This is a genomic window from Streptomyces sp. NPDC085596 (assembly GCF_044541565.1).
Taxonomy (GTDB): domain Bacteria; phylum Actinomycetota; class Actinomycetes; order Streptomycetales; family Streptomycetaceae; genus Streptomyces.
This window is the reverse complement of the sequence record NZ_JBITTC010000012.1, coordinates 1-53,365: the sequence shown is the minus strand read 5'-3', so window position 1 is coordinate 53,365 and position 53,365 is coordinate 1. Positions and strand designations below refer to the sequence as shown.

61 protein-coding genes and 1 pseudogene (1 of these 62 cut by a window edge) are annotated in these 53,365 nt (G+C 71.2%); 34 read left to right on the top strand and 28 right to left on the bottom strand.

Annotated features, from left to right (window positions below; translation table 11 throughout):
* From ACIGA3_RS28310 to ACIGA3_RS28265, 10 genes are all read right to left on the bottom strand, one after another.
* Positions 1 to 212: the 5' portion of a hypothetical protein gene (locus ACIGA3_RS28310; RefSeq protein ID WP_399721051.1), read on the bottom strand. The gene continues 724 nt to the left of window position 1, outside the view; the window shows 212 of its 936 coding nt (coding positions 1–212); it begins with the start codon at positions 210 to 212; its stop codon lies beyond the left edge, outside the window.
* Between the two features lie 3 nt (positions 213 to 215).
* Positions 216 to 1,061, bottom strand: coding sequence for a hypothetical protein (locus ACIGA3_RS28305; protein WP_399721049.1), 846 nt, complete (start codon positions 1,059 to 1,061; stop codon positions 216 to 218).
* Positions 1,058 to 1,411 carry a hypothetical protein gene (locus tag ACIGA3_RS28300; RefSeq protein ID WP_399721048.1) on the bottom strand — a complete coding sequence of 118 codons (354 nt, stop codon included), beginning with the start codon at positions 1,409 to 1,411 and terminating at the stop codon, positions 1,058 to 1,060. The genes ACIGA3_RS28305 and ACIGA3_RS28300 overlap by 4 nt, the downstream gene beginning before the upstream one ends.
* A gap of 205 nt (positions 1,412 to 1,616) precedes the next feature.
* Complete coding sequence (locus tag ACIGA3_RS28295) at positions 1,617 to 1,814, bottom strand: hypothetical protein (RefSeq protein WP_399721047.1); 198 nt, start codon at positions 1,812 to 1,814, stop codon at positions 1,617 to 1,619.
* Complete coding sequence (locus ACIGA3_RS28290; RefSeq protein ID WP_399721046.1) at positions 1,811 to 2,326, bottom strand: hypothetical protein; 516 nt, start codon at positions 2,324 to 2,326, stop codon at positions 1,811 to 1,813. The genes ACIGA3_RS28295 and ACIGA3_RS28290 overlap by 4 nt, the downstream gene beginning before the upstream one ends.
* Positions 2,323 to 2,697, bottom strand: coding sequence for a hypothetical protein (locus tag ACIGA3_RS28285; RefSeq protein ID WP_399721045.1), 375 nt, complete (start codon positions 2,695 to 2,697; stop codon positions 2,323 to 2,325). The genes ACIGA3_RS28290 and ACIGA3_RS28285 overlap by 4 nt, the downstream gene beginning before the upstream one ends.
* On the bottom strand, positions 2,694 to 2,882 hold the full coding sequence (locus tag ACIGA3_RS28280) for a hypothetical protein (RefSeq protein ID WP_399721043.1): 189 nt from the start codon (positions 2,880 to 2,882) through the stop codon (positions 2,694 to 2,696). Before ACIGA3_RS28280 ends, ACIGA3_RS28285 begins: the two co-directional genes overlap by 4 nt.
* Positions 2,879 to 3,295 (bottom strand): hypothetical protein, encoded by a 417-nt coding sequence (locus tag ACIGA3_RS28275; RefSeq protein WP_399721041.1) that lies wholly within the window; start codon positions 3,293 to 3,295, stop codon positions 2,879 to 2,881. Before ACIGA3_RS28275 ends, ACIGA3_RS28280 begins: the two co-directional genes overlap by 4 nt.
* Positions 3,296 to 3,380: 85 nt before the next feature.
* Positions 3,381 to 3,560 carry a hypothetical protein gene (locus ACIGA3_RS28270; protein WP_399721040.1) on the bottom strand — a complete coding sequence of 60 codons (180 nt, stop codon included), beginning with the start codon at positions 3,558 to 3,560 and terminating at the stop codon, positions 3,381 to 3,383.
* Entirely contained in the window at positions 3,557 to 3,847 is a 291-nt protein-coding gene (locus tag ACIGA3_RS28265) for a helix-turn-helix transcriptional regulator (RefSeq protein WP_346267339.1), read from the bottom strand. The genes ACIGA3_RS28270 and ACIGA3_RS28265 overlap by 4 nt, the downstream gene beginning before the upstream one ends.
* A 192-nt stretch (positions 3,848 to 4,039) precedes the next feature.
* On the opposite strand from ACIGA3_RS28265, the gene ACIGA3_RS28260 reads away from it, so the two are divergent.
* Positions 4,040 to 4,486: a hypothetical protein gene (locus ACIGA3_RS28260; protein WP_399721038.1), complete on the top strand. Its 447-nt coding sequence runs from the start codon at positions 4,040 to 4,042 to the stop codon at positions 4,484 to 4,486.
* Between the two features lie 15 nt (positions 4,487 to 4,501).
* Positions 4,502 to 5,038: a hypothetical protein gene (locus ACIGA3_RS28255; RefSeq protein WP_399721036.1), complete on the top strand. Its 537-nt coding sequence runs from the start codon at positions 4,502 to 4,504 to the stop codon at positions 5,036 to 5,038.
* Here ACIGA3_RS28255 and ACIGA3_RS28250 read toward each other — a convergent pair.
* A complete protein-coding gene (locus tag ACIGA3_RS28250; RefSeq protein WP_399721035.1) occupies positions 4,971 to 6,602 on the bottom strand; it encodes a recombinase family protein in 1,632 nt (543 codons plus the stop codon). The genes ACIGA3_RS28255 and ACIGA3_RS28250 overlap by 68 nt on opposite strands.
* A gap of 36 nt (positions 6,603 to 6,638) precedes the next feature.
* On the opposite strand from ACIGA3_RS28250, the pseudogene ACIGA3_RS28245 reads away from it, so the two are divergent.
* The 6 genes and pseudogenes from ACIGA3_RS28245 to ACIGA3_RS28220 form a co-directional block, all read left to right on the top strand.
* A pseudogene (locus ACIGA3_RS28245) lies at positions 6,639 to 7,292 on the top strand (aldo/keto reductase); the annotation flags it as partial.
* 188 nt (positions 7,293 to 7,480) lie between these two features.
* Entirely contained in the window at positions 7,481 to 7,966 is a 486-nt protein-coding gene (locus ACIGA3_RS28240) for a cation:proton antiporter regulatory subunit (RefSeq protein WP_399721033.1), read from the top strand.
* A gap of 5 nt (positions 7,967 to 7,971) precedes the next feature.
* Positions 7,972 to 9,216 (top strand): cation:proton antiporter, encoded by a 1,245-nt coding sequence (locus ACIGA3_RS28235; protein ID WP_399721031.1) that lies wholly within the window; start codon positions 7,972 to 7,974, stop codon positions 9,214 to 9,216.
* A gap of 60 nt (positions 9,217 to 9,276) precedes the next feature.
* Entirely contained in the window at positions 9,277 to 9,915 is a 639-nt protein-coding gene (locus tag ACIGA3_RS28230) for a DedA family protein (RefSeq protein ID WP_399721030.1), read from the top strand.
* 85 nt (positions 9,916 to 10,000) lie between these two features.
* Entirely contained in the window at positions 10,001 to 10,174 is a 174-nt protein-coding gene (locus ACIGA3_RS28225) for a CsbD family protein (protein WP_399721028.1), read from the top strand.
* A 272-nt stretch (positions 10,175 to 10,446) separates the two neighbouring features.
* The gene (locus tag ACIGA3_RS28220; protein ID WP_399721027.1) at positions 10,447 to 10,866 is read left to right on the top strand and encodes an ATP-binding protein; all 420 of its coding nucleotides are present in this window, start codon (positions 10,447 to 10,449) and stop codon (positions 10,864 to 10,866) included.
* Between the two features lie 11 nt (positions 10,867 to 10,877).
* Here the strand turns inward: ACIGA3_RS28220 and ACIGA3_RS28215 are convergent, their stop codons facing one another.
* From ACIGA3_RS28215 to ACIGA3_RS28200, 4 genes are all read right to left on the bottom strand, one after another.
* Positions 10,878 to 11,903 (bottom strand): MASE1 domain-containing protein, encoded by a 1,026-nt coding sequence (locus tag ACIGA3_RS28215; protein ID WP_399721025.1) that lies wholly within the window; start codon positions 11,901 to 11,903, stop codon positions 10,878 to 10,880.
* 48 nt (positions 11,904 to 11,951) lie between these two features.
* Positions 11,952 to 12,809 (bottom strand): PP2C family protein-serine/threonine phosphatase, encoded by an 858-nt coding sequence (locus ACIGA3_RS28210; protein WP_399721023.1) that lies wholly within the window; start codon positions 12,807 to 12,809, stop codon positions 11,952 to 11,954.
* 121 nt (positions 12,810 to 12,930) lie between these two features.
* Positions 12,931 to 13,251, bottom strand: a complete 321-nt coding sequence (locus tag ACIGA3_RS28205) for a hypothetical protein (protein WP_399721021.1) — start codon at positions 13,249 to 13,251, stop codon at positions 12,931 to 12,933.
* Positions 13,252 to 13,311: 60 nt separating this feature from the next.
* Complete coding sequence (locus ACIGA3_RS28200) at positions 13,312 to 14,520, bottom strand: hypothetical protein (protein WP_399721019.1); 1,209 nt, start codon at positions 14,518 to 14,520, stop codon at positions 13,312 to 13,314.
* Between the two features lie 173 nt (positions 14,521 to 14,693).
* On the opposite strand from ACIGA3_RS28200, the gene ACIGA3_RS28195 reads away from it, so the two are divergent.
* The 3 genes from ACIGA3_RS28195 (at position 14,694) to ACIGA3_RS28185 (ending at position 17,661) form a co-directional block, all read left to right on the top strand.
* Positions 14,694 to 16,148: a glyceraldehyde-3-phosphate dehydrogenase gene (locus ACIGA3_RS28195; RefSeq protein ID WP_399721018.1), complete on the top strand. Its 1,455-nt coding sequence runs from the start codon at positions 14,694 to 14,696 to the stop codon at positions 16,146 to 16,148.
* Positions 16,149 to 16,563: 415 nt separating this feature from the next.
* Positions 16,564 to 16,917, top strand: coding sequence for a phage antirepressor KilAC domain-containing protein (locus ACIGA3_RS28190; RefSeq protein WP_399721016.1), 354 nt, complete (start codon positions 16,564 to 16,566; stop codon positions 16,915 to 16,917).
* Positions 16,918 to 16,998: 81 nt separating this feature from the next.
* Positions 16,999 to 17,661: an HAD family hydrolase gene (locus ACIGA3_RS28185; RefSeq protein WP_399721014.1), complete on the top strand. Its 663-nt coding sequence runs from the start codon at positions 16,999 to 17,001 to the stop codon at positions 17,659 to 17,661.
* Here the strand turns inward: ACIGA3_RS28185 and ACIGA3_RS28180 are convergent.
* Positions 17,642 to 18,856: a helix-turn-helix domain-containing protein gene (locus ACIGA3_RS28180; RefSeq protein WP_399721012.1), complete on the bottom strand. Its 1,215-nt coding sequence runs from the start codon at positions 18,854 to 18,856 to the stop codon at positions 17,642 to 17,644. The genes ACIGA3_RS28185 and ACIGA3_RS28180 overlap by 20 nt on opposite strands.
* Before the next feature lie 266 nt (positions 18,857 to 19,122).
* Here ACIGA3_RS28180 and ACIGA3_RS28175 point away from each other — a divergent pair, with 266 nt between their 5' ends.
* From ACIGA3_RS28175 to ACIGA3_RS28160, 4 genes are all read left to right on the top strand, one after another.
* Complete coding sequence (locus ACIGA3_RS28175; RefSeq protein ID WP_399721010.1) at positions 19,123 to 19,443, top strand: hypothetical protein; 321 nt, start codon at positions 19,123 to 19,125, stop codon at positions 19,441 to 19,443.
* A complete protein-coding gene (locus tag ACIGA3_RS28170) occupies positions 19,440 to 19,670 on the top strand; it encodes a hypothetical protein (RefSeq protein WP_399721008.1) in 231 nt (76 codons plus the stop codon). The genes ACIGA3_RS28175 and ACIGA3_RS28170 overlap by 4 nt, the downstream gene beginning before the upstream one ends.
* A 441-nt stretch (positions 19,671 to 20,111) precedes the next feature.
* Positions 20,112 to 20,714, top strand: coding sequence for a TetR/AcrR family transcriptional regulator (locus ACIGA3_RS28165; RefSeq protein ID WP_399721006.1), 603 nt, complete (start codon positions 20,112 to 20,114; stop codon positions 20,712 to 20,714).
* Positions 20,711 to 21,889, top strand: coding sequence for a GDSL-type esterase/lipase family protein (locus tag ACIGA3_RS28160; protein ID WP_399721005.1), 1,179 nt, complete (start codon positions 20,711 to 20,713; stop codon positions 21,887 to 21,889). Before ACIGA3_RS28165 ends, ACIGA3_RS28160 begins: the two co-directional genes overlap by 4 nt.
* A gap of 10 nt (positions 21,890 to 21,899) precedes the next feature.
* On the opposite strand, the gene ACIGA3_RS28155 is transcribed toward ACIGA3_RS28160, so the two are convergent.
* Both ACIGA3_RS28155 and ACIGA3_RS28150 read right to left on the bottom strand, forming a co-directional pair.
* The gene (locus tag ACIGA3_RS28155) at positions 21,900 to 22,529 is read right to left on the bottom strand and encodes a class F sortase (protein ID WP_399721004.1); all 630 of its coding nucleotides are present in this window, start codon (positions 22,527 to 22,529) and stop codon (positions 21,900 to 21,902) included.
* A 111-nt stretch (positions 22,530 to 22,640) separates the two neighbouring features.
* Positions 22,641 to 23,192 (bottom strand): hypothetical protein, encoded by a 552-nt coding sequence (locus ACIGA3_RS28150; protein ID WP_399721002.1) that lies wholly within the window; start codon positions 23,190 to 23,192, stop codon positions 22,641 to 22,643.
* Positions 23,193 to 23,540: 348 nt separating this feature from the next.
* Here ACIGA3_RS28150 and ACIGA3_RS28145 point away from each other — a divergent pair, with 348 nt between their 5' ends.
* The 4 genes from ACIGA3_RS28145 (at position 23,541) to ACIGA3_RS28130 (ending at position 26,716) form a co-directional block, all read left to right on the top strand.
* Positions 23,541 to 24,407 carry a fructosamine kinase family protein gene (locus tag ACIGA3_RS28145; protein ID WP_399721000.1) on the top strand — a complete coding sequence of 289 codons (867 nt, stop codon included), beginning with the start codon at positions 23,541 to 23,543 and terminating at the stop codon, positions 24,405 to 24,407.
* 194 nt (positions 24,408 to 24,601) lie between these two features.
* On the top strand, positions 24,602 to 24,793 hold the full coding sequence (gene tgmA, locus ACIGA3_RS28140; protein WP_399720999.1) for a putative ATP-grasp-modified RiPP: 192 nt from the start codon (positions 24,602 to 24,604) through the stop codon (positions 24,791 to 24,793).
* 16 nt (positions 24,794 to 24,809) lie between these two features.
* On the top strand, positions 24,810 to 25,793 hold the full coding sequence (gene tgmB, locus ACIGA3_RS28135) for an ATP-grasp ribosomal peptide maturase (RefSeq protein WP_399720997.1): 984 nt from the start codon (positions 24,810 to 24,812) through the stop codon (positions 25,791 to 25,793).
* Positions 25,794 to 25,828: 35 nt separating this feature from the next.
* Positions 25,829 to 26,716: a Gfo/Idh/MocA family protein gene (locus ACIGA3_RS28130; protein WP_399720995.1), complete on the top strand. Its 888-nt coding sequence runs from the start codon at positions 25,829 to 25,831 to the stop codon at positions 26,714 to 26,716.
* Here the strand turns inward: ACIGA3_RS28130 and ACIGA3_RS28125 are convergent.
* Complete coding sequence (locus ACIGA3_RS28125) at positions 26,713 to 27,348, bottom strand: YitT family protein (protein WP_399720993.1); 636 nt, start codon at positions 27,346 to 27,348, stop codon at positions 26,713 to 26,715. The two genes, ACIGA3_RS28130 and ACIGA3_RS28125, sit on opposite strands and share 4 nt — an antisense overlap.
* Positions 27,349 to 27,478: 130 nt before the next feature.
* On the opposite strand from ACIGA3_RS28125, the gene ACIGA3_RS28120 reads away from it, so the two are divergent.
* On the top strand, positions 27,479 to 28,870 hold the full coding sequence (locus ACIGA3_RS28120; RefSeq protein ID WP_399720992.1) for a PLP-dependent aminotransferase family protein: 1,392 nt from the start codon (positions 27,479 to 27,481) through the stop codon (positions 28,868 to 28,870).
* 28 nt (positions 28,871 to 28,898) lie between these two features.
* On the opposite strand, the gene ACIGA3_RS28115 is transcribed toward ACIGA3_RS28120, so the two are convergent.
* The gene (locus ACIGA3_RS28115; protein WP_399720990.1) at positions 28,899 to 29,807 is read right to left on the bottom strand and encodes a GNAT family N-acetyltransferase; all 909 of its coding nucleotides are present in this window, start codon (positions 29,805 to 29,807) and stop codon (positions 28,899 to 28,901) included.
* Between the two features lie 228 nt (positions 29,808 to 30,035).
* Here ACIGA3_RS28115 and ACIGA3_RS28110 point away from each other — a divergent pair, with 228 nt between their 5' ends.
* Positions 30,036 to 31,142, top strand: a complete 1,107-nt coding sequence (locus ACIGA3_RS28110; RefSeq protein WP_399720989.1) for a PP2C family protein-serine/threonine phosphatase — start codon at positions 30,036 to 30,038, stop codon at positions 31,140 to 31,142.
* Positions 31,143 to 31,255: 113 nt separating this feature from the next.
* A complete protein-coding gene (locus ACIGA3_RS28105) occupies positions 31,256 to 32,488 on the top strand; it encodes a serine hydrolase domain-containing protein (RefSeq protein WP_399720988.1) in 1,233 nt (410 codons plus the stop codon).
* Between the two features lie 113 nt (positions 32,489 to 32,601).
* Here ACIGA3_RS28105 and ACIGA3_RS28100 read toward each other — a convergent pair whose 3' ends face one another.
* Complete coding sequence (locus tag ACIGA3_RS28100) at positions 32,602 to 34,131, bottom strand: helix-turn-helix domain-containing protein (protein ID WP_399720987.1); 1,530 nt, start codon at positions 34,129 to 34,131, stop codon at positions 32,602 to 32,604.
* A 260-nt stretch (positions 34,132 to 34,391) separates the two neighbouring features.
* Between ACIGA3_RS28100 and ACIGA3_RS28095 the strand changes: the two genes are divergently transcribed.
* From ACIGA3_RS28095 to ACIGA3_RS28085, 3 genes are all read left to right on the top strand, one after another.
* On the top strand, positions 34,392 to 35,012 hold the full coding sequence (locus tag ACIGA3_RS28095; RefSeq protein ID WP_399720985.1) for an L-threonylcarbamoyladenylate synthase: 621 nt from the start codon (positions 34,392 to 34,394) through the stop codon (positions 35,010 to 35,012).
* Positions 35,013 to 35,034: 22 nt separating this feature from the next.
* The gene (locus tag ACIGA3_RS28090; protein ID WP_399720984.1) at positions 35,035 to 35,790 is read left to right on the top strand and encodes a dienelactone hydrolase family protein; all 756 of its coding nucleotides are present in this window, start codon (positions 35,035 to 35,037) and stop codon (positions 35,788 to 35,790) included.
* 135 nt (positions 35,791 to 35,925) lie between these two features.
* The gene (locus ACIGA3_RS28085) at positions 35,926 to 37,122 is read left to right on the top strand and encodes a glycoside hydrolase family 64 protein (protein ID WP_399720982.1); all 1,197 of its coding nucleotides are present in this window, start codon (positions 35,926 to 35,928) and stop codon (positions 37,120 to 37,122) included.
* Between the two features lie 69 nt (positions 37,123 to 37,191).
* Here the strand turns inward: ACIGA3_RS28085 and ACIGA3_RS28080 are convergent, their stop codons facing one another.
* Positions 37,192 to 39,555 carry a M4 family metallopeptidase gene (locus ACIGA3_RS28080; protein ID WP_399720980.1) on the bottom strand — a complete coding sequence of 788 codons (2,364 nt, stop codon included), beginning with the start codon at positions 39,553 to 39,555 and terminating at the stop codon, positions 37,192 to 37,194.
* Between the two features lie 406 nt (positions 39,556 to 39,961).
* On the opposite strand from ACIGA3_RS28080, the gene ACIGA3_RS28075 reads away from it, so the two are divergent.
* The 3 genes from ACIGA3_RS28075 to ACIGA3_RS28065 all read left to right on the top strand — a co-directional run bounded on the left by ACIGA3_RS28075 (position 39,962) and on the right by ACIGA3_RS28065 (position 42,480).
* Positions 39,962 to 40,375 carry a cupin domain-containing protein gene (locus ACIGA3_RS28075; RefSeq protein ID WP_399720978.1) on the top strand — a complete coding sequence of 138 codons (414 nt, stop codon included), beginning with the start codon at positions 39,962 to 39,964 and terminating at the stop codon, positions 40,373 to 40,375.
* A gap of 84 nt (positions 40,376 to 40,459) precedes the next feature.
* Positions 40,460 to 41,818: a sensor histidine kinase gene (locus ACIGA3_RS28070; protein WP_399720977.1), complete on the top strand. Its 1,359-nt coding sequence runs from the start codon at positions 40,460 to 40,462 to the stop codon at positions 41,816 to 41,818.
* Entirely contained in the window at positions 41,815 to 42,480 is a 666-nt protein-coding gene (locus tag ACIGA3_RS28065) for a response regulator (RefSeq protein ID WP_399720975.1), read from the top strand. The genes ACIGA3_RS28070 and ACIGA3_RS28065 overlap by 4 nt, the downstream gene beginning before the upstream one ends.
* A gap of 21 nt (positions 42,481 to 42,501) precedes the next feature.
* On the opposite strand, the gene ACIGA3_RS28060 is transcribed toward ACIGA3_RS28065, so the two are convergent.
* The 3 genes from ACIGA3_RS28060 to ACIGA3_RS28050 form a co-directional block, all read right to left on the bottom strand.
* Positions 42,502 to 43,476 (bottom strand): TauD/TfdA dioxygenase family protein, encoded by a 975-nt coding sequence (locus ACIGA3_RS28060; RefSeq protein ID WP_399720973.1) that lies wholly within the window; start codon positions 43,474 to 43,476, stop codon positions 42,502 to 42,504.
* A 105-nt stretch (positions 43,477 to 43,581) separates the two neighbouring features.
* The gene (locus ACIGA3_RS28055; RefSeq protein ID WP_399720972.1) at positions 43,582 to 44,049 is read right to left on the bottom strand and encodes a peroxiredoxin; all 468 of its coding nucleotides are present in this window, start codon (positions 44,047 to 44,049) and stop codon (positions 43,582 to 43,584) included.
* A complete protein-coding gene (locus ACIGA3_RS28050; protein WP_399720970.1) occupies positions 44,046 to 44,420 on the bottom strand; it encodes a hypothetical protein in 375 nt (124 codons plus the stop codon). The genes ACIGA3_RS28055 and ACIGA3_RS28050 overlap by 4 nt, the downstream gene beginning before the upstream one ends.
* A 180-nt stretch (positions 44,421 to 44,600) precedes the next feature.
* On the opposite strand from ACIGA3_RS28050, the gene ACIGA3_RS28045 reads away from it, so the two are divergent.
* On the top strand, positions 44,601 to 45,551 hold the full coding sequence (locus tag ACIGA3_RS28045) for an ATP-dependent DNA ligase (RefSeq protein ID WP_399721367.1): 951 nt from the start codon (positions 44,601 to 44,603) through the stop codon (positions 45,549 to 45,551).
* Between the two features lie 119 nt (positions 45,552 to 45,670).
* Complete coding sequence (locus ACIGA3_RS28040) at positions 45,671 to 46,447, top strand: NPP1 family protein (RefSeq protein WP_399720968.1); 777 nt, start codon at positions 45,671 to 45,673, stop codon at positions 46,445 to 46,447.
* A 28-nt stretch (positions 46,448 to 46,475) separates the two neighbouring features.
* Here the strand turns inward: ACIGA3_RS28040 and ACIGA3_RS28035 are convergent, their stop codons facing one another.
* Positions 46,476 to 47,000, bottom strand: a complete 525-nt coding sequence (locus ACIGA3_RS28035) for a hypothetical protein (protein WP_399720966.1) — start codon at positions 46,998 to 47,000, stop codon at positions 46,476 to 46,478.
* A gap of 360 nt (positions 47,001 to 47,360) precedes the next feature.
* On the opposite strand from ACIGA3_RS28035, the gene ACIGA3_RS28030 reads away from it, so the two are divergent.
* Together ACIGA3_RS28030 and ACIGA3_RS28025 are read left to right on the top strand one after the other, a co-directional pair.
* Positions 47,361 to 48,152, top strand: coding sequence for an RNA polymerase sigma factor SigF (locus tag ACIGA3_RS28030; protein ID WP_399720965.1), 792 nt, complete (start codon positions 47,361 to 47,363; stop codon positions 48,150 to 48,152).
* A 233-nt stretch (positions 48,153 to 48,385) separates the two neighbouring features.
* A complete protein-coding gene (locus tag ACIGA3_RS28025; protein WP_399720964.1) occupies positions 48,386 to 49,198 on the top strand; it encodes a VOC family protein in 813 nt (270 codons plus the stop codon).
* A 64-nt stretch (positions 49,199 to 49,262) separates the two neighbouring features.
* Here ACIGA3_RS28025 and glgX read toward each other — a convergent pair whose 3' ends face one another.
* Together glgX and ACIGA3_RS28015 are read right to left on the bottom strand one after the other, a co-directional pair.
* Positions 49,263 to 51,377, bottom strand: a complete 2,115-nt coding sequence (gene glgX / locus ACIGA3_RS28020; protein ID WP_399720963.1) for a glycogen debranching protein GlgX — start codon at positions 51,375 to 51,377, stop codon at positions 49,263 to 49,265.
* A 23-nt stretch (positions 51,378 to 51,400) separates the two neighbouring features.
* Complete coding sequence (locus ACIGA3_RS28015; protein WP_399720961.1) at positions 51,401 to 51,907, bottom strand: pep a2; 507 nt, start codon at positions 51,905 to 51,907, stop codon at positions 51,401 to 51,403.
* 303 nt (positions 51,908 to 52,210) lie between these two features.
* On the opposite strand from ACIGA3_RS28015, the gene ACIGA3_RS28010 reads away from it, so the two are divergent.
* Together ACIGA3_RS28010 and ACIGA3_RS28005 are read left to right on the top strand one after the other, a co-directional pair.
* Positions 52,211 to 52,510, top strand: coding sequence for a DUF5133 domain-containing protein (locus tag ACIGA3_RS28010; protein ID WP_399720959.1), 300 nt, complete (start codon positions 52,211 to 52,213; stop codon positions 52,508 to 52,510).
* A 112-nt stretch (positions 52,511 to 52,622) separates the two neighbouring features.
* A partial coding sequence (locus tag ACIGA3_RS28005) for a maltotransferase domain-containing protein (protein WP_399720958.1) occupies positions 52,623 to 53,365 on the top strand: 743 nt, incomplete at its 3' end.

The window sequence follows — 53,365 nt, the reverse complement described above, 5'->3', positions numbered from 1 at the left end:
ATGACCCGCCACTGCGGGATCGTGCTGTTGAGCGGCGACCACTGTTCCGGCTCGCCGCCCCACAGGCCAGCGGCGGTCTGGACGTGCTCCTCCGAGTGGGAGGTGACGACCCAGGTTGCGGACCGCATGGGCCGGGTGCCCTGGGTGTAGCCGGTGCGGAGACGGCCGTGCTCGGCGGCACGGGCCTGGATGTTGCGGAGTCGGGAGCCCATGGGTCAGGCCACCTTTCGGAAGTTGCGCCACCGGGCCGGGACGGGCTGGTCCGGGGCGAGGAGTGCGGGGTACGAGGACGGCGCGTCGTGGTGCCACAGCGCGTTGATGAGGGCGCCGCGGAACGCCTTGTGGGCGTCACGGCCGGCGGGCATCTCGACGAGGGCGTGGGACTTGGCGCGGAGGTTGAGGACGCCGGTCCGCTGGATGTGCGGCATGGGCTGTTCGCTGTCGTCCGGGAGGAGGACCGTCTCGCAGTAGCGCAGGGCGGCAAGCTGCTGGGTGTTCTCCGGGTAGACGTCCTTCGCGGAGCGGGTGGCCGACGTCTTGAAGTCGATCAGCCACAGCTCCAGGGAGCGCCCCGGTCCGGTGGGCAGCCAGATCATGAGGTCCGCGGTGCCGGCGTAGCCGAGACGGCGGTGCAGGCAGGTGATCTCGGCGGCTTCGACGTGCTTGTCGATGTCGACGCCCCAGAACCCGAGGAACGCTTCGAGTTGGGCGAGGTAGGGGGCGACTGCCTTCTCGACGGCGAACGGTGCTCCGAGGAAACGATGTTCGGCGGCCTTGTGGATGAGGGTGCCGAGGTCGGCGGCGGTGTCTCGTGCGTCGATGTGGATCTGCTTGAGCTGCTTGGTGAGTGCCTCGCGGTCGGTGAGAGCACGGCGGGCAACTTCCATGCGGTGGTCGAAGATCCACTCCAGGGTGAGCTTGACGGCCCACGGCATGAGCGAGCGGGTCTTATTGACCGAGGTGTTGAGGACGTTGGTGACGGAGACGAGGTCGGGGCCGCCGGCGGGGTCGCTGTAGTAGCGGCCGTTGTCGGTGTCCCGTGCGTGCTTCGGCTGGGTCACGCCGTGCGCTCCTGTCGTGTGCGGAGGGTGTAGTAGTGGCGGCCGGGGTCGGTGTCGTGGAGAGTTAGGTGGCCCATGGCGTGGAGGGTGGTGAGGTCTTTGCGGGCAGTCGTCCGAAGCGGGGCCGGGATGTTGAGGGCGCGGTAGACCTGCTGGACTTTCTTGGTGGTCCATTCGCCGCGGTGGGTGCGGATCGCTTCGAGGAGCTGGGCAACACGCGGGTTGAGCGGCTCGGGGCTCTGGGGAGTCGTGGCGGCTTCGGCCAGCACCTGGTCGCGGTAGGCGCCGAGGAGTGGGCCGACCGGTGTGGCCCGGTCCCACAGGTCTTCGATGGTCTGCCGGGCGTTCACGCGACACCTCCGTTCCGTGCGAGAGCCCATGCGGCGAGGCCGGGCCAGGGGTTGCAGTCGGGGCAGTAGTCCCGGTTGCCGGGTGTCCGCTTCCACCCGGCTTGGCGTGCGGCCTGCCGTAGCTCGCCCTCGGTGCCCAGTCCCTTGCCGAATTGGGCAGTGCACTCCGGCTTGTCGCAAACGAGGGACCTGACCTGCTGGCGGCTCACTGGGCGCCCCCCTCGCAGTCGCTGCACGTCTCGGGGTGGGCGCAGGCCATGGCGTCGAAGACCCGCTCGTACCAGTCGCGGGGCTGCGGCACCGGGGTGTGGCCGGCGGGCGGGGCTGCGAGCAGGTCGTGCAACCGGGCCCCGGCTTCCAGCACGGGCAGCGGCACGTCAAGGTGGGAGATCGGCCGCGTCACCGGGACTCACCGCCCTCGGTGATCTCGACCCAACCGTCTGCCCATTCCTCGTCCCGCATTGACGAGGAACTCCAGCGGCCTCCCGCCCCAGGCTGCTCGAAGCCGAGAGCGCGGCGCGTGCCGGTAGTGGGGTGGGTGGCGACAGCCACGCACTGGAAGTTGGCGCGGCCCTCTGGAGCCCGGAACGGGGCGTTCTCGGTGTACGTTCGGCCGGGCTCGAAGAACGTCGGCTGGACTCCGGCGGGCAGCATCACGTTGTTGGGGCGGACGGCGCCCCGCGTGATCTTCGACGCCATCAGTTCGAGCGTGTCCGCGCGGTCCGCGTTCTGCCGTCCGCCGGTGGCCCGGTACTCGCGGGCCTTCTTCCCCAGCCAGCGGACGATCTCCATGTCACGCTCGTCACGGAGGTGGGTGTCGTGCTCGGCGAGGAACTGGCGGGCGTCGTCCTCGTACATAAACCCGCCCTCGCGGATGCACTGCACGATGTACTCGGAGTGATCGGCGGGCCTCATGCCGCGTTCTCCTCACGCTGGCTGGGAACCTGCTCCGGGTTGAACCGGCCCGTCCGCGACGCCACCGCCGTCAGCTCCTCCAGCAGCCGGCGGGTGTCATGCCCGCCGACCTCGATCTGTGCGGTGTCCATGGCGGCCGCGTCCTCGACCTGCTCCAGGGCGGTGTCGAGGGCGCCCTCACGGCGGGGGCTGGTCACCACGTCGGCGAGTTCGTCGAGGGCGGCGATGATGTCGTTGCGGGACTCCGGCTCGGCCCAGTGCTGGACGAGCTGCACGAGGGTGTCGACGCGGATGGCGTCGACCCGCAGCACGCCGTGCAGGTGGTTCGTGCCGAGGCTGAACGACATGCCGGGCTTCTTCGAGTGGTTCACGAGGTCACTCCGATGGTGAGGAGGAGCAGGAGGCCCGCGATGGTGGTCGGTAGGGCGCGCACCCAGCGGGGGGTGAGGTGGTCGGCGCGGGCCAGCCGCATCAGCGGGAGCACCGTCACCGCGTACAAGGCGGTCGCGGCAGCCGCGTAAGCGGCAACCTCGGACGGGGACGACTGGCAGGTCATGCCGCCACCCCCTGCGGGGCGAACTGCGCGTGCACGGCGGCGATCTCGCCCAGGTACGCGTCCCGCTGCTGCGGAGACCAGTCCGCCATCACCGGCCCGAACTCCGCGACCATCCGCGCGTCCACCGCGGCGAGCGCCTGCTCCTCCACGTCCTCCGCACGCACCATCTCCGGGACGGCAACCGCCTCGGTCAGCGGACCGAACGCCTGACGCACCTGCGCCAGCGTCCACGGGAACGACTCGCCCTCCCCGGCGTCGGCCGGGTTGAGCGGCTTCGGGCAGGCGAGCAGCAGATCGCCGCCGTCCGTCCAGCCAGTACCGACCCAGGTGTCACCGTCACGGTCGACGTACACGTGCGCCTGCGGGGACTGGTGCAGCGGAATCACGCTGCGGATCTGCGATGATGTGCCCATCGGGGCCTCACTTCCACAGTGGTGGGGATTGCCGATCGGGGGCCGTCAGCCGGGCAAGGAGGGCGGCCCTTCGGCATGTCAGGGGTCAGGCGGCGCGAGGCGCCGGTACTGAGGGAGTGGCGGGAACCTGGCCGCCAGGGTTGGTCATGATGCGGCGGAGGGCGTCGACGACGACGTCGCTGGGTTCCGGGGCTTCGGCGACTCGGGCGTGGATCTTGGCGACGGTGGCCGGCCCGAGGATGGCGAGGCGTTGTTCGCGGGTCATGCGGCGGCCTGGATGGGGACTCGCTTGATGACGTCGCGGAGGTCGATGCCGTAGGTCTCGGCGAGTCGCATGGCCGAGTTCAGGTCAGGCTGGGTTTCGCCGTTGAGGATGCGATAGACGGATGATTCGGCGATTCCCGTGCGCCGGTAGATGGCTGCGCCGGTTCGGTCGCCGTGGGCGGTGGTGGCTTCGAGGAGCTTGGTTACGTCGAGGCGGAACACGTAGTCACCTCCTTCGGGTGGGGGTTGGCAGGGGTCGTCGCTGGTGGAAGCCGATTCCTTGCTCACGAGGGAGAGTTTTGCACGCAACCACCCTCCCTAGCAAGGGAAGGTGGGAAGTTAGTTCAGTCTGAATTGCCTCGAACGCCCATTCGAGTAAGGCTTTGGCCAGCATCAGCGCAGGTCAGTGACCGGATAGAGACCCTTGCGAGCGAGGGAATTAGTAGCTACTCCCTAACTAGGGAGGTAAAGTTTGCGGACATGACCGAGCCAACCCCCACACGCGCACAGCGATTCGCCGCCATCGTCGTGCCCGCCGCCGAACGCGCCGGCTACACCGGCTTCGGAGCCAAGAGCCGCTTCTCCAAAGACACCGGCATGACCGACAGCAGTGTCACCCGCCTATGGCAAGGAACATCCTTGCCAGACGCCCGGTTCTACGCTGCGATCAGCGAGGTCACCGGCATCGACCTTGGGACTTTGCTTGTGGAGGGTGGCGTTTTGTCACACGAGTCCCTCCGATCACTGTCCGAAACGGATCGGTCGCAGGTACGATCAAACTTCACGATTGAAGAAGCCGCCCAGCGGCTGGGACTGGATGAGGTCGGACAACAGCTTCTCGTAGCAACCGCTGAGCGACTGAAGCGCCTGCAGGACAACGACGCGTCAGACCGCCCCGAACGCGGAGGAGCATCAGCACAAATGTGACTCGCGGGGGTTGGAATGAATCTCACGAACGGTGCCCGGAACACGACCGCAGTAGGCGCCACCACAGCGCTCGGCGGCAGCATCCTCATCTACCACGGCATCGACATCGGCAGCACCCCCCACACCCTGGGCGGCGGCTTCCTCGCCCTCGCCGGCCTCTCCGCGATTGCCCTCGTCCTCATCCATCGCTGGGTGACCAATACGGCAGAGGAACGTCGGGCTCTAGCCGCCGCCCAGCGTGAAGCGCAGGACCGCAAGGACCGCTATCTGGCCGCACTGGCAGCCCTGTCAGGAGAGCAGGTCCGCATCAGCCGCGAGATGGCCGCCGAACGCGCGAGCCTCGTTGCCAGGCTCAAGACCGAACGTGACGCGCTGGCAGCCGAGTTCGAGGAGCAGCGAGCCGAACTCGTCTCGGAGACCATGGAGGCGACGGTGCTGATGTTCAGCGGGGGCAAGTTCGCTCCCAGCCGTCAGCCGGGCAACCTCATTCAGTTCCCGAAACAGCAAGACGAACGGGCTCGGGCGCGGGAACACGGAGGCGTTGCGCCCTGAAACCCGGCTCCCCCACGAACGACAACCGGATACGGCTTTCATCCAGCTTCCATGAACCCCGGTTCTGCGCTTTGAACAGTCGCACAGTTACCACGGCTCGGATCACTTCTCGCTTCTGTTCAAGAGAGAGTCCAAGCACAGCCGGCTTGCCCTCAGCCGCATCTCGACCGTTCCAAACCAACTCCAGGTCGTCCGCGTCCAGCAGTCGGCGCATGGACGGTGAAACGCCAGTGTGAGTCCGGAGCTTCTTCCTGGCCGCATCCAGCTTGGGTTGGATCTTGGCCTCCATGGAGCCCAGGGAGACTGCCGAAAGCTTGAAGGAGCCGGTCTCTTCGTCGAACTCTCCAGCCAGCCGGCGCGCTTCGCTGAGCTGCTCCTCATAGCTGTTGACCAGCCTCAGCGCGGCGCTTGCCATCTCGGCGATCTTTTCATCGTTGGGGATGAGTGCAGCGCGGGCGGCTTCCTTGGCGCCAAACCAGGCGAGGACGGCCTGTTCAACGAAGGCGTCAATCACCGCCTCTTTGATCAAGGTGTCGTGTTTTTCCTTGCACACCATGGCTCCCCCGCTTCGTCCCGTGCGCGGGAAGAACTCCAGCACGGCGTGGTCGCCGCATTCTCCGCACAGTCCGATGTGGGACAGGAGGTGGGCGACGTCTGATCCTCGGCTGTGACTTCGGTCCGGGCTCGTCAGGATGGCAGTCACTCGATGGAACATGGCTCTTCCGGCCGGAGTGTCAAGCCCCTTGAGGGCGGGCCAACTTGCGGCAACGTACTGGCCGTCGACTAGTCGCTCGCCCAGGTATGCCCTGTTGAGCAGCATGTACCGGGCGGTCTGCGTCGTCCACTCTTTCCCGTCGGGTCGCGCGGCCTCTGGTGTCGCGTTGAGCCACCGGACGACGGACTTGAGGGAGTGCTGTTCGTCGATTCCCTGCATGGCTTTGACGACGTACTGGCCGCGTGAGTCTTCAGCCTGCCCAATGCAGCGCCTTCGCCCCTTGACCTTCTTGTACTGCCGGGTGTAGCCGAACTGACTCTTTCCGTGTGGCAAGCCTGCCTGAGCTGTGCGGCGGGCTGTGCGCAGATTCCGGTCTCGGATGCCCTCAGCTTCGTCTTCGGCATCGATGGCGTGCTGAGCTGTAATCTTCCGGTCGTCGCGGCGGGAGAGGTCGTACACCTGGCCGTTGTAGCAGAGCAGTGTGTGAGTGGCGATGCAGGCGGCGCGGAGACGGACGTAGGTGTCGAGGTTGCGGTAGTACCTACTGGCTTCGTAGGCCACCACGATGCGACGCCGCCCCACGGGGACCGCCTCCTCGGCGATGAATTCGAGAAGTTCTTCAAAGTCGCCGCGGGCCTTGCGCGCGTGCCTACTGGCTGAGATGCCCGTGTCTTTGAACTCGCGTCTTACGTGCCAGTTGTGCTGCGCGGACAGGATACGTCCGCTTTCGAGTTGATCCTCGACTGCGTCTCCATCGCTGGTGGCGTCGTCACTGTTTCGCCCGTAGAGCAAGCTCTCGAACGTGACGTGTGGGAAGACGAGGTGCAGGTATTCCGGCGCGAAGGGCATGGGGGGATGCTAGCTGCGACAGGTCTCCCTTGCGAGGACTATGTGGACATCTTCTACTCCCACCGGCTGGACGCGAGCACGCCGTTGGAGGAGACGATGGGCGCGCTCGACACCGCCGTACGCCAGGGCAAGGCGCTCTACGTAGGCATCTCCTCCTACGACGCGGAGCGCACCCGGCAGGCCGCGGCCATCCTGCGCGAGCTGGGCACGCCGATGCTGATCCACCAGCCGTCGTACAGCATGCTCAACCGCTGGATCGAGACCGAGGGCCTGCTGGACGTGGCCGAGGAGGAGGGGTTCGGTGTCATCGGCTTCACGGCGCTGGCGCAGGGCCTGCTGACGGGCCGCTACCTGGACGGGGTGCCGCAGGACTCGCGGGCGGCCGCGGGCAAGTCGTTCGACCAGTCCTGGCTGACCGAGGACATGCGGGACCGGCTGCGCGCGCTGAACGACATCGCGGCCCGGCGTGGGCAGAGCCTGGCCCAGATGGCGCTGGCCTGGGCGCTGCGCGACGAGCGAGTGACCTCGCTGGTGATCGGCGCCTCGCGCACCGAGCAGCTGGAGCAGAACGTGGCGGCCCTTGCGAACCTGGACTTCAGCGCCGAGGAGCTGGCCGAGATCGACAAGTACGCCACGGACGGCGGGGTCGACCTGTGGCGCGACGCCCGGCAGGGCAACCTCGGCGGCTGACACCTCGGCGGCGGACGGCAGCGTACGGGGCATCCATGACGCTCCGTAATATTTGCCACTGAAACGACAGAAGAAGTCCGATATAACCCCCCTGACCAGACAAACTCTCCGTATGGCCATGCACCGTCAAGCTAGGGTGTCGGTAATGGTTGCACCAAGAAACAGTCAAAAGAGTCAGGGGGGTTGCCATGGGCACCGCACGCACGAGTAGGACGCCGTTGCCGGGCATCGGCGTCCGGTACGACCTCACCACCCGCGAACACCGCCGCCTTTCGGTGGTGGCCCACCGCGACGGGGCACGGACGCTGAGCGCCTACCGCGAGGACGACCCCGACGCGTGCGCGCTGTCGGTGCAGTTGACCGGCGGGGAGGCGGAGGCGGTCGCCGGGGCGCTCATGCCGACGCACCAGAGCCCCAGCCTGCTCTGGACGACCGAGCTGGGCCTGGTGGCCGAGCGCATCTCGCTGTCCTCCACCTCGCACTGGAACGGGCGGCTGCTCGGCGACACCCGGATGCGCACCGAGACCGGCGTGTCGATCGTGGCGGTGCTCCGCCGCGCCGACGCCATCCCCTCCCCCGGTCCGGGCTTCCGGCTCGCGGGCGGTGACACGCTCATCGTGATCGGCACCCGCGAGGGCGTCGACGCGGCCGCCGCCATTCTCGGCAGGGAGTGATCCGGATGCATTCCTCCGCGGTCTTCCTCATCGAGTTCGGCGCCATCATCCTGGCCCTCGGCCTGCTCGGCCGGCTCGCCGCGCGGCTCAGTTTCTCCCCCATCCCGCTGTATCTGCTCGCCGGTCTGGCCTTCGGCGAGGGCGGGCTGCTGCCACTGGGCGCCAGTGAGGAGTTCGTGGCGATCGGCGCCGAGATCGGCGTGATCCTGCTGCTGCTCATGCTGGGCCTGGAGTACACCGCCGGTGACCTCGTCTCCAACCTGAAGACGCAGTACCCGGCCGGTCTGGTGGACTTCGCGCTGAACGCGGTGCCGGGCGCCGTGATGGCGCTGCTGCTCGGCTGGGGTCCCATCGCCGCCGTCGTACTGGCGGGCATCACCTGGATCTCCTCCTCCGGCGTCATCGCCAAGGTCCTCGGCGACCTGGGCCGGATCGGCAACCGGGAGACCCCGGTGATCCTCAGCATCCTGGTGCTGGAGGACCTGTCGATGGCGGTCTACCTCCCGCTGGTCACCGCGCTGCTGGCCGGAACGGGCTTCGTGGCGGGCGGCATCACGCTCGCCATCGCGCTCGGTGTGGCCGGTCTGGTGCTGCTGCTGGCGGTGCGCTTCGGCCGGGTCATCTCCCGCTTCGTCTCCAGCGACGACCCGGAGAAGCTGCTGCTGGTCGTGCTGGGTCTCACCCTGCTGGTCGCCGGGCTCGCCCAGCAGCTCCAGGTCTCGGCGGCGGTCGGCGCCTTCCTGGTGGGCATCGCGCTGTCCGGCGAGGTCGCCGAGGGCGCGCACAATCTGCTGGCGCCGCTGCGGGACCTGTTCGCGGCCGTGTTCTTCGTGTTCTTCGGGCTGCACACCGACCCGGCCAGCATCCCGCCGGTGCTGCTGCCCGCGCTCGCCCTGGCGGTCGTCACCGCGCTCACCAAGATCGCCACGGGTTACTGGGCGGCACGGCGCGCGGGTGTCTCGGTGCGGGGCCGCTGGCGGGCGGGCGGCACGCTGGTGGCGCGCGGGGAGTTCTCGGTGGTCATCGCCGGTCTCGCGGTCACCTCGGGCATCGACTCCCGGCTGGGCCCGCTGGCGACGGCGTACGTGCTGATCCTGGTGGTCGTCGGCCCGCTGACCGCGCGCTACACCGACCAGATCGCCATGGCGATCGCGAAGCGGCGCCGGGCCCGCACGGCCCCGGCGCAGCCGGCCGAGGAGCCGGCCGCCCCGGCGGCGCTGCGCGACCAGGACGCGGTCGGCCGGCCCTGAGGCCGTCCTTCCCGCAGGTCAAGGTGGGGGCGGGAATGCGGCGCGGCGTACGGTGATGCCATGCCGCCTCCCCTGCCCGGCCCGCTGGCACCGCTGGCCCCGCTGCTCGGCCAGTACGGGTACTGGGCCGTCGGCGCGATCGTCTTCCTGGAGGACTTCGGGGTGCCCGCGCCGGGCGAGACGATCCTGCTGGCCGCCGGGGTCTACGCCGGTGCGGGCGAGCTGAACATCGTCGCCGTGGCGGGCATCGCGTTCGCGGCGGCGGTGATCGGCGACAATGTGGGTTATCTGATCGGCCGCACCGGCGGCCGGGTGTTCGTGGAGCGCTGGGGCAAGTACATCCTGCTGACGCCGCAGCGCTTCGAGGCCGCGGAGGCGTTCTTCCAGCGCCACGGCGGCAAGATCGTCACGGTGGCCCGGTTCGTGGAGGGCCTCCGCCAGGCCAACGGGATCATCGCGGGCACGACCGGGATGGCCTGGCACCGTTTCCTGGCCTTCAACGCGCTCGGCGCGGCCCTCTGGGTGGGCCTGTGGTCCACGCTGGCCTATGTGGCGGGCAGCCACATCACGACCGTGTACGACGAGATCGTCCGCTACCAGCGTTATGTGCTCATCGCCGCCGGATTTCTGGTGGCGGCCCTGGTCGTCCGGCATCTGGTGCGGCGCAGGCGGGCGCGCCGGACCGGCGGGAGTTCATGAATTTCGGCTTTTCTGGTTTGGGTGACGGCGGTGGGGATATCCGGATGTCGACCACGCACCGAAAACGTTGGGATGTGAATACCCCATGGCTGGTGACCAGAAGGGCAAGGCCAAGGCGGAGCAGCTCAAGGGCAAGGTCAAGGAGACCATGGGCCGTGCCACTGGCAACGAGAGCATGGAGGCCAAGGGCCGCGCGGAAGGCGCGAAGGGTGATGCCCGCCAGGCCAAGGAAAAGGCAAAGGACGCGTTCAAACACTGAGTCGGTGCGATGCCGTACCCAGGGCGGGCCCGGAAATCCCTTTCGTGGATTTCCGGGCCCGTCGTTCTGTGCGCGGCCCCTTGCGCATCCGTCCTCGCGCATGCGTCCTCACACATCCGTCTCACACATCCGGGGGATTCACGGATGGGCGCCCCTTGATCGGCGGTACAGGGGGTAGCCGGGTCAGAGAAGGGACGATCCTCCGCGATCGCACGAAGGGGCCAGAACCGGCCACCACGGGAGAAGGGCGATTCCGCATGGACCTCCCCCTCATGGCAGACACGATGACGCGGACCGCGCCGGACCTGCCGCGCTACAGCCGCGGCTGGGACGCCGAGACCGCGTCCCTCCCGGAGGCCAGGAACGCGGTCGCCGACCTGCTCGCGCGGGTCCGCCCCACGCCCTCGGCGCGTACGGTGCAGGACGCGCAGCTGGTCGCCAGTGAGCTGGTCACCAACGCGCTCAAGCACGCGCCGGGACCGTTCACGCTGCGGCTGGAGGTGGTGCCGGACCCGGCCGCGCTGCGGATCAGCGTCACGGACGCCTCGCCCGAGCCGCCCCGGCACCGGCCGCCGGACCCGGAGCGGGTGGGCGGGCACGGGCTGCGGCTGGTGAGCCTGCTCTGCGGCGCCCTGGAGGTCATTCCGGTGGGCCGTGGCAAGCGGGTCACCGCCGCCGTCGCCCTCGCCTGACGCCGGCCGGCTCACCGGCCGGGCGGGGGCCGCGCGTCGTCGCCGGGCCGCAGCAGGGGTTCGTCGGTCTCGGGGGCCGGGCGGGGCGGCGGGGCCTCGCCCGCGGTGAGGTGTTCCAGCACCTCGACCAGTTCCTCGCACGCCTGCTCCACGGAGCGCCGGGTGTGCCACTGTTCGGTGATCACCGCGGACAGCAGCAGCGCGGTCAGCGCCATGGTGCCGTTGAAGCCCTGGAGCTTGGCCATGATCTCGACGCGGCTCAGCCCCTGGAAGGCGCCGTCCCCGTGGTTCGCGGCGACGGCGGCCAGCACGGAGGTGGCCAGCGCGCAGAGCATGGAGCCGACCAGCTCGAAGCGCAGTGCGCCCCAGATGATCAGCGGGTAGACCAGGAACAGCAGGCTGAAGTGGCTGAAGACGGCGGGCGGTACGACGCAGGCGGCGACCACGGCCAGCGCGGCGGCCTCCAGCCAGCGGGCCCGGGGCAGCGGCCCGCCGGCGTGGCTCAGCAGGAGCAGGAGCGGGGTGACGAGCAGGACGCCCATGGCGTCGCCCACCCACCAGGCGAGCCACACCGTCCAGAAGGCGTGCGCGGGCATCCGGTCGGTGGCGACCAGGAGGGCGACCCCCAGCGTCGAGCTGACCAGCATGGCGCCCAGCGCGCCCAGGAACACCAGGGCGACCCCGTCGCGCAGCCGTCTGAGGTCGGTGCGGAACCCGGCCCGGCGCAGCAGTACCACCGCCACCAGCGGGGCCAGGGTGTTGCCGACGAGGTAGCCGAGCGAGTAGAGCACCGGCGTGTCCAGCGACAGGACGATGAAGTACGCGCCGAGGGTGACGCCGGGCCAGTACCGCACCCCGAGGATGAGCAGGGCGGCGACGGCCACGCCGGTCGGCGGCCAGATGGGGGTGACGACGGCGCCGTCGACGGTGAGCTTGCAGAGCAGGCCGAGCCGGCCGGCCGCGAAGTAGCAGACCGCGACGGCCAGGACCAGGGCGGCATGGCCGCCCGGTCGACGCGCTTCTGGGAAAGCCACCACCCGGCAACTCTCACACCGGTGCGGCGGCCGGGGCGAGGCGAGCGGCGCCTATGGCCTAACGCGGGGCTGCGCGGGCGGTGGCGGGGTGTTCGGGCCGTCGTGTCCGACGACGAGTACGGCCGCGTCGTCGTCGTGGCCCACGCTGTCGGCGCCCTTGATCACGGCCGCGGCGAGCGCGTGCACCTTCAGGCCGGCGACGGCGGCGATGCCCGCGAGGCGGACCACCTGGGCGAGGCCGTCCTCGACGTGCAGCGAGGGGCCTTCCACCACGCCGTCGGTGAGCAGCACGAAGACGCCGCCGGTGGAGAGGCGGTGCCGGGTGACGCGGTAGTCCATGCCGGGCTGGATGCCCAGCGGCGGGCCGCCCATGTCGTGGACGACGCCGGACTTGCCGTCGGCCGTGGCCCAGACGAAGGGGATGTGACCGGCCCGCGCGCTCTCCAGCACGCCCGTGGCGGGGTCCAGCCGGAGGAAGGTGCAGGTGGCGAAGAGGTCGCTGCCGAGGGTGAGCAGCAGGTCGTTGGTGCGGGCGAGGAGTTCGCCGGGTTCGCTGGTGACGGAGGCCAGGGCGCGCAGCGCGGCCCGGACCTGGCCCATGAAGGCGGCGGCCTCGATGTTGTGGCCCTGGACGTCCCCGATGGTGAGGCCGATCCTGCCGTCCGGCATGGCGAAGGCGTCGTACCAGTCGCCGCCCACGTTGAGGCCCTGGTTGGCGGGGGCGTAGCGCACCGCGAGATGGAGTCCGGGGCGGCTGGGCAGGTCGCGCGGGAGCATGCCGCGCTGGAGGGCGATGGCCAGCTCGACCTGGCTGCGCTGCTGTTCCGCGCGCTCACGCGCCTGGGCGGTGAGCGAGCCGAGTCTGGCCAGCAGCTCGTCGCTTTCGTCCGTGGAGCGCTTGCGGAACATCGTTCACTTCCGGTGGGCGGTGATCCTGTTCACTTCCGGTGGGCGGTGATCCTGGCGGGCCGTTGTCTGGATTTTACCCATTCGGCCGCTTTCGGCGTCCGGGGCGGCCCGCCAGGAGCCGTCAGTGCACCTGGGAGTCGATGCCGGTGATCACGGCGGGCCCGAGCGGTGCGGTGTTCTCGTCCAGCCCGGCCGTCCGCAGGGCCTCGTCCGCGAGGCGGCGGGCCTCCTGCTCGGCGTGCTTGTTGTTGTCGGCCTCGACGGTGAGGTGCAGGGTGAAGGTGCCGTCCTCGTTGACGTTGAGGGTGTCCAGGTCCTCGGCGCTGCCCAGGTCGGTGCCGTGCGGGTCGGCGGGCCGCAGCGCCTGCCCGAGGCGTGCGCGGGTGCCGGCCTCGATGTCCGCGGTGAAGGTGCCGGGCACGGTGATCACGTAGGTCGTCATGGTCGTCCTTTCCTCGAAGCCCCCGCCTACCCGCTTTCCCGGCCTTCGCACCGGCGCGTGTCACAGCGGCGAGTGGACGAGCACCGTCACGTAGGCGCCGTACAGCACGGAGACGGCGGCGAGGGCACCGCCGATCAGGAAGGCCGCGGCGGGGCGGGTGCGCCAGGTGCGGGCGAGGGCGAGGGCGGCCGGGATGAGGAGCGGGAAGGCCGGCAGCAGGAAGCGGGGCTTGGAGGAGAAGGAGCCGGAGCCGCAGATCACCAGCAGGACCAGGACGCCCGCGAAGACCACGAGGGCCAGCGGGGCGCGCTCCAGGCAGAGCAGCCCGAACAGCACGAGGCCGACCAGGACGATGGCCAGGGCGACCGGGTAGATGACCTGGCCGCCGTGCGCGAGGAGCGCGCCGACGAAGCGGGCGGCGCCGGCGCCGAAGTCGATGCGTGAGCCCCAGGCGCCCTGTACGGCGAAGTAGCCGCCCGTCAGGTCGCCGGTGCACCAGCCGACCCAGAGGACGTGCCCGAGCCAGCCGAGCGGGGCGATCACGGCGCCCGCCCACAGGCCGGGGGTGACCTGCCCGCGCCGTAGCCAGAGCTGGTGCGCGGCGGCGGCGATGACCGCGACCGCCACGGCGAAGCCGGTGGGCCGGGCGAGGCCCGCCGCCAGGGCGAGCGCGCCCGCCCAGAGCCAGCGGCCCCTGAGCACGCAGTACAGGGACCAGGCGGCCAGGGCGGCGAAGAGGGACTCGGTGTAGGCGATGGTCAGTTCCACCGCGTGCGGCAGCACGGCCCACAGCGCGACGAGGGCGGTGGCGGTGGCACGCCCGTACAGCTGGTGTCCGATGAGGTAGACGCCGTACGCCGCGACGACGGCGGCGGTCCAGGCGATCAGCAGGGCCGCGGCGGCCGGGGTGAGCGGAAGGACGACGGTGGCGGCCCGGATCAGGGCGGGGTAGAGCGGGAAGAACGCCCAGTCGCTCTGCACTCCCCCGGTGGGGGTGATCCAGATGAGGCGGCCGTAGCCGTGGGCGGCGATGTGGAGGTACCAGCGCGAGTCCCAGGAGTGGGCGAGGTTGCGCACCAGGGGGCGGTCGGCGAGCGCGTTGGTGGCGATCACGGCGGCGATCCCCGCCGTGCGGACCGCGACGAAGAGCGCGAGGGCGAGGAGGGCGCCGTGCGGTGCGCGGTGGCGGACGATCCGGGGCAGTGCGCGGCGGCGCGGCGGGCCGGGGGCGGTGGCCGCTCCGGGCCGGGGTGCGGAAGACGTGATCACGCTCCGACCATGGTCACGGGGCGCGGGCGGTGCAATCCGGGGCCAGGGTGTCGCGCGCTCTTCCACCCTGATTCAGGAACGGGGGCTTCGGTGGACCCCCTGACAGGGGGCTCTGGTGATCAAAGTAGGGTGTGCCTACCATATGAGCGCCGCCTAGCTCGAAAGATAGATCTGTGACTGTCAATGACGACTCGTTCACGAACTGGAAGCACCGCGAGGAGATCGCGGAGTCGATGATCCCGATCATCGGGAAGCTGCACCGCGAGCAGGACGTGACCGTTCTGCTGCACAGCCGCTCCCTGGTGAACAAGTCGGTGGTCAGCATCCTCAAGACCCACCGCTTCGCCCGGCAGATCGCGGGCGCGGAGCTGTCGGTCACCGAGACGATGCCGTTCCTCCAGGCGCTGACCACGCTCGACCTCGGCCCTTCCCAGATCGACCTCGGCATGCTGGCCGCCACGTACAAGGCGGACGACCGGGGACTGAGCGTGGCGGAGTTCACCGCCGAGGCGGTCGCCGGGGCCACGGGCGCCGAGAAGATCGAGCGCCGCGAGCCGCGCGACGTCGTGCTGTACGGCTTCGGCCGCATCGGGCGGCTGGTCGCCCGGCTGCTGATCGAGAAGGCCGGTTCGGGCAACGGCCTGCGGCTGCGCGCCGTCGTCGTCCGGGGCGGTGGCGCCAAGGCCGCCGGGGACCTGGTCAAGCGGGCCTCGCTGCTGCGCCGCGACTCGATCCACGGCCAGTTCCAGGGCACCATCACGGTGGACGAGGACGCCAGCACGATCGTCGCCAACGGCAACGAGATCAAGGTGATCTACGCCGACGACCCGTCGTCCGTGGACTACACCGAGTACGGCATCCGCGACGCCATCCTCATCGACAACACCGGCAACTGGCGTGACCGTGCGGGCCTGTCGAAGCACCTTCGGCCCGGCATCGACAAGGTCGTGCTGACCGCACCCGGCAAGGGCGACGTCCCGAACATCGTGCACGGCGTCAACCACGACACGATCAAGCCGGACGAGCGCATCCTGTCCTGCGCGTCCTGCACCACCAACGCGATCGCCCCGCCGCTGAAGGCCATGGACGAGGAGTACGGGGTGCTGCGCGGCCATGTGGAGACGGTCCACTCCTTCACCAACGACCAGAACCTGCTGGACAATTACCACAAGGCCGAGCGCCGGGGCCGGTCCGCGCCGCTGAACATGGTGATCACCGAGACCGGTGCCGCCTCCGCCGTCGCCAAGGCGCTGCCCGAGCTGAAGGCGCCGATCACCGGCAGCTCGATCCGGGTGCCCGTGCCGGACGTGTCGATCGCCATCCTCAATCTGCGGCTCGCCCGCGAGACCACCCGCGAGGACGTGCACGAGTACCTGCGGGACGTGTCGCTGACCTCGCCGCTCAAGCGCCAGATCGACTTCACCACGGCGCCCGACGCGGTCTCCAGCGACTTCATCGGCTCGCGCCACGCCTCGATCGTCGACGGCGGCGCCCTGAAGGTCGACGGGGACAACGCGATCCTCTACCTCTGGTACGACAACGAGTTCGGCTACTCCTGCCAGGTCGTCCGGGTCGTCCAGCACGTCTCGGGCGTGGAGTATCCGACCTACCCGGCGCCGGAGGTCTGAGCGACCCGCTCGCCGCGCCGCGCAGGTTCGCCCCGCTTGCTGGACGCTGCGCCTCCCGCTCCGGCATTCCCATGCCGGAGCGGGAGGCGACGACAAGAGGCTCAGTGAAGCCCGATCGGCCCCACCCTCCTCCGGGAGAGCGGGGCCGATTTCGTCGTCTACGCGTGCGACACGCCGAACATTCACTCTTGCGCCAGAGATCTAACTCACAGTCACACCGGATTACCGCCTCACCCGGTTCGGTGCCTAACACGTTGCCATAGCGGGGGACGGGCGGAAGCCTGAGGTTGCTGCCGCCAAAACTTACTTCGCGGTCAAGACCCGCGAGGCAGAACTTGCCGCGAAGCCGGACGTCACCAGCCCCGAGGGCGTCCTTCAGCTCGCTGAAAGCTACCTCGCTGCCGCCCGTGAACTGGTGACGACTAAGCAGGAGTTGGCCATCACCAAGCCGAAGGCAGGCAAGTGGGACGCCTTCTGCGATGCCGAGGGACTCATAGACATGGGCTCCGCCGCCAAGGCATTCCACAAGGCCACCGGAGGACTGGGGCGCACGAAGTTCATGGATCGACTCCGCGAGGAAGACGTCCGCTTCCTCCAGGTGCAGAACCCCCGGATTCCCTACGAGGTGCACATTCAGGCGAAGCGGGCGGAGGTGAAGTTCGTCGCGGCTGGCTACAGAATGGTTGAGCAGACCTTCTTCACCCCAAGGGGCATGGACTGGCTTGCCGACAAGCTGGGAGTGGGGGTCAGCGCCCTTCCGGCCACGTGACGTAAGGCCTCAGGCCCCCGCGTCTCATGGAGTCACGGGGGCCTCTTTTTGGGCACCCTGAGATCCAGTTACCCTCGGCCCATGATTCGCGCTGTGATCTTCGACGTTGGCGAGTGCCTGGTAGACGAGACCACCGAGTACGGCACCTGGGCCGACTGGCTCGGCGTCCCGCGCCACACCTTCGCCGCCATGTTCGGCGCCATCATCGCCCAAGGCCGCGACTACCGCGAGGTCTTCCAGGAGTTCCGGACCGGCTTCGACCTCTACAAGGAGCGCGAACGCCGCGCGGCCGCAGGTAAGCCCGAGCACTTCGACGAGGACGACCTCTACCCCGACGTCCGTGACGCGCTCGCGGCCCTCCGCGCGGACGGCCTGTGGCTCGGCATCGCCGGGAATCAGACCGTGCGCGCCGGCGGCATCCTGCGCGAGTTGTTTACCCCGAACGTCGACCTCATCGGCACCAGCGACGACTGGGGCGCCTCGAAGCCCGACCGTGAGTTCTTCGACCGCGTTGCCGAGGTCGTTCCGGCCGCGCCCGGCGAGATGCTGTATGTCGGCGACCGCGTCGACAACGACATCGCGCCCGCCCGCGCGGCCGGCATGCACACCGCGCTCGTACGGCGTGGCCCGTGGGCGACGATCCAGTGGAACAGCCAGGACGCGAAGAAGCTCCCCACCTTCCGGGTGGAGAGCCTCCTCGAACTGCCGTCTGCGATCCGCGACTTCAACGGGCAAGGGCACTGACGGTCGTCGACCAGCCGTACAGCCGGTCGTCCAACTCCCGGACGCACCGCTCGTGCTGGTGCGGGACGAGCGCCCGCCTCACGTCTCGCACCCGCTCCATACCCGTCGCGTACCAGGTGCGCTCCAACTGCTCCAGAGCGCGGACCGCGTACCCGCACGCGGCCTCGGGCTCACCGGCCGCAGCCTCGACGGCGGCCAAGTCGCCAAGCACGACCGTGGTCTGCTTCTCCTCGTTCGGATCGAGGGCGTCGAAGACTTCGAGGAGCGTCGTCCGGGCCTGCGGCAGGTGCCCGGCCTTGAGCTGGACGTTGCCCTTGAACGCCGCGAGCCGGACGGGGCTGAACCAGTCCAGCCACTCCGGGCTCGGGTGCTCGCCGCCGCGCGCGAGGACGTCCTCCGCGTGTCCGATCAGGTGCAGCGCGGTCCGGGTGTGACCACAGCGGGTCTCGCACTCGGCCTCGACGGCGTCCAGCCACGCCAGCAGCTCGGCCGACGCCGGGCCCCTGCGGGCGTAGGTCCGGGCAGCCGTCATCCGCTCAACGGCCGCGTCGCGCTCGCCCGTCCAGGCCGGGATGAACGCAGTGTGCGCCAGGATTGCAGCACCGAGGAGGGCGTCGTCGGCTTCGCCGGCGGCCTGGAGCGCGCGGAGCAGGGTGTGCGTGGCGCGGTCGTGCTCGCGCATGTCGAAGAACTCGATGCGGCCCGCCAGCAGCATGGTCTCCGCCAGCGCGGCCGCGACCCGCGCACGTGTCTGCCCGTGCGTCTCTGGCAGCAGCGCGCAGCCCAGCGTGGCGTGCGCGACGGCGGCCGGGTGCAGGGTGGCCGGGGCGGCCGACCAGTACAGCCGCCGGTGTGAGCGGGTGACGGCCTCGTAGTCGTCGGCGGCAGTGGCGGGCTGCACGGCGACGGCCTGGGATGGCATCGCGGCCAGACCGACCGTCGTCGCCGTAACGCCCAGCACCGTGCGGCGGGCCGGGGCACCGCCCGGCGGGGTGAACCCCAGCGCCTCCAGATCCTGCCCAAGGACGCGGATCAGGGCCTGGGCCTGCTCCGGGTGCGGCCAGGGTGGAGTGGCTGACTCCCACCGACGTACCTGCCGGACCCCGACGCCGAGCGCGTCGGCAAGTTCCTGCTGCGAGGGATACCCGGCGGCGATCCGGGCGGAGCGAAGACGGATGTTCCCCGATGCGACCACTGCTGCACCTCCATGTCGAACGGCTCGTCAAGTGTCGCTGCAAGCCCTTCTGTTGGTCATGGATTAGCACGCAGGACGGAATGAAAGTCCGGTTCGCGGCGCCTAAATGGCCTCTGCAAGTCCTCGGTTACGCCTGTGCATGGGGCCACGCTTGTACGCACCGCAGACCCACCTCATGTTCAGGAGCCGCGATGCCCAGTACGCGCTTGCCATCCCCCGCCGGAGCCCGGCTCCATGAGTCCGGTGTCGAATGGGACGCGATCCGAGTGCCTCGCAGCGTCGGGCTGTCGGCTCTGGCGATCCTTGGCCCACGCTGCGCCGCCGCCATCGAGGACCCGCTGACGTCCTCCGGGGTGCTCTACTTCTTCACGCTCGCGGGCACGTCTGACACGTGGGCCGTCGAGAACACCGCCGCGCTCCCGGTCGGCACGGTCATCACCATCCCGCCCGCGCGCCGCACCGAGGGCCCTGGCGCGTATTGGCGGGTCTGCCCGAGCGATGACAGCTGGCTCACCGACCCCGACGCCCTCGCGGCCGCTATCGCCGACGCCTTCGGGCCCCGCGTAGGCGAGGAGCGACCCGCATGAGCCCGACGGCGACCCGCCTGCTTCCGACCACCCACGCGCTGACCAGCGCCCAGTACTCCGGCCAGGACTGCACCTGGTGCGGCGCCCCTCTCGGGCGGCGCGGCGCTCCCGCCGGGCTAGCACGCGGGCAGATCGGCGCGCACGTCGTGGCAGTGCCCGTCTTTCAGTGCCAGCCGGGCATCGGCTGCCAGTCCAGTGCCCACCGCCCCACGGAGAGGAACCACTGATGCTCTGCGACCGATGCGGGCGGCCCGTTCAGGGCAAGCCGGAAGTGATCCACATCGAGACCGGGACCGGCGTGGTCACCATCACCGTCTGCTCGCCCCCCTGCCAGTCGCCGCTCGATCGGCGCTCCGCGCGGTCGCGGCCGCGCAGCTACTGACCACCGGCCCTCACGGACCGGGCGCGGTCCCACCCAACCGTGCTTGGGGTGGCCGCGGTCTGCCGCCGGGCCTGTAATCGGCCGGCCGCAGACCACTACTCCGGTTCAGCCACGAGGTCTGCGAGCGGTACGCCGATAGCGACGGCCAACCTGATCAGCGCCGCCGACCGCACTCCGGTCGGCGGCCGTCCGCGTGTCCGGACCCCCCTCGGCTACACCTGACTGGCATTTGCCTAAACCCTTTAGGCAAATACATAATCGGCGAAGTTCTTCGAGAGGGTGGTCGATGGTGCGTGCGGGGCTGAGTACGGAGCGGCTGGTCCGGGCCGGGGCGGAGCTGGCCGACGAGGCCGGGTTCGGGCAGGTGACGGTGTCCGCGCTGGCCCGGCGGTTCGAGGTGAAGACCGCGAGCCTGTACTCGCATCTGCGCAACTCCCACGATCTGCGCACCCGGATCGCGCTGCTCGCCCTGGAGGAGCTGGCCGACCGCGCCGCCGAGGCACTCGCGGGCCGGGCCGGCAAGGACGCCCTGGCCGCGTTCGCCGACGCCTACCGCGACTACGCCCGCGCCCACCCCGGCCGCTTCGAGGCGGCCCGCTACCGGCTGGACCCGGAGACCGCCGCCGCGAGCGCGGGCGTCCGGCACGCGGCGATGACCCGGGCGATCCTGCGCGGCTACGACCTCGCCGAGCCCGACCAGACCCATGCCGTACGGCTGCTGGGCAGTGTGTTCAGCGGCTATGTCGGCCTGGAGTCGGCGGGCGGTTTCGATCACAGCGCCCCCGACTCGCAGGAGTCCTGGGAACGCGTGCTCGACGCCCTGGACGCCCTCCTGCGCAACTGGCCCACCACTCCCCCGCCCGCCCCTGACCCGACAGGCCCCCGATGACCACCGCCTGGATCACCACCCCCTTCACCGAAGACCTCTTCCGTGGCGCCCTCGAACTGGAGCGCACCGAGCGCGGCCTGCTCCCGCACCGGCTGCCCGCGCGGGCCCGCGCCCAGTGCGCCGACCCGCAGCTGCACCTGGTGGAGTCCCAACCGTCCGGCGTACGGCTGGTGTTCCGCACCCGTGCCACCGCGATCGAGCTGGACACCCTGCCGACCAAGCGGGCCTACATTGGCGCCCCGCCCCGCCCGGACGGCGTCTACGACCTGCTGGTTGACGGACTTCCGGCGGGCAGCACCTCGGTCACCGGCGGCGACACGCTGACCATCGACATGTCCACCGGCGCCGCCGAGCGCACCTCCGGCCCGGTGGGCACCGCCCGCTTCACCGGGCTGTCCGCAGGGGACAAGGTCGTGGAGATCTGGCTGCCGCACAACGAGACCACCGAGCTGGTCGCCCTGCGCACCGACGCGCCCGTGGAGCCCGTACCCGAGTCGGGCCGCCCGGTGTGGCTGCACCACGGCAGCTCCATCAGCCATGGCTCGGACGCCGCGAGCCCGACCGGCGTCTGGCCCGCCGTCGCCGCCTCGCTCGGCGGGGTCGAGCTGATCAACCTGGGGCTCGGCGGCAGCGCGCTGCTGGACCCGTTCACCGCCCGCGCGCTGCGCGACACCCCGGCCGACGTGATCAGCGTCAAGATCGGCATCAACCTGGTCAACACCGACCTGATGCGGCTGCGCGCGTTCGGGCCCGCCGTGCACGGGTTCCTCGACACCGTCCGCGAGGGCCACCCGGGCACACCGCTGCTCGTGGTCTCGCCGATCCTGTGCCCGATGCACGAGGACACCCCCGGCCCCACGATGCCGGACCTCTCCGCCCTGAGCGAGGGCCGGCTCGCGTTCCGCGCGGCCGGGGACCCGGCGGAGGTCGCCCAGGGCAAGCTGACGCTGAACGGGATACGGGAGGAGCTGGCCCGGATCGTGGCGCAACGCTCCGCCGACGACCCGCACCTGCACCTCCTCGACGGGCGCGAGCTGTACGGGGAGGCCGACTTCACGGAGCTGCCGCTGCCCGACGGGCTGCACCCGGACGCCACCGCGCACCGGCGGATCGGCGAGCGTTTCGCCGCGCTCGCCCTCGCCCCCGACAAGCCCCTGGCACCCCGCACCCGGTGAACGCGGTGCCTCAGACGAGGTGGCCGAAGACGACCAGGTTCTCCGTGTAGTCCTTGGCCGAGTGGTCGTAGTCGCCGGCGCAGGTGATGAGCCGGATCTCGGGGCGCGCGGCGTCGGTGTACACCCGCTTGCTGGGGAAGTCGTCCTTGGCGAAGGTGTCGGCGCTGTCCACGACGAAGTTCGCCGTGCTGCCGTCGGCGCGCTCCACGGAGAAGCGGTCGCCGGGCGCCAGGTCGTCGAGGTTGGCGAAGACCGCCGCCGAGGTGGTCGTGTCCACGTGCCCCGCGATGACCGAGGTGCCCTTCTCGCCGGGCGAGGCGCCCTTGCTGTACCAGCCGACGAGGTTGGTGTTGTCCGCGGGCGGCGGTTCCAGCTGGCCGTTGGAGGCGAGTACGAGGGCGGTGAAGGGCGCGTTCACGCCGATCTTGGGGATGCGCAGCCGGGTCGGCGCCGAGCGGGGCAGCGGCCCGCCCGCCTGGACGGCGCCCGCCGTCGCGCTCCTGGTGCGGGCCGCGTCGGTGCCGGTGCCCGTGCCGTGGTGGCCGCCGAAGACGCTGAGGGCGAGGATGGCGATGGCCACCCCCCACAGCGTCATCCGGCCACCCCGGCCCGCGTGGTCACCGGAAGGGTCTGCTGCCATCGGACACCACCTCGCTCGGGCACGGCAGCACAGGGATCGGGGTCGGGGGGCGCGGGCCGCCGACGCGACTCGGCGTCGACGGCGGCCACGGCCCCTGATGCGCGGGGACGGTCAGGACGCCGGCCCGGCGGCCTTCTTGCGGCGCAGCGCGTAGGCGCCCAGCGCGCCGGCGGCGAGCACGGCGGCGCCGCCCATGGTCACGCCGCCGGAGTCGGCGAGGCCGCCGCCGCCGGTGTGCATGCCGCCGCGCGGCTCGTCACCGCCGGAGTCGCCCTTGCCGCCGCTGTCCTTGCCACCGCCGCCACCGCCGTCGCCCTTGTCCTTGTAGCTCTCCGGGTCGAAGCGGCTGTCGTCGCCGGAGTCGGAGCTCCAGTCGTCGCTGCCGACGGCGGCGAGGGCGCCGCCGCCGGTGTGCACGCCGCCGCGCGGCCCGTCGCTGTCGGAGTCGTAGGAGTCGCGGCCGGAGTCCTTGCCACCGGAGTCCTTGCCGCCGGACTCCTTGTCACCGGAGCCCTTTTCCTGGTCGGAGCCGCTGTCGTGCTCCTTGTTGTAGGAGGAGTCGTCCCGGCCTCCGTCGTCCCCGGCGAGCGCGGTGCCAGGGGTGGCGAGGGCGAGGGCGGCGGATGCGGCCGCCGTGGCGAGAAGAATGCGGGCAGAACGCATATCGGTGTCCTTCCGCCGTGACCGGGCAGCTGATTCCTCATCGGCTGACATGACCCGGCCCCGACATGATCCACCGTCGGACAGGCCGTCGCCGCGCACCATTCAGGCCGTCCAGCCGGGTCAGCTCTCCACCCGTCTGTCCCAGCGACACGCCGGTACGACCCCCGAACGGGTCAGCCGATTACCCGTCCGGCGCCGGGTGCGACGGCTCGACGCGGCCGCGGCCCGGTTCTCGGGCGGAGGCGGCCGCCACCGCCCGGCATTCCGGGCAAACTTGGCCGAAAACCGTCGTAGCAATGCTCGAAGTTCCTGACGTGGCGGGGCTTTTGCGGGTCGTACCCTGGGGCCGTGGTCGAGCGAGTCGAAGATCCAGGGCTGACGGCGTCCCGGCTCACCGGGCGCCGGGTCACGGGCGGCCCGGTGGTGGCGGGCTCGCCCGCCGAGGTGACCCTTGAGGGCGGCACGACGGTGATGGTCAAGCGCGGGGACGGCCCCGGCGCGGTGCGCGCCGAGGCGGCCGGGCTGCGCTGGCTCGCCGCCGCGGGTGCGGTGCGCGTGCCGGAAGTGCTCGGGCACGACGAGTGGTCCCTGGTCAGCGAGCGGGTACCGACCGGCAGTCCCGATCCCGGGGCGGCGGTGCGTTTCGGCCGCGCGCTGGCCGCCCTGCACGCGTCCGGCGCCCCCGCGTTCGGCGCCGCCCCGCCGGACGGACCCGAGGAGGCGTACATCGGCCGCGCGCCGATGCGCAACGCCCGGGGCGACGACTGGCCTTCCTGGTACGCCGAGCACCGGGTGCTGCCGTATCTGCGTACCGCGGTCGACGCGGGGACGGTCCGGCCGGGCGAGGCCGCGGTGATCGAGGCGGTGTGCGAGCGGCTGCCCGCGCTCGCGGGGCCCGCCGAGCCGCCCGCGCGGCTGCACGGCGACCTGTGGCAGGGCAATGTCCTGTGGGGCGCCGACGGCGAGGTCCACGTCATCGACCCGGCCGCGCACGGCGGCCACCGGGAGACCGACCTGGCGATGCTGAGCCTCTTCGGCTGCCCCCATCTGGAGCGGGTGCTGGCCGGGTACGAGGAGGCGAGCCCGCTCGCCGCGGGATGGCGCGACCGGGCCGGGGCGCATCAGCTCTTCCCGCTGCTGGTGCACGCGGTGCTGTTCGGCCGGGGGTACGCCGAACAGGCCCTGGCCGCCGCGCGCGCCACCTTGGCCGGGTGAAGCGGGGTCCAGCGAAGCGTCCTCGGGGCAGACGAATGTGCGGTGGAGCGCAGCCACCGCGCCCCGCCCGGCGTCCTTCCTGCTGACCCGCCGGCTCACGGCGCCTCCTTCCGGGCTGTGGTCACGGAGTGTGAGGAAACCAACCAATCGTTCGATTCGTATAAGGACGTGAAGGACGAAACAGGGGAGAGACCATGCAACCGTTCACGCTCAACTACGCACGGCCCGCCGGGCAGTTGGATGTCACCGCACCGTACTCGTACGACTCCGCACTGCAGTTGAACGTCCTGCCGGACGGGCGGATCGCCGCGACCGACCACGCGGTCCTGCTCGCCCTGGGGACGACCACCTCCACGGCGGGTTCCAAGACGCACTTCGACGACTGATCGCGGGCCCCGGACGATGACCGTGCTCATCCTGACCAGTGACGAGGACGTCACGGCGGACATGGTGGTCCTGCGGCTGGGCGAGGCGGGCGTGCCCGTCGTCCGGTTCGACCCCGCCGACCTCACCAACGGGGTGTCGCTCACCGGCGAGTACGCGGGGGACGCCCTGGGCGGGCAGCTGTCCGTCGGCGGGCGCCTGGTCGGGATGAGCGGCCTGCGCTCCATCTGGGTGCGCAGGCCGGGCGACGCGGCCGCCCGCGCCGCCCGGCCGTCCTCCTGGCTGACCCAGGAGTCGGCGCAGGCGCTGTACGGCATGCTGCGGTGCAGTGACGCCCGCTGGATGAACCATCCGGACGCGGCCCGCAGGGCCCGGCACAAGCCGTGGCAGCTGCGGCTCGCCCAGCGCAGCGGGTTGCCGGTCCCGGCCACGCTGATCACCACGTTCCCCGAGACGGCACGGGAGTTCGCCGAGCGGCACCGGGACGTGGTGGTCAAGCCGGTCTCCGGCGCGCATCCGCAGGAGCCGCCGCGCGCGGTGCCGACCAGCCGGGTCGCGCCGGGCACCGACTTCAGCGCCGTGGCCTTCGGGCCGACGCTGCTCCAGCGGCGGGTGGCCAAGCGGGCCGACATCCGGCTCACGGCGGTCGGGGACCGGCTGCTGGCGGCACGCAAACCGGCCGATCCGGACGCCCACCCCGACCATGTGGACGTCCGTTTCGCCCCGTCCGTCTCCCCCTGGCTCGCCACCGAGGTGCCGCCGAGGGTGGCGCAGTCGGTCCGCCGCTACCTGAGGGCCGCCGAACTGGCTTACGGCGCCTTCGACTTCGCGGAGGACGCGGAGGGGACCTGGTGGTTCCTGGAGTGCAATCAGTCGGGCCAGTTCGGTTTCGTCGAGCTGGACACCGGTCAGCCGATCGCGGAGACGATCGCCCACTGGCTGGCCGGAGACGACGGGCCGGTGGAGCCGTATACCCACGAGAACAGGGGCAGAGTGCCCTGATGCCGTGGAGAGCGGCCGGGAGAAGGGAGCGCTCGATGCGCATCGGACTGCTGGGAACGGGCCCGTGGGCACGCACCGCGTACGCCCCGGCGCTGGCCGGCCACCCCGGCGTGGACTTCGCCGGGGTGTGGGGGCGTCACCCGGAGGCGGCGGCCGCGCTGGCCGGGGAGTACGGGGTGCGGGCGTACCCGGACGTGGACGCGCTGCTGGCCGACGTGGAGGCGGTGGCGGTGGCCCTTCCGCCCTCCGTTCAGGCGGAGTTGGCGGTGCGCGCGGCGCGGGCCGGGCGGCATCTGCTGCTGGACAAGCCGCTGGCGCTGAGCGTGGACGACGCGCGGGCGGTGGCCGACGCGGCCCAGCGGGCCCAGGTGGCGTCGGTGGTGTTCTTCACCACCCGGTTCCAGAAGGAGCCGGAGGCGTGGATCGAGGAACAGGCCGCCGAGGCGGGGTGGTTCACGGCGCGGGCGCAGTGGCTGGGGTCGGTGTTCACCAGCGACAGCCCGTTCGCGGCCTCCACGTGGCGGCGGGAGATGGGCGCGCTGTGGGACGTGGGTCCGCACGCGCTGTCGGTCCTGCTCCCGGTGCTGGGTGACGTACGGCAGGTACTGGCGGCGGTGCACGGTCCCGCGGACACCGTGCATCTGGTGCTGGACCATGCCACCGGCGCGTCGAGCACGCTGACGCTGAGTCTGTCGGCGCCGCCCTCGGCGGCCGGGGCCGATGTGGAGCTGCGGGGCGAGTCGGGGGTGACGCTGCTGCCGAGGAGTTCGGAGGGCGCGGTGCCCGCCCTCGCGCGCGCGGTGGACGCGCTGGCGTCCGCCGCCCGTACCGGCCGCCGGCCCGCCTGCGACGCCGCGTTCGGACTCCGGGTGACCGAGATCCTCGCGGCGGCGCAGGCACGGCTCAGCGAACCGGTCGACTAACTGGATGAGGACAAAGAAACAGCAGGAAGGCGGACCGCCACCAGCGGCAGGAAGCAGCCGACGAGGGGCCCCATGCACAGTGCGATCAGTACGGTGCCGACCCCGACGGTTCCTCCCAGAAGCCAGCCGGCGCAGGCGACGACGACTTCGATGCCGGTGCGCACAACGGCAACGGGCAGACGGGTGAGCCGAACGAGTCCGGTCATGATGCCGTCACGTGGTCCCGACCCGAACTGCGCGCCGAGGTAGAGCGCGTCGAAGAATGCCAGAGCGACGACACCGACAGCGAGATATCCGATCTCGGCAAGTGGACCCTGCGGGTTGGGGAGCACGGTCGCGGTGGCATCTGCGGCGAAGCCGACGATCGCGACGTTGAGGAGCGTGCCGAGCCCGGGCAGCTCTCGCAGGGGAATCCATGCGACAAGCACGAGCAGCGAGATCAGGTTCGTCGCCCAACCGAAGGAGATGCCCAGAGACTTGGCAGTGCCTTCCGTGAGCACGTTCCAGCTGGCCGCGCCCAGCCCGGACCGGACGAGCAGCATGACGGCGGCCCCGTACCCCGTCAGACCGAGCAGGAGCTGGAGAAGCCGACGTGTCTTACGGGCCGCCCGGACCTGGGCAAGTGCGTTCATGCGCGGTAGCACGGGTCGATCGTGACGAGCCGGGACCGAGGTGTGCGCCGAGGAAGCGGGAGGTGCCATACGGCGAGTCTCCGGGGGATCTGGACCTGGATTCCATAGCCAGATTGGCTACGCTGGTTTGGTGAAAATCAGCTCGCACGCGGTGGCGCGGATGTTGGGGACCTGGCAGGAGGGGCCGGGGCCGGCACATCAACGCCTCTCCGACAGGCTGCGTCTGCTCATCCTGGACGGACGCCTCTCCCTCGGTGCGGCCCTGCCGAGCGAGCGTGACCTGGCTCTCGCGCTCGGCACGAGCAGAACCACCGTCGGTACCTCGTTCCGCACGCTGGTCGAGCACGGATACCTCGCCACACGGGCGCGGACCAGGGCGACGGTACGGCTGCCTGATGACACCACGCCCGAGCAGCCGGCCGGCACGGACGCGGAGACCATCGACCTGTCCTTCGCCGCGCCGGCCGCGCCCGTGGAAATCCTCCACGCCGCGTTCGCGACCGCTCTCGAACAGCTGCCGCGACATTTCGAGCGGCACGGCTACGACCGTTACGGCACCGCGGAGCTGCGCGAAGCAGTCGCTCACTGGTATCAGCGGCGAGGACTGCCCACCCGGCCCGATCACATCCTGATCACCAACGGCGCACAGCACGCGCTCGCTCTCCTGACGCGAATACTCCTGTCGCCACGCGACAAGGTCCTCATCGACCATCCGACCTACCCACACGCGATCACGACATTCACTCAAGCGCGCGCCCGGCTTCTGCCCGTCGCCGTGACATCTTCCGGCTGGGACACCGAGCAACTCCGAGCAGCAGGGCAAGCCGCGAACCTGGCCTACCTGATACCCGACTTCCACAACCCGACCGGGATGTGCATGCCCACGAGCGTGCGCCAACAGCTCAGGCTCGCGTGTCCCACGGTCGTGGACGAGACCATGGCCGAACTGGCTCTGGACGTTCCGAGGCCCGAACCCCTCGCGCTGCACATGCCGGCGGCCATCAGCATCGGCTCTGTGTCCAAGAGCGTCTGGGGCGGCCTGCGCATCGGCTGGATCCGCGCGCTTCCCTCTCTCCTGGAACGCGTCGAAAAGGGCCGTCCCACGACAGACCTCGGCACCCCTGTCGTCGAACAGCTCGCCACAGCCGTCCTCCTGAACGAGCACCAGACCCAGCGGCCGGACACACTCCGGCAACTCAGGTCGCAACGTGACGCCCTGCGGCAAGCACTTGCCGAGCACCTACCCGATGTCCATGCCCTGCGACCAGCCGGCGGTGTGACGCTATGGGCGACCTTCCCCGGGCCCGTCAGCTCACGGCTCGCAGCGATGGCGCCCGACCACGGAGTGACCATCGCGGCCGGGCCACGATTCGGGATCGGAGGTGCGTTCGAACGCAACATCCGACTGCCGTACACGCTCCCTTCGAGTCGACTGGTCCAGGCGATCGGCAGACTCGCGCAGGCCCGGCAGGCACTCGCACAGGGCGCCACCGGGACGCACACCCCCGCTCCCCTCGTATGAGCGGCGACAACGTCATGTCCCGCGACAACTAGCCGGCGGCCGGTTCCCGGTCGGCCCAGAAGTTGACGCGCTCACGTACGACGGGATAGCCGGCCGCGGTGAAGTGGGCGGCCATCGGGAAGTTGCCCTGGTCGGTGGCGGCCGCGATGAAGTCGGCGCCTTCGGCGGCGAGGAAGCGGGTGCAGTCGGCCAGGAGGTCGTAGGCGTAGCCGTGGCCGCGCTGCTCGGGGACGACGCCGATGAAGCCGACGCAGGGTCCGGAGGGGTTGCGGGCCGGGATGTGGATGCCGGCGGTCTCGCCCTCGGGGGTACGGGCGACGCGCCACCACTCCCGCGGTGAGGGGCACCAGTGGAAGAAGTCCAGTTCCTCCTGGGCGGCCAGTTCGACACCGCCCTTTTCGATGGCACGGAGGGCGTGGGCGTCCAGGGTGACGGAGTGGATGCGGCGCAGGGCTTCGAGGAAGACGGCGTCGTCCGGTTCCGGGGTGAACTCCAGCCGGCCGGGCTGTTCGGGCAGGCCAAGGCCGGGGGTCCAGCGGTAGAGGAAGCGCTCGACCAGGGGTTCGTACCCGGCGAGGCGGGCGGCGGCGGTGCGGGTGGCGACGGCGACGGCCAGGGCCGGGTCGTCGCGCCAGCCGGGCGGCAGGTCCAGCTCCAGTTCCGGGGTGGACCACGGCGCGGTGCGCAGCAGCTCGGCGCCCGCCTCCTCCTCGCCCTCGGCCACGTCGAACCAGTTGATCAGCAGGGGGCTGGGGTCCTCGGCGCGGGCCCACCAGGCGGCGCGGGCCACGGGGCGTCCGTCGCGCAGGGCGACGCGCTGCCAGTCGGGGCGGTAGTGGGTGGTGCGGTGCCGTTCGCTCAGGCCGAGCGGGTCGGGCAGGTCGTGGAACAGCTGGGCACTGCTCTGGTCGAGCGTGCGGATGACCAGTGCGGTCAAGGTGTCCTCCGGGAGATGTGCCTACGGTGAGGCGCTCCCGGTCCGGTCAGGCGTGGCACACCCGGATGACGGAGTGGGGGGAGCGCGAGTTCGGTGGGGTGTGCATGACGCTCGCCTCCTTTCCGGTCCGTCCGGGGCGTGCTGCCGCAACAGTAGGGGGCGCCCGGGCGGGCGTCCAGGGGTTTTTCGGGGCGGGCGGCGGGGACGGGCGCGGCGTAGCGTGGGCGTGTGAGATCGCTGCGTGGCTGGTCGCCGGGCCGCACGCGGGAGCGGCGCGGCTGGCTGCGGGGTGCTCCCCCGCCGCCGTGGGTGCGGGTGCTCCCGGTGCTGCTGCTGATCGCGGTCACGCTGGCCACGCTCGTCACTCCGCACGCGAGCGATCTTGGTTTCCTGCTCGGTGCGATCCCGCCGCTGGCGGTGCTGTCGTACGGGCCGCTGGCGACGGCGGTGCTGGGCGCGCTGGTGATCGTGTCGCTGGTCGTGCCGGTGACCCATCTGAACCGGCCGGGCGACACCGACCTGCTGACCATCGCGTTCGTGTCCCTGCTGAGCGTGTTCGTGTCCTACGTACGCAGTCACCGCGACGCCCAGCTGGACACCGAGCGGGCGACCGGTGAGGCGGTGCAGCGCGCGGTGATGCCGCCGCTGCCGGAGCGGGTCGGCGGCATCCGGTGCGTGGGGTTCAGCCGGGCCGCGCAGGACGGGACGCTGCTGGGCGGGGACTTCTTCGACGTACGGGACGGCCCCTACGGGGTGCGGGCGGTGATGGGGGACGTACAGGGGCACGGGCTGTCGGCGGTGCGGACGGTGGTGGCGCTGCTGGGCGCGTTCCGGGAGGCGGCGCTGGACCAGCGGGCGCTGGAGACGGTGGCCGCCCGGATGGACCGCAGGCTGGTGGTGGACTCGTCCGGGGTGCGGCACGCGGAACTGTTCGCCACGGCGGTGCTGCTGGAGTTCTCCGCCGACACCCGGACGGTGCGGGTGGTGGCCTGCGGGCATCCGCCGCCGGTGCTGCTGCGTGCGGGGCGGGCGCGGGAACTGACGGTCGCGCCGGGTCCGCCGCTGGGCATCGGCCTCCTCGGTGTCGATCCGCCGAAGGAGGTCACGGTGACGCTGGACCCGCGCGACCGGCTGCTGATCGCCTCGGACGGGCTGTGGGAGGCGCGGGACGCCTCCGACCGTTTCTATCCGCTGCCCGAACGGCTGGCGGCCCTCGCGGACACCGGCACGGCCGGGCTGCCGGGCGCCCTGTGGGAGGACGTACGCCGCCTGGGCCACCGGGTCGACGACGACGCGAGCGTGCTGGTCCTGGCCCCGGAGCCGTCGGCCCGCTGACCCGGCGCTCACCCGAACGGCCGACGGGCGAGGCGGAAGAAGCGCTTCTATGCTGAGAGCCCAGGGCGTCAGCCCCGCCGCAGCTCCGGCTCTCATGTGCTTGGAGTCAGCCCATGCCCCGTTCCTCAAGCCGCCTGCGCCGGGGGGTTGCCACCGCCGCCGCGCTCGGCGCACTCGTCGTCCCGCTCGCCGCGGCCCCCTCCCTCGCGGCGCCGCTCACCGCAGGTTCCCCGAGCCCCTCTCCCACGGGCCCTGATGTGCACGCCCTCACGCCCGAGGTGACCCGTCAGATCGACGACGCCGTGCGGCGGGTGATGCGGGAGGCGAACGTCCCCGGTGTCACGGTCGGCGTCTGGACCCCCGACAAGGGCAGCCACGTCCGCTCCTTCGGCGTCGCCGACAAGAGCGACGAGCGCCCGATGTCCCCGGATCTGTACATGCGGATCGGCAGCGAGACCAAGACGTTCACGGTCACCGCGCTGCTGCAACTGGTCGACCAGGGGAAGGTGGGCCTGGACGATCCGATCGGCAAGTACATCGACGGCGTACCGAACGGCGACAAGATCACGCTGCGTCAGCTCGCCGACATGCGCAGCGGGCTGTTCAACTACTCCGAGGACCCGGCCTTCTTCAAAGCGCTCACCTCGGACCCCCGACGCGCCTTCACCCCGCAGCAGTTGCTGGACTACTCCTTCAAGCATCAGGTGCAGTTCCAGCCGGGTGAGAAGTTCGCGTACTGCAACACCAATCTGATCCTGCTCGGTCTGGTCGTGGAGAAGCGCAGCGGGCAGGGGCTCGGGGAGTACATCCAGCAGCATGTGCTGGACCCGGCCGGGATGAAGCACACGTCGTTCCCCGAGGGCACGGAGTTCCCGAAACCGCACGCGCAGGGGTACACCGACCAGACGGCGGACGGGAAGGTCGCCGAGACGGCCGGCTGGAACCCGTCCTGGGGCTGGGCGGCCGGCGCGATGATCTCCGATCTGGAGGACATGCGGACGTGGTCCCGCACGGTGGCGACCGGCCAGTTCCCGGACGGTGAGCGGATGGTCTCCCCCGCCACGCAGCGGGAGCGCCTGCTGACCCCGCCGACCGGATTCCCCGGCGCGGGCTACGGCCTGGGCATCTTCGACGTGCATGGCTGGATCGGGCACAACGGCTCGCTGCCGGGGTACGAGTCGCTGACGGTGTATCTGCCCGCCGCGCGTACCTCGCTGGTGGTGCTGCTGAACACCGACATCACGCACGACGGCGAGGAGCCGAGCACCCTGTTCGGAAAGGCCGTCACGGAGGTCATCTCTCCGGGACACGTCTACGAGCTGCCCGCGCAGAACGCCCAGCACTGAGAGGGGTACGACCGGTCCCCCGCGCCGGTCGTACCCCCCGTTGGACTGCGAACCTAACGGCGGGGCCGGGGCGGTGGCCATCGCAGCGGTGCCCGGTTCGCGCCGGTGAGCACTCACCTGTGCACAGGTGCGTCCGCTTGGTCCCCGTTCGCTCCGCCCTCGGGGGCGGCGAGGGTGCCGTCCGCGAGATGGGCGAGGACCACTTCGTACAGGTCGCTGCCGCCCGCGAGGAGCTGCCGTTCCAGTACGGGTTCGGCGGCGCGGACGTGTTCGCGGACCGTCTGGGCGTGCACGCCGCGCTGTTTGGCGGCGCGTTCGGCGTTGGCGTCGGCCGAGATCCAGGCGCACAGGGTGCCGCGCAGGTCGCGGCCGTCGCCGTCCAGCCTGCCGAGCAGGTCCCCGGCCCAGTCGCGCAGCGCGGCCGAGTCGAGCAGGTCGGTGAAGCGGACCCCGGTGTGCGGGACGGTGCTGGGGTCGTACGGGCCGTGCGCCGCCTCGGTGAGCAGGGCGAGGCGGACGGCGGTGCGGGTGGTGAGGCCGGACAGGTCGGTGTCCAGCAGGGTCTGGAGCCGGTCCATGCGGGCGCGGACGGTGTTGCGGCTGACGCCGAGCACCTTGGCGGCGCTGACGGCGGTGAACTCCAGGCCCAGCCGGGTGGTGGCCAGCAGTTCGGCGCGGGTGTGGTGGGGCAGCGTGTCCAGCGGGCGCAGGGTCCGGGCCGACCAGGTGCGCAGGGCCGCCGGGTCCAGCAGGCGTTCGGGGTGGGTGCGTTCGGCGTAGACCGCGCTGCGGCCGGGGCTGAACCGGGCGACGGCGAGGGCGCTGACGGCCTGTCCGTAGGCGGTGGCGGTGCGCGCGAGGCGCTGGTGGATGCTGCCGCCGAGGTAGGTGTCCGGGCGGTCGGCGACGAGGGCGCGCAGCCGGTCCCCCGGCGCCGAGGCGGGGCTGACGACGATGACGTGGCCGTCCATGGCGGGGCAGCGCACGACGAGCGCGCGGCCCTCGGTGAGGTCGGCGCACTCCTCGGCGAGGGCGTCACGTCCGGCGGGCGAGCCCTCGACGACGTAGACACGGGCGGTGTCCTGTTCGAGCAGGCCGGGCCAGAGTCCGGCGGCGACCCGGCGGGCGGAGACCACGTCCTCGACCATGAGCAGTTGCAGGATGGCCAGGCGCAGATCGGCGGAGGCCCGGCGCAACCGCCGTGCGGACCGGGCGAGTTCACTCTCCCTGAGCAGCAGGCCGAGGACTCCGGCGGTGCGGTGGACGATCTCGGCGGCCCGGCGGTCGAAGGGGGCGGACCGGGCCACGGTCAGCAGGGCGCCCGCCGCGCGTCCCGGCCCGGGGTGCCGGATGCCGACCAGGTGGACATGGCGTCCGCCGTCCTCCAGAGCGGCGGCGGAGATCCGGCCGGTGGCCACGTCCGCGCGGATGGCGGCGTCGACGGGGAGGTGCTCACCGGCGAGGAGCCGTCCGTCGGCGCCCTCGAGGCCGACAGTGGCGTGGACGGTGCGGGCGAGCCAGGCGACGGCCCGGCGCGGGTGCCGGACGGCGGGGCGCAGCTGGTCGAGCAGCTGTTCCGCCCAGGTGGCGGCGGTGTCGTACGGCGGTGGGGCGTGGGTGCCCTCGCCGGCTCGGGCGGCCACGTCGTGCACCTCGTCCCCGTCTCGGCCTCGGCGTTCGACGGCCGACGTTACCCGACGGCCCCTCCGCGCGTCGCCGGGTGACCGGGGACAAAGCTCCGCCGGTGGCCTGGGGGGCGTTGGCCACCGGCGGAGACGGCGGGGCCCGGAGCGGGGGGGCGTGCTCCGGGTGCCTCGGTGTGCGGATGCCCCGGTCCTCGCGTCGTACGCCTGGCCGGGTGGGGGTGCGCGGGCGGAACCCGGGGACGGCTTAAGCTCGGCGGATGGCCAAGTACTTCGACGTGCACCCCGAAAACCCGCAGCCCCGCGCCGTGGCGCAGATCGCGGACGCCGTCCGGTCGGGGTCGCTGATCGCTTATCCCACGGACTCGTGTTACGCGCTGGGCTGCAAGCTGGGCAGCAAGGAGGGGATGGAGCGCATCCGGTCCATCCGCCGCCTGGACGACCGGCACCACTTCACGCTGATGTGCCAGAACTTCGCGCAGCTCGGGCAGTTCGTACGGATCGACAACGACGTGTTCCGGGCGGTGAAGGCGGCGACGCCGGGCAGTTACACCTTCATCCTGCCGGCCACCCGCGAGGTGCCGCGCATGCTGCTGCACCCGAAGAAGCGGACGGTGGGTGTGCGCATCCCCGACCATGTGGTCACCCAGGCGCTGCTGGCCGAGCTGGGCGAGCCGCTGGTGTCCAGCACGCTGCTGCTCCCCGACGAGGAGGAGCCGCTGACCCAGGGCTGGGAGATCAAGGACCGGCTCGACCACGTGGTGGACGCGGTGGTGGACTCCGGCGAGTGCGGCACCGAGCCGACCACGGTGGTGGACTTCTCCAGCGGCGAGGCGGAGATCGTGCGGGTGGGCGCCGGGGACCCCTCGCGGTTCGAGTAGTTCGAAAGGGAACGTGCTCATCATGACCGACGTACAGGGAACGACCGTCACCATCCCGGCGCGGGACGGTGTCGCCGACGCCTACCTCGCCCATCCCGGCGACGGGCAGCCGCATCCCGGCGTCCTCTTCTACCAGGACGCCTACGGGCTGCGGCCCTGGCTCAGGGGAATGGCCGACCGGCTCGCCGCCGAGGGTTACACGGTGCTGGTGCCCAATGTGTTCTACCGGCGGGGACCGGCCCCCGTGGTGGAGCTGCCCGAGTTCATCGACCCGCCGTCCGACCCGGCGATCTGGGAGCGGCTCGGCCCGCTGGTGCACTCGCTCACGCCGGAGCAGGCGGAGCGGGACGCGGACGCGTATCTGGGCTGGATGGCCGAGTCTCCGTTGGTCGCGGAAGGACCGGTCGCGGTGACCGGCTACTGCATGGGTGCCCGGCTCGCGCTGCGCACGGCGGCCACGCATCCGGACCGGGTGGCGGCGGCCGCCGGGTTCCACGGCGGCAACCTGGCCACCGAGGACCCGGACAGCCCGCATCTGGGCGCCGGCCGCATCACGGCCGAGCTGTACTTCGGCCACGCCGACCAGGACCCCTCACTGCCCGAGGAGCAGCTGCGCCGGCTGGAGGACGCGCTCACGGCGGCCGGGGTGCGCCACACCAGCGAGGTCTACGAGGGCGCGCCGCACGGCTACACCCAGAAGGACACCTCCTCCTACGACCGCGCGGCCGAGGAACGCCACTGGGAGGCACTCAACTCCCTTCTGCGGCGCACTTTCTGACGTCTCCTCACATCACGGAACGTGTTCGGTTCAACTGATTGACACGTCAGCGACACACAAGCACGCTGAGAGCGCTCTCAAAAAGGTCCGGACCAGCATCCGTACCGCCCCGAACCCCCACACGGAGGTGGAGAGTTGACTCCAAGAATCGCTCGTTCCGCGCTGTCGGCCACGGCCACGGCCGCCCTGGTCGGATCGGTCCTCACATTCGGTGCCACCGGCCGGGCCAGCGCCGCGGTGCCGGACACGATCCCGCTCCAGATCACCAACAACTCGGGCCGCTCCGAGCCGGTGTACATCTACGACCTCGGCACCCAGCTGTCCTCCGGGCGGCAGGGCTGGGCCGACGCGGGCGGCACCTTCCACGCCTGGCCCGCGGGCGGCAACCCGCCGACCCCGGCGCCGGACGCGGCCATCGCCGGGCCCGGGCCGGGTCAGTCGACGACCATCCGGATACCGAAGTTCTCCGGCCGGATCTACTTCTCCTACGGCCGCAAGCTGGACTTCCGGCTGACCACCGGCGGGCTGGTGCAGCCGGCCGTGCAGAACCCGTCGGACCCGAACCGGGACATCCTGTTCAGCTGGTCCGAGTACACGCTGAACGACGCCGGGCTCTGGCTGAACAGCACCCAGGTGGACATGTTCTCGGCGCCCTACGCGGTCGGCGTGAAGCGGGGCAACGGCCAGGTCGCCACCACCGGGCACCTGAAGTCCGGCGGCTACTCGGCCGTCCTCAACTCACTGCGGAGCAAGTCGGGTTGGTCCGGCCTCGTCCAGACCCGCTCGGACGGCACCGTGCTGCGCGCCCTGTCCCCGCTGTACGGCGTGGAGACCGGGGCGCTGCCCGCGAACGTGATGGACGACTACGTCAACCGGGTCTGGTCGAAGTACTCCTCGCAGAACCTGACCGTGACGCCGTTCACCGACCAGCCGAACACCAAGTACTTCGGCCGGGTCTCGGGCAACGTCATGAACTTCACCAACTCCTCCGGCGCGGTCGTCACCAGCTTCCAGAAGCCGGACGCCGCCAGCATCTTCGGCTGCCACAAGCTGCTGGACGCGCCCAACGACCAGGTGCGCGGCCCCATCTCCCGCACCCTGTGCGCCGGTTACAACCGCTCCACCCTGCTGAGCAACCCCAACCAGCCGGACAGCTCGGACGCCGGCTTCTACCAGGACGGGGTCACCAACCAGTACGCGAAGGCCATCCACGCCCAGATGGCCGACGGCAAGGCGTACGCCTTCGCCTTCGACGACGTCGGTGCCCACGAGTCGCTGGTCAACGACGGCAACCCGCAGCAGGCGTATCTCACGCTGGACCCGCTGAACTGACGGGGAACGCGCAGGGTCCCGCACACGGAAGGCTTCCGTGCGCGGGACCCCTTGTCGTGCGGGGAGGAATCAGCCGGTCGTCAGGGCGGTGTCGTCGATGACGAAGCTGGTCTGGAGCGAGGAGTCCTCGACCCCGGTGAACTTCAGGCTGACCGTCGAGCCCGCCAGCGAGGACAGGTCGAAGGACTTCTGGACGTAACCCGTCGCCTTGTTGAGGTTCGAGTAGGTCGCCAGGGTGGTCGAACCGGCGGTGAGCGTCAGCTTGTCGTACTGGGTGCTGGTGGTGGTCTCCGCCGAGTCCACGTGCAGGTAGAAGGTCAGGGTCGCCTTGCAGCCCGCGGGGATCGCCACCGACTGGGCCAGGGTGTCGGTGTGCGCGGAGCCGTAGCCGTCCAGCCATGCCTTGTAGGAGCCGCCGTGGCTGGCCTGGCCGCTGTCGGTGGTGATGACGCCGCTGCTCGCGGTCCAGCCGGTGTTGCCGGACTCGAAGCCGGGGTTGGCGAGCAGCTGGGTCGCCGAGCAGCCGCCGCCGGTGGCGCTGACCGTCCAGGAGAAGGCGGCCGTGCCGGTCTTGCCCGTGGAATCGGTGACGGTGACCGTGGTGCTGGAGGAGCCCGCGGTGGTGGGCGTGCCGGAGATCAGGCCGGTCGAGGCGTTGATGGCGAGGCCGGCCGGGAGCCCGGTGGCGCTGTAGCTCAGCGCGCCGCTGTTGGTGCTGCTGGCCTGGATCTGGAGGCTGACCGCGTTGCCGACGGTGGCGGACTGGCTGCCGGGGTTGGTGACGGTCACCCCGCTGGCGGGCGGGTTGATGTGACTGCCGACGTTGATCCCGGCGAAGGCGTTGCCGACACCCGCGTACTGGGCGGAGTTGGCGCCGTAGAGCGCGGTGGCCGCGTTGAGGGCGGCGGTGCGCGCGCCGGCGTAGTTGGTGGTGGACGTCATGTACGTGGTCAGCGCCTTGTACCAGATCTGCAGGGCCGCGGCCCGGCCGATGCCGGTGACGGCGACGCCGTCGGAGGTCGGGCTGTTGTAGGTGACGCCGTTGATGACCTTGCTGCCGCTGCCCTCGGAGAGCAGGTAGAACATGTGGTTCGCCGGGCCCGAGGAGTAGTGCACGTCGAGGTTGCCGACACCGGAGTACCAGCTGTCGGCGGAGCCGCCGTCCTTGCTGGGCTTGTCCATGTAGCGCAGCGGGGAGCCGTCGCCGTTGATGTCGATCTTCTCGCCGATGAGGTAGTCACCGGGGTCGGTGGTGGTGTTGGAGTAGAACTCCACGCCGGTGCCGAAGATGTCGGAGGTCGCTTCGTTCAACCCGCCCGATTCACCGGAGTAGTTGAGACCGGCGGTGTTGGAGGTGACGCCGTGGCTCATCTCGTGGCCGGCGACGTCCAGCGAGGTGAGGGCGTGGGTGTTGCCCGAGCCGTCGCCGTAGGTCATGCAGAAGCAGGAGTCGTCCCAGAAGGCGTTGACATAGCCGCTGCTGTAGTGGACGCGGCTGTAGGCGGCGACACCGTCGTTGCGTATGCCGCTGCGGCCGAAGGTGTTCTTGTAGAAGTCCCAGGTCTCCTGGGCGCCGTAGGCGGCGTCGGCGGCGGCGGTCTGGGGGTCGGAGCCCACGCCGGAGCCCCACACGTCGTCGGCGTCGGTGAACAGGGTTCCGGTGCCGGAGGTGCCCTTGTTCAGGTTGTACGTCTTGTGGCCGCCACGTGTGGTGTCGTAGAGCTGGTAGGTGGAGCCGGACAGCGTGGTGTTGAGGCTGACCGTGCCGTTGTACTGGGTCTTGCCGGTGCCGGTCTGCACCGCCTGGTAGCGGTGGAGTTCCTTGCCGGTGGTGGCGTCGGTGACGACGTGCAGCTTGCTCGGGGTGCCGTCGTCCTGGAGGCCGCCGATCACGGTCTCCCAGGCGAGGGTCGGGGTGCCGTTGCCCGCCCAGATCACCTTGCGGGCGCTGTCGGTGGCCGGCTTGCCCGCGTCGAGCGCCTTGGCCGTCTTCAGCGCCTTGGACTCGGCGGCGGCCTTGGTCAGGGCCGGGGCGGTGGAGGCGACCTTGATGGCACGCTTGGTGGCGAAGGTGGTGCTGACCGTGCCCTTGGCCAGGGAGGCGGGCGGGGTGTGCACCACGAGGTCGCCGCCGAGGACCGGCAGGCCCGCGTAGGTGCGCTCGTAACGGGTGTGCACGGTGCCGTCGTTGTCCTTGACGACGTCCCGGACGACCAGCTTCTCCTTGGCGCCGAGGCCGAGGGAGCGGGCGGTGTCGCCGGTGCGCTGCTTGGCGGTCTTGAGCAGCGCCTCGCGCTGGGCGGGGCTGAGCCTGGCCTCCAGGCCGCCGGTGCGCAGCGAGGCGTGGGGGGCGGCGGGCCGGGCTGCCGCGGGGGTCGCCTGGACCGCCACGGCAAGGAGGGCCGCCGTGGAGAGCAGGGCGGCTCCGGCCATGGCTCCCTTGCGGGAACCCTTACGGGAAAGAGGTCTGTGGGGAAGGCGTCTCACTCGTACTCCTCCTGTGAAGGGAGTGGGGAGGATGCGCGTACGGGGCGAGAATGGCACCTTGACTAGGCCATGTCACCAAGCGCCGGGGCAAGCGAGGGTTTTCCCTAGGGGGCCGCACAGTTCCGGACGATTGAATTTGACCTCAAACCTCGCTGTGTAAAACCTTTTTGACAGCTCGACAAAGAAATTCCCATGACCGTCCGCATTCCGGATCGACGGTTTCCCTGAACCCGTTCGGCCGACGGAGTCCCGCACGCGGCGCCGGTCCGTGTGACCCTCGGAACTGGACGCCTGCCGGGCGCCGGGCGCCTCGGGCGTCCGAGGAACCGCACACCTCCGAAAGTGAATGACCATGGAGTTCACGCAGCCCGTCCCCACCGCCAAGGGTCCCGCCGAGTGGTTCACGGGGGACGTGTGGTTCGACGTGATCTGCGCGGGCGAGGAGCCGTCGCGGCTGCGGGCCAACCTCGTGCGGTTCGCGCCCGGCGCCCGTACCCACTGGCACTCCCACGTCCTCGGCCAGACCCTGCGCATCGTCTCCGGCACCGCCCTGGTCGGCACCCGTGACGGCGTGGTCCTCGCGGCCCGGCCGGGCGAGACGATCACCTGCCCGCCGGGCGAGGAGCACTGGCACGGCGCCGCGCCGGACACCTTCATGGAGCACCTCGCCCTGTGGGAGGGCGCCGGCAACGGCACCCCCGAAACCATCTGGCACGAGGCCGTCACCGAGGAGCAGTACGGGCGCCCGCGCAGCTCGAACGACTAGGGCCTGTCCCCCCTGAGACGGACCCCCGAGAACCCCCCTGTGAGGGGACGACCGCACCCCCGCTCTCCGCCTACCGTCTCTTCCGTGACCGATACGACGCACACCCAGCCGATACCGCCGGGCCAGGCCGCGCGGCAGCGCAGCCCCGAGTTCCGGTTCGCCGCGGGCGCCCTGCGCGGGCTGCGGCAGGACCTGTTCCACGACGCCTTCGCCTACCGCCCACTGCCGCCGACGGAACCCGGCGGCCGCTTCACCCGCAGCGGTTCCGAGCGCGTGAAGGAGTACGGGGCCTGGGCACCGCACGCGGCGGTCGTCGCCCTCACCGGGATGGCGGTGTTCCTCGCCGTGGTGAGCACGCACGGCGCCGGTCTGGCCGCCCTGCTGTGCGCGCTGCTGGCCGGGGCGCCGGTGCTGCTGACCCTGGTGCGTCCGGTGGGGGCGTTCTGGGTCTCCCTGGCGGCGAACACGGTCGCCCTCGTCCTCACCGGCGGCTCCGAGTCCCCCTGGCCGCCCGGCGGTTTCCTCGCGCACCTGGCCGTGCTGACGGTCGTCGCGGCGCGTACCCGTCCCCGCACGGCCGCCTGGATGTGGGGGCTGACCGCGGTCTACGGGTTCTTCGCCGACGGCCTGTTCGGCTGGAGCGGCGACATCGGCTACGGGTCCGATCTGGGGCCGATGCTGTTCTTCTCCGGCGTGGCCCTGCTGATCGTCGCGGTCCGGCAGACCCTGCGGCAGGCCCGGCGGGAGGTGAGCGTCCACCAGACGGTCACCGCGCACGAGCGCTCGCGGCGCACGCTGCTGGAGGAGCGCACGACCATCGCCCGCGAGCTGCACGACGTGGTCGCCCACCACATGTCGGTGGTCGCCATCCAGGCGGAGGCCGCGCCCTACCGGGTGGAGAACCCGCCGCCTGAGCTGGAGAAGGCGTTCGCCACCATCCGGGAGAACGCGGTCGCCGCCCTGACCGAGCTGCGCCGGGTCCTGGGCGTGGTCCGCGCGCAGGACTACGAGGCACCGGACGCCCCGCAGCCCACCCTCGCGGACCTGGACGGCCTGCTCGCCAATGTGCGGGACGCCGGGCTCGACGTGACCAGGACGGTGACGGGCGCGGTGCGCGAACTCCCGCAGGGCGTGGAGCTGTCGGCGTACCGGATCGTGCAGGAGGCGCTGAGCAACACCCTGCGGCACGCGCCGGGGGCGGACGCCAGGGTCGAGATCGGGTACGTGCTCGGCGGCCTGGGCCTGCGCGTGCTCAACGGGGCACCGCCCGCGCCGAACCTCGTCAAGCCCTCCCCCGGCGCCGGGCACGGCATCACCGGCATGCGGGAGCGGGTCTCCATGCTGAACGGTGAGATGACGGCGGGCCCGACGGCCGAGGGCGGCTATGAGGTGACCGTGTTCCTGCCGGTCCCGGCGGCCGCCCCGATCGAGGGTGAGGCATGACGGTCCGCGTGGTGATCGCCGACGACCAGATGATGGTCCGCGAGGGCTTCTCGGTCCTGCTGAACGCGATGCCGGACATCGAGGTCGTCGGTGAGGCGGTCAACGGCCGGGAGGCGGTCGGGCGGGTGCGTGAACTGGCCCCGGACGTCGTGCTGATGGACATCCGGATGCCGGAGATGAACGGCATCGAGGCGACGCGGGAGATCATCGCGGCGGACGCGGCGGCGAAGGTGCTGGTGCTCACCACGTTCGACCTGGACGAGTACGTGTACCAGGCGCTGCGGGCCGGGGCCTCCGGCTTCCTGCTGAAGGACGCCTCCGCACGGCAACTCGCGGACGGGGTACGGGTGGTGGCGTCGGGAGAGGCGCTGCTCGCGCCGACGGTCACCAAGCGGCTGATCCACGAGTTCTCCCGGCTGGCCGAGGCCCCGCGCATGATGCCGGCCGCCCACGCGGCCTACGGCGAGCTGACCGAGCGGGAGACGGAGGTGCTGGTGCTGATCGCGCAGGGCCTGTCGAACGCGGAGATCGCCGGGCGGCTGGTGGTGGCCGATTCCACCGTCAAGACCCACGTCAGCCGCATCCTGGTGAAGCTGGGCCTGAGGGACCGCACACAGGCGGCGGTGTTCGCGTACGAGGCGAGGCTGGTCACGCCGGGGTGAGCCGGCGTGACCTGGCGGAGCTCACCAGCGTCCGGGTTCCGTGCCCACCAGCGGCTTGGAGGCGATGCCGTCCACGCCCACAGGGACATCGCCCGCGAGCATCACCCGGTGCATGATCCGGGGGTGGTCGACGTGGACGTTGTCGCTGGGCGCGAGGTGCGCGGTGGCCCGGTTGTCCCAGAAGGCGACGCTGCCGGGCTCCCAGCGGAAGCGGACGGTGTACTCCGGCCGCACCACCTGCTCCAGCAGCATCTCCAGCAGGGCCGCGCTCTCCGGGCGGGAGACCCCGGAGATCTGCTCCAGGTAGTAGCCGTTGACGAACAGCACCCGCTCCCCCGTCTCCGGATGCACCCGCACCAGGGGGTGCTCGGAGGCCACCTGGTGGTCCAGCAGGTGCCGCGTGTAGGCGTCGTCGCCGGGCCGGGGCTGGTAGCCGACCCCGAGTCGGTGCTCGGCGCGCAGCCCGTCGACGAAGGCCCGCACCGGCGCGGAGAGCCCGGCATAGGCGGCGGCCAGGTTGGCCCACGTGGTGTCGCCGCCGTACGGGGGTACGGTCTCGGCGCGCAGGATGGTCGCGGCGGGCGGGTCGACGCGGGCGCCGTGATCGCAGTGCCAGCCGCGCAGCAGGGTGTGCCGTCGGCGGCGCAGCCACTCCTCGTGCTCCATGCCGAACCGGCCGCCCAGCTCCAGCCGGTCGGCGGTGGTCTCCACCTCGGGGAACCCCTCGGGCGAGGCGCTGCCCCGCTTGCGCAGCACGACGGGCTCGCCGAAGCGGCGGGCGAAAGTGACGTGCCCGGCGTGGTCGAGCCGCTGGCCGCGGAAGAACACCACCTTCCAGCGCAGCATCGCGTCCCTGATCAGCGCCACCAGGGAGTCGTCGAGCGGTGCGGCGAGGTCGACGCCGGTGATCTCGGCGCCGATGTGCCCGGCGACCGGTTTCACCGCCACACCCGCGATGCGCTCGGGCCGCTCCGCCGGGGTGCTGTCCGTCGTCATGTGTGCGCTCCGATGGTCGTCGTACGGGCCTCACCGTGATCGTGTCAGCCGGGCAACGGCCTTGGCGAGCGCCGACGGCTGACATCTGCCATGCAAAGACAGCGCTCAGCCTTGAGCGGCTCGCAGCGCGGCCAGCGCCCGGTCGGCGTGGGTGTTCATCCGCAGTTCGCTGCGGACGATCTCCAGCACTGTGCGGTCCTGCCCGATGACGAAGGTGACCCGCTTGGTCGGCGCGAGCGTGAAGCCCCGCTTGACGCCGAAGCGTTCGCGGATCGCGCCGTCGGCGTCGGAGAGCAGCGGCATGCCGAGGGTGTGGCGGCCGGCGAACTCCTGCTGCTTTTCTACGCTGTCACCGCTGATCCCGACGGGACGGGCACCGGCGTCGGCGAACTCGGCGGCCAGGTCCCGGAAGTGGCACGCCTCGGCGGTGCAGCCGGCGGTGAGGGCGGCCGGGTAGAAGAACAGCACCACGGGGCCGTCGGCCAGCAGCTCAGTCAGCCGCCGTTCGGTGCCGGTCTCGTCCGGCAGCGCGAAGTCCTCGACGGTGTCGCCCACTTGAAGACGCTCGCTCATGACTGTCCCTTCGAGTTACGGGCGACGCCACGGGCCCACAGCACCAGCGGCACCTGGAGGGGCAGCCGGGCGAGGGAGGCGGCGCGCTGCGGGGCGGGGCTGTGCCGCGCGTCGACGGCCATCTTCACATTGGCGGGGAAGACCCCGACGAAGAAGGCGGCGGCGGCCTTCGCGGCCAGCGGGCGGGTGGCGGGCGCGGCGACCCCGGCGGCGAGGGCGAGTTCCGCGACCCCGCTGGCGTAGGTCCAGGCGCGGGGCGAGCCGGGCAGGGCGCGGGGGACGATCTCGTCGAACTTCTTCGGAGCGGCGAAGTGGGCGATCCCGGCCGAGGCCAGCAGACCGGCGAGCAGCAGGGGCGAGCGTGGGGGCACGATGTCTCCTTCGATGGCCTGCCGCCGGATATTACTTGACGGTAGGGACTGGTCGGCGGCTCGGGTACGGCCGAGCCCGGGCACCGTTCAGGGGAACCGGTGGCGTGGAGCGCGTGACCGCGTCCGGCGCGGTCGACATGTTCTGCCGTGACCGTTGCCCCGCTGCCGTTCGTCCGCCCCATGCTCGCCACCCCCGGCGCCCTGCCGCCGCCCGCCCAGGACGCGCGCTGGGCGTACGAGACCAAGCAGGACGGGCAGCGGGTGATGGTGTACCTGCCCGGCGACGGAAGCCTGCTGCTGCGCGCCCGCTCCGGGGAGGACATCACGGCCGCCTACCCCGAACTCGGGCCGCTGGCCGGTGCCCTGGGGAACACGCCGGCGATCCTGGACGGCGAGGTGCTGGCGCTGGACCCGGAGGGCCGGGCCGACTTCCAGGCGCTGCAGAACCGGATGGGCCTCGCGCACACCCCGGCCCTGGCGGCACACCGGGCCGCGCGGGCGCCGGTCCACCTGGTGCTGTTCGACATCCCGTACCTCGACGGGCCCCGGCTGGCGACCCCGTACGCGCGGCGGCGGGCGCTGCTGGAGGGGCTGGGCCTGGGCGGCCCGCGCTGGTCGGTGCCGGGCGCGGTGGTGGGACACGGCGCCGAGGCGCTGCGGGTCACGCGGGAGCACGGTCTCGAGGGGGTGGTGTGCAAGCGGCTGGACTCGGTGTACGAGCCGGGGACGCGCTCCCGGAACTGGATCAAGATCCGGAACACCCGGAGCGTGGATGTGATCGTCGGCGGCTGGCTGCCTGGCAAGGGACGCCTGTCCGGGCTGCCGGGCGCGGTGCTGGTCGGTCAGCGCGCCGGGGGCCGGCTGGTGTACGCGGGCCGGGTGGGCACGGGCTGGAGCGAGGGCGAGCGCACCGAGCTGGCCGGACTGCTGGCGACCGCCGCGAGCGAGCGGTGCCCGTTCGACCCGGTGCCCCGGATTCCGGGGGCGCGCTGGGTGCTGCCCCGGCTGGTCGGCGAGGTCGGCTTCAGCACCCGGACGCGGTCGGGGCTGTTGCGCCAGCCGAGCTGGCTGCGGCTGCGCCCGGACCTCTCCCCGGAGGAGTCGGCGGCCGACCTTCCCGAGGATCTCTGAGCACCCGTCGGGGCATGGCTGACAGGATTTCACTTGTGGGACAGGTGGGACGGCTTGGCAGCGAGCCGTCCGGCCGGGATGCTGAACTCCCTTGTCCCTCAATCCAGTTGGAGATTCCTGTGGGTTCGTTCACGTCCCGCCGACGGCGCGGCAGATGGCTCGCCACCCTCACCGGTGCCGCCACACTCGTGATCGCCTTCCCGGCCGCGGCCTTCGCCGCTCCCCCGCTCGCCCTCCCGGTCAACGCCACGGCCGAGGAGCTGAAGTACGAGCCCGCGTTCGACTACGACACGGACGGCTGCTACTCGACGCCCGCGATCGGCCCCGACGGCACGGTCAACCCCGGCCTGAACCCGACCGGCGCGCTCAACGGCAACTGCCGTGACGCCTCGGACCTGGACAACACCAACGGCTACTCGCGCGCCAAGTGCAACAACGGCTGGTGCGGCTATCTGTACGGGCTGTACTTCGAGAAGGACCAGGCGCTGCCCGGCAGCAGCCTCGGCGGGCACCGCAACGACTGGGAGCACGTGGTGGTGTGGGTGCAGGACGGGCAGACACGGTACGTGTCGACGTCCAACCACGGCTCCTTCACCGTGCACCCGGCCTCCGAGGTCCGCTTCGAGGGCACGCACGCCAAGGTCGTCTACCACAAGGACGGCATCGGCACGCACTGCTTCCGGCTGGCCAACAGCAATGACGAGCCGCCGGAGAACCACAAGCACACCTGGCAGTACCCGGCGCTGGTCGGCTGGGACGGCTACCCGCCCGGCCTGCGCGACAAGTTGAGCACCTATGACTTCGGCAGCGCCAACTTCGGCCTGAAGGACGCGAGTTTCGCCTCGCACCTGGCGTCCGCGAAGCCGTCCGGCATCCCCTTCGACCCCAACGCCTGATCCTCGGGACCGATCCCGGAGGCGCCCGTCAGGCGGTGCCGGGCTCGGTCCGCTCCTGAAGGAAAGCGGTCAGCTGGTGCGCCAGGCTGTCCGGCCCGGTGGCCGCGGCGGTGGCCACCTGTGCCGTCTCGGTGAGGCCGATGCCGCCGGCCCACAGCCTGCGGTCGGTCCACTCCTCGTCGACCCGCAGATGGACCTGGACATCGACATGGGTGAGCGCGGCCTCGGCGGCGGCCGCGTGGACGACGGCGGTGGCGCGGCGCAGCGGATGCACGTCGAAGCCCTCGATGAACTGGGAGCTGCGCCAGTCGATGAAGGCCCCCTCGCCGTCCGGACCGACCCGGATGTCGATCTGGCCGTCCTCCAGCTGGACACTGGCCGGGCAGGTGCCCCGGTTCTCGATCGTCACCCGGACGCTGAAGTACGTCAGCCCGGCCGCGGCGTCGTCGCGTCCCCGGGGCGGTTCGGCCGTCTCCAGACGGTGGACGCGGACCCGCAGACCGGCGTGTTCGCCGTATTCCTGCCAGTCACCGACCACGTTCGGCTCGTACACAGTGCCCCTCTCGACCATCCGCGAGCTGCTGTCTATCCGTGTGCTCAGCACACTGTCAAATGAGCGGAATGCCACATGGCCAGGCGGTTCGCCCGCTTCGCTCGGTGATCAAGCCGTGCCCAGGAGAAACCGTCCGGGCGGATGCGCGGGCGCCGCTCGCGCGCGTGCCGCACATCACTCCGGGCGACCGCCTCTCACGGCCCGCGTCCATGGAGCCACCCAGCCCAAAACCGGGTCAAGACCGACACGGGTTTCGTCCCTTATTGGCATGTTTGTTTGTTTTTGCCGCACACTGGGCAGGAGGGACTGCAGTGCTCAACGGTGTGCCTGTTGCCCCAGCCCGCGAGAGAAGTGCACGCGATGTCTGTAACTGGCAGCACGAAAACCCACCCTCACGATGACGCCCCCGACACGGCCCACGCCTTCGAGCGGCTCGCCGGGCTGCCCGGGGGTCCCGAGCGCACGGCGCTGCGGGACGAGCTGGTGCGGCTGTGGCTGCCCATGGCCGAGCGGATCGCCGTGCGGTTCCGCGGCCGCGGCGAGTCCCTGGAGGACCTGTATCAGGTGGCGGCCCTGGGCCTGGTGAAGGCCGTGGACCATTACGACCCCGAGCGCGGCCGGGCCTTCGAGGCGTACGCGGTTCCCACGATCACCGGCGAGATCAAACGTCACTTCAGGGACCACATGTGGACCCTGCACGTGCCGCGCCGGGTGCAGGACCTGCGCAACCGGGTCCGCGGCGCCGGCAAGGAGCTGGCGCAGACCATTCCGGGCCGCCCGCCCACCGTCGCCGAGCTGGCGGCGCACACCCGGCTCACCGAGGACGAGGTGCGCACCGGTATGGAGGCCCTGGAGTGCTTCTCGGCGCTGTCCCTGGACGCCGATGTGGCGGGCACGGACGGGTACGCGCTGGGTGACTCCCTGGGCGAGCCGGACCCCGGCTTCGACCTCGTGGTGGACCGGGCGGCCGTGAAGCCCTGCCTCGCGGCGCTGCCCGAGCGGGAGCGCACCATCCTCTACCTGCGGTTCTTCCGCGGTATGACACAGAGCGGGATCGCGGAGCAGCTCGGCATCTCACAGATGCACGTCTCCCGGCTGCTGAGCGGCTGCTTCGACCGGCTGCGCGAGGAACTGCGCACCGAGACCGGCTGAGCCGCCCCCACCCGCCTCCGCCCGCCCCCACCCGCCTCCGCCCCGCTGAATCTTCACTCCTTCGGGCGAGAGCCGCCCGCCTTCGTGACGGCGCGGACGCGCTGCGTGGCCGCACGATGTCACCGCACATCAGGGCCCGCCTCGGGGGTAGTCGACAGGCAGCCGACCCCCTTCCGGCCGGACACTGGTCGAGACCGGTGGCCGCCGGGCCCCGAGAGCAGGACGCGACCGTCATGAATCACGACACATCCGTCAGCGGTGGATCGAGGAAGAAGAGGAAAGCCGTCTCGACGCACTCCGTCTTCGGCGCTCCCTGCTGGGTGAGCCTGACCAGCCGCGACCTCGACGCCACCGAGGAGTTCTACAGCGCCGTGCTGGGCTGGCGCTGGCGCGACGCCAGGCTGGGCGACCACTTCCGGATCGCGCTGGCGGACGGTGTGCCCATCGCGGGGATCGCCGCGGTGGCCGGCATGTGGCAGACGGCGGTGGCCTGGACGCCGTACTTCGCCGTCCCCGACGCCGACGTGGCGGTGGCGCGGGTCCGGGAACGGGGCGGCACGGCGGCGGTGGGGCCGCTGTCCTTCCCGCCCGGCCGGGGTGCGCTGCTGGCCGACCGGGACGGGGCGACCTTCGGCATCTGGCAGGGCGAACTGTTCTCCGACTGGGAGTCCTGGCAGCGCTCCGCCCCCGCCTTCATCCGGCTGCACACCCGCAACGCCTTCGACGCCGCGATCTTCTACGGGGAGGTGCTGGACTGGGCCACCGGGAAACCGGGCTGCTGCGAGGTCCGGTACGAGGGCGGTGAGGTGGTGCTGCGCAGCCAGGGCAACGTGGTGGCGCGGATCGACTCCGGCGCGGTGGAGGCGGCCCCCGACCCGTCGGTGCGGCCGCACTGGCAGATCCATTTCTCGGTCGAGGACGTGGCGCGCTGCGCCCGCAGCGCCGAGAAGCACGGCGGCAGCGTGCTGAGCGAGACCGAACGGGAGGCGGTCCTGCGGGACCAGGACGGGGCCCAGTTCACGGTGACCGCGCGCGACCCGCGCTGACACGAGGTGAGGGCGCCCACCGGATTCCGGTGGGCGCCCTCACGTGTCCCTCTCGTGTCCCCGCTCAGCCGTCGCGGGACGGCCGCGACAGCAGGACCAGGCTCCGCGACTCGACCGGGAGCCGGGTGCCTGCCTTGCGTTCGCGCTCGTCGGGGACGCCCTCGGGGTCGGCGGTGTCGATCAGGGTCGTCCAGCGCTCGCCGTAGGACGCGGCGGGCAGCCGGAAGTCGACGGGCTCCCAGTAGCCGTTCAGGAGCAGCAGGAAGGAGTCGTCGATGACCCGGCGGCCGTAGGCGTCACGCTCGGCGATGGCGTCGCCGTTGAGGAAGACGCCCACCGAGTGCGCGTCGCCCCGCCGCCAGTCCTGGTCGGCCATCTCGCGCGCGTCGGGGCGCAGCCAGATCAGGTCGGGCAGCGGCTGCTTGCGCTTGGCCGCGCGCTCCCCACGGAAGAACCGGCGCCGGCGCAGCACCGGGTGCTCGGCGCGCAGGCCGATCAGGCGCCGGGTGAAGTCGGCCAGGGCGCGCTGCTCGTGGTCGAGGTCCCAGTCGATCCAGGAGATCTCGCTGTCCTGGCAGTAGGCGTTGTTGTTGCCGTCCTGGGTGCGGCCGAGTTCGTCGCCGTGGCCGAGCATCGGGATGCCCTGGCTGAGCAGCAGGGTGGCCAGCAGGTTGCGCTGCTGACGGGCCCGCAGTTCGAGCACGGCCGGGTCGTCGGTGTCGCCCTCGACGCCGCAGTTCCAGGACCGGTTGTCGCTCTCCCCGTCCCGGTTGCCCTCGCCGTTGGCCTCGTTGTGCTTGTCGTTGTACGACACGAGGTCGCGCAGGGTGAAACCGTCGTGCGCGGTGACGAAGTTGACGCTGGCGCGGGGCCTGCGGTTGCTGGCCTGGTAGAGGTCGGAGGAGCCGGTGAGCCGGGAGGCGAACTCACCGAGCGAGCCGGGTTCGGCCCGCCAGAAGTCCCGTACGGCGTCCCGGTACTTGCCGTTCCACTCCGACCACAGCTGGGGGAAGTTGCCGACCTGGTAGCCGCCCTCGCCCAGGTCCCACGGCTCGGCGATGAGCTTGACGCGGCTGATCACCGGGTCCTGCTGGATCAGGTCGAAGAACGCCGAGAGCCGGTCCACCTCGTGGAACTGCCGGGCGAGGGTCGCCGCGAGGTCGAAGCGGAAGCCGTCGACATGCATCTCGGTGACCCAGTAGCGCAGCGAGTCCATGATCAGCTGGAGCACGTAGGGGTGCCGCATCAGCAGGCTGTTGCCGGTGCCGGTGGTGTCGTAGTAGTGCGCCCAGTCGCCGTCGACCAGGCGGTAGTACGAGGCGTTGTCGATGCCCCGGAAGGAGAGGGTGGGGCCCATCTCGTTGCCCTCGGCGGTGTGGTTGTAGACCACGTCGAGGATGACTTCGAGCCCGGCCGCGTGCAGCGCCTTCACCATGGCCTTGAACTCGTTGACCTGCTGGCCGCGTGAGCCGAGGGCGGCGTAGGCGTTGTGCGGGGCGAAGAAGCCGATGGTGTTGTAGCCCCAGTAGTTGGACAGACCCCGGTCGCGCAGCACACCGTCCTGCGCGAACTGGTGGACCGGCATCAGCTCGACCGCGGTGACGCCGAGCGAGGTCAGGTGCTCCGTGACCGCGGGATGCGCCAGCCCGGCGTAGGTGCCGCGCAGCCGCTCCGGCACGTCCGGGTGGGTGCGGGTCAGGCCGCGCACATGGGTCTCGTAGATGACGGACTCGGAGTACGGGCGGCCCGGCGGGCGGTCGTCGCCCCAGTCGAAGTAGGGGTCGGTGACGACGCCCAGCATCGAGTGCCCGGCGCTGTCGGCGGGCGCCGGGCCGTTCGGGTCGCGTTCGTAGAGCGAGGGGTCGTTGTCCGTCTGGCCGTCTATGGCCCGCGCGTAGGGGTCGAGCAGCAGCTTGGCCGGGTTGCAGCGGTGGCCGAGGGAGGGCTGCCAGGGGCCGTGCACCCGGTAGCCGTAGCGCTGCCCCGGCCCGACGCCGGGCAGATGACCGTGCCAGACGAAGCCGTCGACCTCGTTCAGGGGTACGGACGTCTCGGCGCCCGCGTCGTCGACGAGGACCAGCTCCACGCGTTCGGCGACCTCGCTGAAGAGCGCGAAGTTGGTGCCCTGGCCGTCGAAGGAGGCGCCCAACGGATAGGGGTGCCCGCTCCACACGGGCACCCCTTTCCGGGACTTCCTGGCCGTCACCGGGCGCCCACCAGGGCGCCGGCGGGCACCTCGGCGACCCGGACGGGCACCGGGGCCGCGCGGGGCACGCGCAGCATCCGGCCGATGTGCGGCGAGGGAGCGGTCGGGATCAGCGGGACCCGCTGATCGGCACGGGCACGCTGCGAGAACCAGATGATCCTGGCCCCGGTCTCGGTGGCGCAGCAGCCCCATCCGTCACTCATGGCGGCAAGGTCCGCGAGGCAGGCGCGCAGACCCTCGTCCGGGCCCAGATCGCGGTCGCCGCCGCCGATGGCGGTGATGAGGTGCTGGCCGTTCCACCACATCTCGATGGAGGTGGTGGAGTCCGTGGCGTGCTGGTCGATGGCGCGCAGCAGAAGTTCGGTGCCGCGGCGGACGGGGTCCACGAGATTGTCGAGGTCCCAGTGGCTGAGGTGGGCGGCCAGGATGCGGCTGACCTGTCCCACCCGTTCCGGGCCGACTTCCACGTCGAGGTGGTAGTAGCGGGGCACTGCGGTCTCCATTGTCGCTTGCTCCTCACCGGCGAAGCTCCTGCTCCACGGCCGCCCGGCGGGATCACCGGACACTCAGCGTGAACGCCAGTCGCTTCTGAGTCACCATCCACAGTGCGGCTGCTACGCCATTCGTGCAACACGAGCATCACGAACGGCGGGGTGGTTGAAGCTCCAACAGGACGGAGTGTGTTTACACGTGCACCATGAGTGAAAGCCTCGATCGCCGTAACGGTGCCGCGCCCTCCCGTGCGCGGTCACCACCCGACCGTCGGGAACGCGAGGGGTCGAGAGCCGTGGAAGGTGAAGGGGACCATGCTGCTACCCGCCAAGGCCGAAGTGGCCCGGCAGTTGCGGCGTTACCGGGCGTGGGAGCGCGTGATGCTCGCCTCGCCCCACGACCGCACGGTCCGGAGCACCTTCGAGGATTCGGGCTACACGTTGTGCGTGTTGATGGGAAAACGCTGCGCCAGGGAGGCGGCGGACGCCGCCGAGCGGTATCTGCGCTCCACCCCGGCCGGTTATCTGAGCGAGCAGGACGGGCGGCCGCGGCCCGGCCGGATGGCGCGACGCGCGCAGTCACCGGAGCGGCGATCCACGGCGCCCAGCCCCTGAACTGGCACCGTACATGGCGTTCCCCTACGGGACGGCACCTGCCGGCCCCGTATCCAGGACCGCGAAGCCGGGCCCCGAGTGCCCGGCTTCGCGCACGGCGGAGGTGAGATCCATGCGCAGGACCCCGGCCATCGGCCGCGTACCGGTACGTGATGTCCGGCCGGCCGTGGAGTGCGGCAGGCGCCCGGCGAAGGCGGTGGCCGGGGAGACGTTCCAGGTGACCGCGACCGTGTTCCGTGAGGGACATGACGCGGTGGGCGCCAATGTGGTCCTGCGTGGTCCCAAGGGCCGGCGCGGCCCGTGGACCCCGATGCGCGAACTGTCTCCCGGCAGCGATGTCTGGGGCGCGGACATCACCCCGGACGCCACCGGCCGCTGGACCTACCGGGTGGAGGCGTGGTCGGATCCGGTCGCCACCTGGCGGCACGCGGCCGGCATCAAGATTCCGGCCGGGATCGACACCGGTCTGGTGCTGGAGGAGGGCGCGGAACTCTACGAGCGCGCGGCCGCCGGAGCGCCCAAGGGTCCGGAGCGCGACCTCGTCCTGGCCGCCGCCCACGCCCTCGGCGACGACACCCTCTCGGTGAACCACCGTCTGAAGGACGCGCTGAGCCCGGAGGTGGAGGCGGTCCTCGCCCGGTACCCCCTGCGGGACCTGGTGACCGCTTCGGACCCGATGCCGCTGCTGGTGGAGCGCGAGCGCGCCCTCTACGGGTCCTGGTACGAGTTCTTCCCCCGCTCGGAGGGCACGGTCGAGCAGCCGCACGGCACGTTCCGCACGGCGGCGAAGCGGCTGGAGGCCATCGCGGAGATGGGCTTCGACGTGGTCTACCTCCCGCCGATCCACCCCATCGG

Bases quoted from the DNA above. Each gene is read 5' to 3' on its own strand.
- ACIGA3_RS28290 (WP_399721046.1), bottom strand. From the start codon at position 2,326: ATGAGGCCCGCCGATCACTCCGAGTACATCGTGCAGTGCATCCGCGAG.
- ACIGA3_RS28280 (WP_399721043.1), bottom strand. From the start codon at position 2,882: ATGACCTGCCAGTCGTCCCCGTCCGAGGTTGCCGCTTACGCGGCTGCC.
- ACIGA3_RS28275 (WP_399721041.1), bottom strand. From the start codon at position 3,295: ATGGGCACATCATCGCAGATCCGCAGCGTGATTCCGCTGCACCAGTCC.
- ACIGA3_RS28270 (WP_399721040.1), bottom strand. From the start codon at position 3,560: ATGACCCGCGAACAACGCCTCGCCATCCTCGGGCCGGCCACCGTCGCC.
- ACIGA3_RS28260 (WP_399721038.1), top strand. From the start codon at position 4,040: ATGACCGAGCCAACCCCCACACGCGCACAGCGATTCGCCGCCATCGTC.
- ACIGA3_RS28255 (WP_399721036.1), top strand. From the start codon at position 4,502: ATGAATCTCACGAACGGTGCCCGGAACACGACCGCAGTAGGCGCCACC.
- ACIGA3_RS28250 (WP_399721035.1), bottom strand. From the start codon at position 6,602: ATGCCCTTCGCGCCGGAATACCTGCACCTCGTCTTCCCACACGTCACG.
- ACIGA3_RS28240 (WP_399721033.1), top strand. From the start codon at position 7,481: ATGGGCACCGCACGCACGAGTAGGACGCCGTTGCCGGGCATCGGCGTC.
- ACIGA3_RS28235 (WP_399721031.1), top strand. From the start codon at position 7,972: ATGCATTCCTCCGCGGTCTTCCTCATCGAGTTCGGCGCCATCATCCTG.
- ACIGA3_RS28230 (WP_399721030.1), top strand. From the start codon at position 9,277: ATGCCGCCTCCCCTGCCCGGCCCGCTGGCACCGCTGGCCCCGCTGCTC.
- ACIGA3_RS28225 (WP_399721028.1), top strand. From the start codon at position 10,001: ATGGCTGGTGACCAGAAGGGCAAGGCCAAGGCGGAGCAGCTCAAGGGC.
- ACIGA3_RS28220 (WP_399721027.1), top strand. From the start codon at position 10,447: ATGGCAGACACGATGACGCGGACCGCGCCGGACCTGCCGCGCTACAGC.
- ACIGA3_RS28210 (WP_399721023.1), bottom strand. From the start codon at position 12,809: ATGTTCCGCAAGCGCTCCACGGACGAAAGCGACGAGCTGCTGGCCAGA.
- ACIGA3_RS28205 (WP_399721021.1), bottom strand. From the start codon at position 13,251: ATGACGACCTACGTGATCACCGTGCCCGGCACCTTCACCGCGGACATC.
- ACIGA3_RS28185 (WP_399721014.1), top strand. From the start codon at position 16,999: ATGATTCGCGCTGTGATCTTCGACGTTGGCGAGTGCCTGGTAGACGAG.
- ACIGA3_RS28170 (WP_399721008.1), top strand. From the start codon at position 19,440: ATGAGCCCGACGGCGACCCGCCTGCTTCCGACCACCCACGCGCTGACC.
- ACIGA3_RS28165 (WP_399721006.1), top strand. From the start codon at position 20,112: ATGGTGCGTGCGGGGCTGAGTACGGAGCGGCTGGTCCGGGCCGGGGCG.
- ACIGA3_RS28160 (WP_399721005.1), top strand. From the start codon at position 20,711: ATGACCACCGCCTGGATCACCACCCCCTTCACCGAAGACCTCTTCCGT.
- ACIGA3_RS28155 (WP_399721004.1), bottom strand. From the start codon at position 22,529: ATGGCAGCAGACCCTTCCGGTGACCACGCGGGCCGGGGTGGCCGGATG.
- ACIGA3_RS28150 (WP_399721002.1), bottom strand. From the start codon at position 23,192: ATGCGTTCTGCCCGCATTCTTCTCGCCACGGCGGCCGCATCCGCCGCC.
- tgmA (WP_399720999.1), top strand. From the start codon at position 24,602: ATGCAACCGTTCACGCTCAACTACGCACGGCCCGCCGGGCAGTTGGAT.
- tgmB (WP_399720997.1), top strand. From the start codon at position 24,810: ATGACCGTGCTCATCCTGACCAGTGACGAGGACGTCACGGCGGACATG.
- ACIGA3_RS28130 (WP_399720995.1), top strand. From the start codon at position 25,829: ATGCGCATCGGACTGCTGGGAACGGGCCCGTGGGCACGCACCGCGTAC.
- ACIGA3_RS28125 (WP_399720993.1), bottom strand. From the start codon at position 27,348: ATGAACGCACTTGCCCAGGTCCGGGCGGCCCGTAAGACACGTCGGCTT.
- ACIGA3_RS28105 (WP_399720988.1), top strand. From the start codon at position 31,256: ATGCCCCGTTCCTCAAGCCGCCTGCGCCGGGGGGTTGCCACCGCCGCC.
- ACIGA3_RS28095 (WP_399720985.1), top strand. From the start codon at position 34,392: ATGGCCAAGTACTTCGACGTGCACCCCGAAAACCCGCAGCCCCGCGCC.
- ACIGA3_RS28090 (WP_399720984.1), top strand. From the start codon at position 35,035: ATGACCGACGTACAGGGAACGACCGTCACCATCCCGGCGCGGGACGGT.
- ACIGA3_RS28080 (WP_399720980.1), bottom strand. From the start codon at position 39,555: ATGGCCGGAGCCGCCCTGCTCTCCACGGCGGCCCTCCTTGCCGTGGCG.
- ACIGA3_RS28075 (WP_399720978.1), top strand. From the start codon at position 39,962: ATGGAGTTCACGCAGCCCGTCCCCACCGCCAAGGGTCCCGCCGAGTGG.
- ACIGA3_RS28065 (WP_399720975.1), top strand. From the start codon at position 41,815: ATGACGGTCCGCGTGGTGATCGCCGACGACCAGATGATGGTCCGCGAG.
- ACIGA3_RS28060 (WP_399720973.1), bottom strand. From the start codon at position 43,476: ATGACGACGGACAGCACCCCGGCGGAGCGGCCCGAGCGCATCGCGGGT.
- ACIGA3_RS28055 (WP_399720972.1), bottom strand. From the start codon at position 44,049: ATGAGCGAGCGTCTTCAAGTGGGCGACACCGTCGAGGACTTCGCGCTG.
- ACIGA3_RS28045 (WP_399721367.1), top strand. From the start codon at position 44,601: ATGCTCGCCACCCCCGGCGCCCTGCCGCCGCCCGCCCAGGACGCGCGC.
- ACIGA3_RS28030 (WP_399720965.1), top strand. From the start codon at position 47,361: ATGTCTGTAACTGGCAGCACGAAAACCCACCCTCACGATGACGCCCCC.
- ACIGA3_RS28025 (WP_399720964.1), top strand. From the start codon at position 48,386: ATGAATCACGACACATCCGTCAGCGGTGGATCGAGGAAGAAGAGGAAA.
- ACIGA3_RS28015 (WP_399720961.1), bottom strand. From the start codon at position 51,907: ATGGAGACCGCAGTGCCCCGCTACTACCACCTCGACGTGGAAGTCGGC.
- ACIGA3_RS28010 (WP_399720959.1), top strand. From the start codon at position 52,211: ATGCTGCTACCCGCCAAGGCCGAAGTGGCCCGGCAGTTGCGGCGTTAC.